Annotated in this window: 51 protein-coding genes (1 of these 51 running past the window's edge); 28 read left to right on the top strand and 23 right to left on the bottom strand. The window is 65.6% G+C overall.

What is annotated here, in order from left to right; translation table 11 throughout:
- The 6 genes from ACE3P0_RS11020 to ACE3P0_RS10995 all read right to left on the bottom strand — a co-directional run.
- Positions 1-785, bottom strand: the 5' portion of a protein-coding gene (locus tag ACE3P0_RS11020) for a tyrosine-type recombinase/integrase (RefSeq protein ID WP_374402663.1). It extends 583 nt beyond the left edge of the window; the window shows 785 of its 1,368 coding nt (coding positions 1-785); it begins with the start codon at positions 783-785; the stop codon falls past the left edge of the window.
- A gap of 277 nt (positions 786-1,062) precedes the next feature.
- Positions 1,063-1,866, bottom strand: coding sequence for a 16S rRNA (adenine(1518)-N(6)/adenine(1519)-N(6))-dimethyltransferase RsmA (rsmA, locus tag ACE3P0_RS11015; RefSeq protein ID WP_374402662.1), 804 nt, complete (start codon positions 1,864-1,866; stop codon positions 1,063-1,065).
- Positions 1,863-2,774 (bottom strand): patatin-like phospholipase family protein, encoded by a 912-nt coding sequence (locus ACE3P0_RS11010; RefSeq protein WP_374402661.1) that lies wholly within the window; start codon positions 2,772-2,774, stop codon positions 1,863-1,865. The genes rsmA and ACE3P0_RS11010 overlap by 4 nt, the downstream gene beginning before the upstream one ends.
- The gene (gene pdxA, locus ACE3P0_RS11005) at positions 2,771-3,766 is read right to left on the bottom strand and encodes a 4-hydroxythreonine-4-phosphate dehydrogenase PdxA (protein ID WP_374402660.1); all 996 of its coding nucleotides are present in this window, start codon (positions 3,764-3,766) and stop codon (positions 2,771-2,773) included. Before pdxA ends, ACE3P0_RS11010 begins: the two co-directional genes overlap by 4 nt.
- Positions 3,763-5,064 carry a peptidylprolyl isomerase gene (locus ACE3P0_RS11000; RefSeq protein ID WP_374402659.1) on the bottom strand — a complete coding sequence of 434 codons (1,302 nt, stop codon included), beginning with the start codon at positions 5,062-5,064 and terminating at the stop codon, positions 3,763-3,765. The genes pdxA and ACE3P0_RS11000 overlap by 4 nt, the downstream gene beginning before the upstream one ends.
- A 41-nt stretch (positions 5,065-5,105) precedes the next feature.
- Entirely contained in the window at positions 5,106-7,424 is a 2,319-nt protein-coding gene (locus ACE3P0_RS10995; protein WP_374402658.1) for an LPS-assembly protein LptD, read from the bottom strand.
- Between the two features lie 112 nt (positions 7,425-7,536).
- On the opposite strand from ACE3P0_RS10995, the gene ACE3P0_RS10990 reads away from it, so the two are divergent.
- The 13 genes from ACE3P0_RS10990 (at position 7,537) to hemF (ending at position 21,537) form a co-directional block, all read left to right on the top strand.
- Positions 7,537-8,538, top strand: coding sequence for an aminoglycoside phosphotransferase family protein (locus ACE3P0_RS10990; protein WP_374402657.1), 1,002 nt, complete (start codon positions 7,537-7,539; stop codon positions 8,536-8,538).
- A gap of 73 nt (positions 8,539-8,611) precedes the next feature.
- Positions 8,612-9,319 (top strand): N-acetylmuramate alpha-1-phosphate uridylyltransferase MurU, encoded by a 708-nt coding sequence (gene murU / locus ACE3P0_RS10985; protein ID WP_374402656.1) that lies wholly within the window; start codon positions 8,612-8,614, stop codon positions 9,317-9,319.
- Between the two features lie 19 nt (positions 9,320-9,338).
- The gene (locus tag ACE3P0_RS10980) at positions 9,339-10,658 is read left to right on the top strand and encodes an aminopeptidase P N-terminal domain-containing protein (RefSeq protein WP_374402655.1); all 1,320 of its coding nucleotides are present in this window, start codon (positions 9,339-9,341) and stop codon (positions 10,656-10,658) included.
- 18 nt (positions 10,659-10,676) lie between these two features.
- Positions 10,677-11,840 (top strand): FAD-dependent monooxygenase, encoded by a 1,164-nt coding sequence (locus ACE3P0_RS10975; RefSeq protein ID WP_374402654.1) that lies wholly within the window; start codon positions 10,677-10,679, stop codon positions 11,838-11,840.
- Between the two features lie 111 nt (positions 11,841-11,951).
- Positions 11,952-13,637, top strand: a complete 1,686-nt coding sequence (locus tag ACE3P0_RS10970) for a DUF1800 family protein (protein ID WP_374402653.1) — start codon at positions 11,952-11,954, stop codon at positions 13,635-13,637.
- A 12-nt stretch (positions 13,638-13,649) separates the two neighbouring features.
- Positions 13,650-15,035, top strand: a complete 1,386-nt coding sequence (locus ACE3P0_RS10965; protein WP_374402652.1) for a DUF1501 domain-containing protein — start codon at positions 13,650-13,652, stop codon at positions 15,033-15,035.
- A gap of 119 nt (positions 15,036-15,154) precedes the next feature.
- Entirely contained in the window at positions 15,155-16,198 is a 1,044-nt protein-coding gene (gene dusB / locus ACE3P0_RS10960; RefSeq protein ID WP_374402651.1) for a tRNA dihydrouridine synthase DusB, read from the top strand.
- Entirely contained in the window at positions 16,195-16,431 is a 237-nt protein-coding gene (locus tag ACE3P0_RS10955) for a Fis family transcriptional regulator (protein WP_267723863.1), read from the top strand. The genes dusB and ACE3P0_RS10955 overlap by 4 nt, the downstream gene beginning before the upstream one ends.
- Positions 16,432-16,445: 14 nt before the next feature.
- Complete coding sequence (gene purH, locus ACE3P0_RS10950) at positions 16,446-18,035, top strand: bifunctional phosphoribosylaminoimidazolecarboxamide formyltransferase/IMP cyclohydrolase (RefSeq protein WP_374402650.1); 1,590 nt, start codon at positions 16,446-16,448, stop codon at positions 18,033-18,035.
- Between the two features lie 11 nt (positions 18,036-18,046).
- A complete protein-coding gene (locus tag ACE3P0_RS10945; protein ID WP_374402649.1) occupies positions 18,047-18,652 on the top strand; it encodes a hypothetical protein in 606 nt (201 codons plus the stop codon).
- The gene (purD, locus tag ACE3P0_RS10940) at positions 18,649-19,923 is read left to right on the top strand and encodes a phosphoribosylamine--glycine ligase (RefSeq protein WP_374402648.1); all 1,275 of its coding nucleotides are present in this window, start codon (positions 18,649-18,651) and stop codon (positions 19,921-19,923) included. The genes ACE3P0_RS10945 and purD overlap by 4 nt, the downstream gene beginning before the upstream one ends.
- A 16-nt stretch (positions 19,924-19,939) precedes the next feature.
- Positions 19,940-20,614 (top strand): PIN domain-containing protein, encoded by a 675-nt coding sequence (locus ACE3P0_RS10935; RefSeq protein WP_374402647.1) that lies wholly within the window; start codon positions 19,940-19,942, stop codon positions 20,612-20,614.
- A complete protein-coding gene (hemF, locus tag ACE3P0_RS10930) occupies positions 20,611-21,537 on the top strand; it encodes an oxygen-dependent coproporphyrinogen oxidase (protein WP_374402646.1) in 927 nt (308 codons plus the stop codon). Before ACE3P0_RS10935 ends, hemF begins: the two co-directional genes overlap by 4 nt.
- Positions 21,538-21,579: 42 nt before the next feature.
- On the opposite strand, the gene ACE3P0_RS10925 is transcribed toward hemF, so the two are convergent.
- Positions 21,580-22,797, bottom strand: coding sequence for an ABC transporter substrate-binding protein (locus tag ACE3P0_RS10925; RefSeq protein ID WP_374402645.1), 1,218 nt, complete (start codon positions 22,795-22,797; stop codon positions 21,580-21,582).
- A 346-nt stretch (positions 22,798-23,143) separates the two neighbouring features.
- On the opposite strand from ACE3P0_RS10925, the gene ACE3P0_RS10920 reads away from it, so the two are divergent.
- Positions 23,144-24,316, top strand: a complete 1,173-nt coding sequence (locus ACE3P0_RS10920) for an acetylornithine transaminase (protein ID WP_374402644.1) — start codon at positions 23,144-23,146, stop codon at positions 24,314-24,316.
- A 55-nt stretch (positions 24,317-24,371) separates the two neighbouring features.
- Here ACE3P0_RS10920 and ACE3P0_RS10915 read toward each other — a convergent pair whose 3' ends face one another.
- Genes ACE3P0_RS10915 through hemC form a run of 4 tightly spaced genes read right to left on the bottom strand, consistent with a single transcriptional unit; the run spans position 24,372 to position 28,416 of the window.
- Positions 24,372-25,547 (bottom strand): heme biosynthesis HemY N-terminal domain-containing protein, encoded by a 1,176-nt coding sequence (locus ACE3P0_RS10915; RefSeq protein ID WP_374402643.1) that lies wholly within the window; start codon positions 25,545-25,547, stop codon positions 24,372-24,374.
- Positions 25,548-25,556: 9 nt separating this feature from the next.
- Positions 25,557-26,657, bottom strand: coding sequence for a uroporphyrinogen-III C-methyltransferase (locus tag ACE3P0_RS10910; RefSeq protein ID WP_374402642.1), 1,101 nt, complete (start codon positions 26,655-26,657; stop codon positions 25,557-25,559).
- Positions 26,658-26,686: 29 nt separating this feature from the next.
- Positions 26,687-27,460 carry a uroporphyrinogen-III synthase gene (locus ACE3P0_RS10905; protein ID WP_374402641.1) on the bottom strand — a complete coding sequence of 258 codons (774 nt, stop codon included), beginning with the start codon at positions 27,458-27,460 and terminating at the stop codon, positions 26,687-26,689.
- 14 nt (positions 27,461-27,474) lie between these two features.
- Complete coding sequence (hemC, locus tag ACE3P0_RS10900; protein ID WP_374402710.1) at positions 27,475-28,416, bottom strand: hydroxymethylbilane synthase; 942 nt, start codon at positions 28,414-28,416, stop codon at positions 27,475-27,477.
- A gap of 203 nt (positions 28,417-28,619) precedes the next feature.
- Between hemC and ppc the strand changes: the two genes are divergently transcribed.
- Positions 28,620-31,382, top strand: coding sequence for a phosphoenolpyruvate carboxylase (ppc, locus tag ACE3P0_RS10895; protein ID WP_374402640.1), 2,763 nt, complete (start codon positions 28,620-28,622; stop codon positions 31,380-31,382).
- Positions 31,383-31,418: 36 nt separating this feature from the next.
- Here the strand turns inward: ppc and ACE3P0_RS10890 are convergent, their stop codons facing one another.
- The 3 genes from ACE3P0_RS10890 to ACE3P0_RS10880 form a co-directional block, all read right to left on the bottom strand.
- Complete coding sequence (locus tag ACE3P0_RS10890; RefSeq protein WP_374402639.1) at positions 31,419-33,647, bottom strand: diguanylate cyclase; 2,229 nt, start codon at positions 33,645-33,647, stop codon at positions 31,419-31,421.
- 72 nt (positions 33,648-33,719) lie between these two features.
- Entirely contained in the window at positions 33,720-34,502 is a 783-nt protein-coding gene (locus ACE3P0_RS10885) for a LytR/AlgR family response regulator transcription factor (RefSeq protein WP_374402638.1), read from the bottom strand.
- Positions 34,499-35,536: a sensor histidine kinase gene (locus ACE3P0_RS10880; protein ID WP_374402637.1), complete on the bottom strand. Its 1,038-nt coding sequence runs from the start codon at positions 35,534-35,536 to the stop codon at positions 34,499-34,501. The genes ACE3P0_RS10885 and ACE3P0_RS10880 overlap by 4 nt, the downstream gene beginning before the upstream one ends.
- An 88-nt stretch (positions 35,537-35,624) precedes the next feature.
- On the opposite strand from ACE3P0_RS10880, the gene argH reads away from it, so the two are divergent.
- From argH to ACE3P0_RS10850, 6 genes are all read left to right on the top strand, one after another.
- Positions 35,625-37,037, top strand: a complete 1,413-nt coding sequence (gene argH / locus ACE3P0_RS10875; RefSeq protein ID WP_374402636.1) for an argininosuccinate lyase — start codon at positions 35,625-35,627, stop codon at positions 37,035-37,037.
- 5 nt (positions 37,038-37,042) lie between these two features.
- Complete coding sequence (locus tag ACE3P0_RS10870; RefSeq protein ID WP_374402635.1) at positions 37,043-37,936, top strand: fructosamine kinase family protein; 894 nt, start codon at positions 37,043-37,045, stop codon at positions 37,934-37,936.
- A 229-nt stretch (positions 37,937-38,165) separates the two neighbouring features.
- Complete coding sequence (locus ACE3P0_RS10865) at positions 38,166-38,792, top strand: hypothetical protein (RefSeq protein WP_374402634.1); 627 nt, start codon at positions 38,166-38,168, stop codon at positions 38,790-38,792.
- A 13-nt stretch (positions 38,793-38,805) separates the two neighbouring features.
- Entirely contained in the window at positions 38,806-39,060 is a 255-nt protein-coding gene (locus ACE3P0_RS10860; protein WP_374402633.1) for an HPr-rel-A system PqqD family peptide chaperone, read from the top strand.
- Positions 39,057-39,983 (top strand): HprK-related kinase A, encoded by a 927-nt coding sequence (locus ACE3P0_RS10855; protein ID WP_374402632.1) that lies wholly within the window; start codon positions 39,057-39,059, stop codon positions 39,981-39,983. Before ACE3P0_RS10860 ends, ACE3P0_RS10855 begins: the two co-directional genes overlap by 4 nt.
- Positions 39,980-41,104 carry a nucleotidyltransferase family protein gene (locus ACE3P0_RS10850; protein ID WP_374402631.1) on the top strand — a complete coding sequence of 375 codons (1,125 nt, stop codon included), beginning with the start codon at positions 39,980-39,982 and terminating at the stop codon, positions 41,102-41,104. The genes ACE3P0_RS10855 and ACE3P0_RS10850 overlap by 4 nt, the downstream gene beginning before the upstream one ends.
- 53 nt (positions 41,105-41,157) lie before the next feature.
- Here ACE3P0_RS10850 and grxD read toward each other — a convergent pair whose 3' ends face one another.
- From grxD to hemA, 4 genes are all read right to left on the bottom strand, one after another.
- Positions 41,158-41,484: a Grx4 family monothiol glutaredoxin gene (gene grxD / locus ACE3P0_RS10845; protein ID WP_374402630.1), complete on the bottom strand. Its 327-nt coding sequence runs from the start codon at positions 41,482-41,484 to the stop codon at positions 41,158-41,160.
- 90 nt (positions 41,485-41,574) lie between these two features.
- Entirely contained in the window at positions 41,575-42,402 is an 828-nt protein-coding gene (gene prmC / locus ACE3P0_RS10840; RefSeq protein ID WP_374402629.1) for a peptide chain release factor N(5)-glutamine methyltransferase, read from the bottom strand.
- 73 nt (positions 42,403-42,475) lie between these two features.
- Positions 42,476-43,558, bottom strand: a complete 1,083-nt coding sequence (gene prfA, locus ACE3P0_RS10835; RefSeq protein WP_374402628.1) for a peptide chain release factor 1 — start codon at positions 43,556-43,558, stop codon at positions 42,476-42,478.
- Positions 43,559-43,597: 39 nt separating this feature from the next.
- Positions 43,598-44,848 carry a glutamyl-tRNA reductase gene (gene hemA / locus ACE3P0_RS10830; protein ID WP_374402709.1) on the bottom strand — a complete coding sequence of 417 codons (1,251 nt, stop codon included), beginning with the start codon at positions 44,846-44,848 and terminating at the stop codon, positions 43,598-43,600.
- A gap of 223 nt (positions 44,849-45,071) precedes the next feature.
- Here hemA and ACE3P0_RS10825 point away from each other — a divergent pair, with 223 nt between their 5' ends.
- The 5 genes from ACE3P0_RS10825 to ACE3P0_RS10805 all read left to right on the top strand — a co-directional run bounded on the left by ACE3P0_RS10825 (position 45,072) and on the right by ACE3P0_RS10805 (position 49,575).
- The gene (locus ACE3P0_RS10825; RefSeq protein ID WP_374402627.1) at positions 45,072-45,749 is read left to right on the top strand and encodes a response regulator; all 678 of its coding nucleotides are present in this window, start codon (positions 45,072-45,074) and stop codon (positions 45,747-45,749) included.
- Positions 45,742-47,133 carry a sensor histidine kinase gene (locus tag ACE3P0_RS10820; RefSeq protein ID WP_374402626.1) on the top strand — a complete coding sequence of 464 codons (1,392 nt, stop codon included), beginning with the start codon at positions 45,742-45,744 and terminating at the stop codon, positions 47,131-47,133. The genes ACE3P0_RS10825 and ACE3P0_RS10820 overlap by 8 nt, the downstream gene beginning before the upstream one ends.
- Positions 47,134-47,198: 65 nt before the next feature.
- Positions 47,199-47,771 carry a cytochrome b gene (locus tag ACE3P0_RS10815; RefSeq protein WP_374402625.1) on the top strand — a complete coding sequence of 191 codons (573 nt, stop codon included), beginning with the start codon at positions 47,199-47,201 and terminating at the stop codon, positions 47,769-47,771.
- A gap of 47 nt (positions 47,772-47,818) precedes the next feature.
- Entirely contained in the window at positions 47,819-49,189 is a 1,371-nt protein-coding gene (locus ACE3P0_RS10810; RefSeq protein ID WP_374402624.1) for a cytochrome C, read from the top strand.
- A 14-nt stretch (positions 49,190-49,203) separates the two neighbouring features.
- Positions 49,204-49,575 (top strand): cytochrome c family protein, encoded by a 372-nt coding sequence (locus ACE3P0_RS10805; RefSeq protein ID WP_374402623.1) that lies wholly within the window; start codon positions 49,204-49,206, stop codon positions 49,573-49,575.
- Positions 49,576-49,657: 82 nt separating this feature from the next.
- On the opposite strand, the gene ACE3P0_RS10800 is transcribed toward ACE3P0_RS10805, so the two are convergent.
- From ACE3P0_RS10800 to ACE3P0_RS10785, 4 genes are all read right to left on the bottom strand, one after another.
- Entirely contained in the window at positions 49,658-50,086 is a 429-nt protein-coding gene (locus ACE3P0_RS10800) for a cupin domain-containing protein (protein WP_374402622.1), read from the bottom strand.
- Between the two features lie 108 nt (positions 50,087-50,194).
- Entirely contained in the window at positions 50,195-51,643 is a 1,449-nt protein-coding gene (locus ACE3P0_RS10795; RefSeq protein ID WP_374402621.1) for an MFS transporter, read from the bottom strand.
- Complete coding sequence (locus ACE3P0_RS10790; protein WP_374402619.1) at positions 51,640-52,146, bottom strand: NAD(P)H-binding protein; 507 nt, start codon at positions 52,144-52,146, stop codon at positions 51,640-51,642. Before ACE3P0_RS10790 ends, ACE3P0_RS10795 begins: the two co-directional genes overlap by 4 nt.
- Positions 52,147-52,234: 88 nt before the next feature.
- Positions 52,235-53,383, bottom strand: coding sequence for an iron-containing alcohol dehydrogenase (locus tag ACE3P0_RS10785; RefSeq protein WP_374402618.1), 1,149 nt, complete (start codon positions 53,381-53,383; stop codon positions 52,235-52,237).
- Positions 53,384-53,521: 138 nt separating this feature from the next.
- On the opposite strand from ACE3P0_RS10785, the gene ACE3P0_RS10780 reads away from it, so the two are divergent.
- Together ACE3P0_RS10780 and ACE3P0_RS10775 are read left to right on the top strand one after the other, a co-directional pair.
- Positions 53,522-54,490 carry a LysR family transcriptional regulator gene (locus ACE3P0_RS10780; protein ID WP_374402617.1) on the top strand — a complete coding sequence of 323 codons (969 nt, stop codon included), beginning with the start codon at positions 53,522-53,524 and terminating at the stop codon, positions 54,488-54,490.
- A gap of 248 nt (positions 54,491-54,738) precedes the next feature.
- On the top strand, positions 54,739-57,006 hold the full coding sequence (locus tag ACE3P0_RS10775) for a hypothetical protein (RefSeq protein WP_374402615.1): 2,268 nt from the start codon (positions 54,739-54,741) through the stop codon (positions 57,004-57,006).
- Positions 57,007-57,052: 46 nt separating this feature from the next.
- Here ACE3P0_RS10775 and ACE3P0_RS10770 read toward each other — a convergent pair.
- The coding region (locus ACE3P0_RS10770; RefSeq protein WP_374402614.1) for a hypothetical protein at positions 57,053-57,671 on the bottom strand (619 nt) is incomplete at its 5' end.

Here is a 57,671-nt window from a genome sequence, read left to right as displayed (position 1 = left end):
ACGGGGTTCGACAACTGGCGCACGGCGGCGAACCACGCGGGCAACTGCTCGCGCAGGAGCACGTCCTGCTTGGCTTTAACGGCAGGCACTCGCTCACGCACGCCGCGCGTTGCGCACGCATCATGCGGCACCACGTCGGCGTATTCCGACTGCTCAGAGCACCAGCGAACAAACGCGCGCAGCAAACGAAACGCCAGTGCGGCGCGGGTCGGGCGGCGATCAACCTCGCCGCGCAGCCACTCGCCCACCCGCGGAGGGGTTAGCTCGGAGAGTTTCAGCGCAAGCAATGGCGCGAGCGGCCCAGGTTCCGTTACGGTCGCGCCGCCCTTGCGCCCTCTCGTCCACGCCTCCCCGCCCTGCTTTGTCATCACGGCATGGTCGGCGATGTGTCGCTCTGACCATCTAGGGGATCGCGTCTCGACGTAACGGTCCCACGCGCAGGAAACCCTGACCTCTTGCCGCTCGGCGATGCGCCGCCGCTCGGCTCGCTGTTCATCCAACTGGCGGCGCTCGTCCCGTGGGTCGATGCCTCGGTCAATCAATGCTTGCAAGCGGCGCGCTTCCTTGCGGGCTTCGTCTATGCCCCATGTGCGAACATCGCCGATAGTCATGCGCAGGGATTTGCCGCCCAGCTTGCCCTGAAAGATAAAGGCGCGTTTGTCGCTGCCAACGGTTGCACGGACACCCAGCCCTGCCGTTTCGGTATCCCACAGAAAGCTTTGCGCGACGCCTGGCTCGCAGGCGAAATCGCGCACGCGTCCAGCCGTAAGCCGCTCTTTCGCCATGATCCGCTGTTCTCCATGTAACCCATCTGTAAGCGGATTCTAGGATGCGGAGCAACATCGCTCAACCTTCGGCATCTATCGCTTCACGCACAAATCTGCACTAATGCGTTGTTTTTACGTGACTTTTGAAGAATCCAAGAATCCAGATCAACGTCGAAAAATATCGTATTTGGCGGACTCATAATCCGTTGGTGCTCGGTTCGACTCCGAGGAGGCCCACCAAATACAAAGGGGCACGGTAGATACCGTGCCCCTTTTGTTTTGCGCGCCGGAATCGTTACTCGGTCGGGGCTGCGCAGAAGTTCGCAATGCGGACGAAGTCAGCGAGCGAAAGCGTCTCGCCGCGGGCGCCCGGGTTGATGCCCAGCGTCACGAAACCAGCGTCGTCGAGAGTGCCCTTGAGGGTATTCCGAAGCGTCTTGCGACGTTGACCGAAGGCTGCTGTAACGATCTTGGCAAGCAGGGCCTCGTCGCGACAATCGAGTTCCGACGCCGCTTTCGGGATCAGGCGAACGATCGCGGAGGTAACCTTGGGCGCCGGGTGAAAGGCGCCTGGCGGCACGTCGAACAGCTTCGCCATGTGGAAGCGGTACTGCAGCATCACGCCGAGACGGCCATAGGCCTCTTCGTCGGGGTCCGCGACCATGCGATCGACCACTTCACGCTGCAGCATGAAGGTCATTTCCTTCACGCCGGCGGCATAGTCGGCGAGATGGAACAGCAGCGGCGTCGAGATGTTGTAAGGCAGGTTGCCGACAACTTTCAGGGCTCCTTCAGATTTCTGCGTAAGCATGCCGAAGTCGAACTTAAGCGCGTCCCCCTCGTGAATCGTGATCTGTTCGGCACTGTATTTCTCTTTCAGCCGCGCGATCAGGTCGCGATCGATCTCCACCACATGCAGATGGCCCGCAGCAACGATCAGCGGCGCGGTCAGCGCACCGAGCCCGGGGCCGATCTCGACGATCGGCTCGCCCCGTTTCACCGCGATCGCGGCGATGATCTTGCGGATGATGTTCTGATCAACGAGGAAGTTCTGGCCGAAGCGCTTGCGCGCGAGGTGGCCGTCGAGCGGGCGGCTCATCGCTTCGCATCCCACGCAGCGAGGCGTTCGCGGATCCGCGGGATCGCGCCGAAACCGGCGCGCTCGCCCTCCAAGATCGCCTCGTGACGTTGCTGGAAATTGGCGGCCGGCAAACCCTTGATGTTCGGATTCACGATCACGTCGGCATCGCGAAGCTCATAGTCGGCAATGCGATTGCCCATGATTGCGATGGTGTCGAGCAGCACGTCGACACTCCCTGCGCCCTTCTTGCCGGACGGGCGCTGGGAGATATCGACCGCGATGACGATGTCCGCCCCCATCGTGCGTGCCGTGCGAGCGGGCACCGGGCTGACGAGACCGCCATCCACATACTCCCGGCCGCGAATCACCACCGGCGAGAAGACGCCGGGAACCGACGAGGACGCACGTACAGCCAAGCCGACGTTGCCGGCCGAAAACGCGGCGGGTTCGCCGTTCTGCAGGTCCGTGGCCACCGCGGCGAAGCGCCGCTTGAGGCCTTCGATCGGCTTGTTCGAGACCTGTTTGTTGATGAAGGCTTCGAGCGCCTCACCTTTCAGCAAGCCGCGATCGAACAAGGCCCAGTCCTTGAAGGCGCTCTCTTCCATCTGGAACGCGAGCTTCTGCAGATCGAAGGCGCCAAAACCTGCTGCGTAGAGCGCCCCGACGACACTGCCAGCGCTCGTGCCAACGACGATGTCCGGCGAAATGCCGTTCGTTTCCAGCGCCTTGATCACACCAATGTGGGCGAAGCCGCGCGCCGCCCCTCCGCCGAGCGCTAGACCGATCTTCGGCTTGGCGCGCGCAACAGGTGGCGTCGCCGGCACTTGAGGTTTGGGCGGCTCGGGCTGCGGCTTCGGCTGCGTCGTCTCGCACGCCGCCAGCAAGGCGCTGGCACCGGCAGCCAGAATGAATTCGCGCCGCTTCATGTGCGCCCCCTGCGTTGCGCCGCCACCATGTCGATCGCACAGGTAATCGCGGCATGCAGGCTGCCCGGATCGGCGCGCCCGGTCCCCGCGAGATCCAGCGCCGTGCCGTGATCGACCGAGGTTCGGATGATCGGCAGGCCCAGCGTGATGTTCACGCCGCCGCCGAAACTCGCGTACTTGAGCACCGGCAGACCCTGATCGTGATACATCGCCAGCACCGCGTCGCCGCGCTCCAGCTGATGCGGTGTAAAGAGCGTATCGGCGGGCAGCGGGCCAATCAGCGTCATGCCCTGCGCACGCAGCGCGTCGAGCACCGGGCTGATCACGTCGATTTCCTCGCGCCCCATGTGGCCCGATTCACCGGCGTGCGGATTCAGGCCCGCCACCAGAATGCGCGGCTGCGCCAACCCGAAGCGTTGGCGCAGATCCGCATGCAGGATCTGCAGGGTCTGCGTCAGCGACGCTGCTGTGAGCGCCGCCGGCACGTCCTTCAGCGCGAGGTGTGTGGTGGCCAGTGCGACGCGGAGACCACCACCTGCGAGCATCATCACGACACGGTCGGTGTGCGTCCGCTCGGCCAGATACTCGGTGTGACCGGTAAAGGGGACGCCCGCATCGTTGATAACACCCTTGTGCAGCGGCGCAGTGACCATCGCATCAAAGCGGCCGTCCATGCAACCATCGATCGCGGAATCGAGGATTGCAAGTACATGGGCGGCGTTCGCCGCGTTCAGCACGCAGGCTTGCGAAGGCACGCCAAGCGGCACATGCAGCACATCGAGCACACCGGCTTCACGCGCACTGCCCGGCACCCAGTCCCGCTGCGTAGCGGGGATGCCGAGTGCGGTTGCACGCGCGGCGATCAGGTCGCGATCGCCGATGGCAATCAGATGGGCGGCAACGCTGTGGTGCGCGAGCGTTGCGACAAGCTCGGGCCCGACACCTGCCGGCTCGCCGCAGGTGATCGCCAGTACCGGCAACGCGACGCTCATGGTTGTGCGGTCGCGTAGGGCGGGCGCAGTTCCACGAAGGCGCGGTCACGCAGCTGCCGCACGAAGTCGTCGAAGGCTTCGTCGGATTTGCGCTCGCGCAATGCGCCGCGCGCCTGGTTGCGACGGCGTTCGCCGGAGACGTCTTCGGTCTTGCGCTCCAGCACCTGGATCAAATGCCAGCCAAACGGCGACTGAATCGGCTGGCTGACTTCGTTGATCGGCAGCGCGTCCATCGCGCGTTCGAAATCCGGCACGGTGTCGCCGGGGTTGATCCAGCCCAGGTCGCCACCCTTCGGAGCGCTACCGTCGTTCGAATGGCGCTTGGCCATGTCGCCGAAATCGGCACCACGCTGGATACGGTCGCGCAACTGCTCCAGACGCTGGCGCGCCTCCGCATCGCTGACAGTTTCGGATGTCTTGATCAGGATGTGCCGCACATGCGTGCGTTGCACCGAAACCGGCGCGCTGTCAGCGCCGCCACGGCTGTCCAGCAACTTGACGATGTGCAGGCCGGCAGGGCTGCGCAGCACCTGCGTCAGGGCACCCGGCTGCAGCAGACGCACGGCGTCCGCATAGAGCGTCGGCAGGCGATCGACACGCCGCCAGCCAAGATTGCCGCCTTGCAGCGCATCCGGTGCATCGGAGTTGCCGGCGGCAAGCTTGGCGAAGTCCTCGCCGGCTTGCGCTCGAGCCAGCAGGCTCTCGGCGCGCTGCTGCAGCTTGCTCCACTGCTGGGGTGTTGCAGCATCAGGGGCGCGCAGCAGGATATGCGCGACCATGATTTCCTGGTTGCCGGTTGCCGACTGTGCCGCGAGGAAGGCATCAACTTCGGCGTCGGTCACGATCACGCGGCTCTCAACCTCGCGCTCGCGCAGCCGGCCCAGCGTCATCTCATTGCGGACGTCTTCGCGGAACAGGCTCCACGACATGCCATCCTTCTCCAGCGCAGCGCGGAACTGGGCCGTCGTCATCTTGTTGTTCTCGGCCACGCGCTGCAGCGCCCGCTCAAGCCCGGCGTCGTCGACGCGCACCGAGGTTTCGCGCGCGTACTGCAGCTGAACACGCTCATACACCATGCGCTCGAGCATCTGGCGCGCGAAAACTTCGCGCGGCGGGAGCTGCGTGCCCTGCTTCTTCAATTGTTGCGAAGCCTGATCCACGCGCAGATCGAGCTCGCGCGCGGTAATCACTTCGTCGTTGACCACCGCGACGATCGCATCGATGGGCTGCGGTGCAGCCCACGCGCAGCCCGCTAAGAGGGCAATCGATGCGAGCAGGGTGCGGATCTGACGTTTCATGCGTTGCTTCCTCTTGGCCGTATGAGCGGCCGGAACGTGTGTCATTGCGAGCCAAAGACCGGATCGGACACCGGCTGGCTGATTCGACCATAGCCGACCACACTGCGTTCGAGCAGCGAAACCGGGCTGTTACCGATACTGATGGCACCACCGAACTCGAACTGGAAGTAGTACGCGTTCGTGTAGGCGCCCGAAGTGTTGAGCAAGGATTCGGCTGCAAGACGGAACACCCAGCAGCCGCCGTTGTATTCCAGGCCGGCGATCGCCTGCGTAAGCTTGTCGGTGCGAATGTCGCCATTCACGCGACCGACGACGTAGAAGTTGTTCACCACCGGCCACTGCAACGCGAGGTCGACGTCGGTATAGGACTGCCGCTGGTAGCGATACGAAGCCGAGGCCACTTTTGCGAAGCCCGGCTGGTAACGCAGGCCGACGGTGCCGCGCTCCATCCGCGTATCGCGCGGGTTGTACTGCGCGAAAAGATCCAGCGTGGTGTTCGGCAGCACGCGGCCCGAGAAAGCGCCCAACAGGTCGGCCAGCTGTTCGGTGCGCGGCGTCTCGCCCGGCAGCGTGACCTTCTGATCCTCGAAGTACATGCGCACGCCAAACGCACCGCGCACCAGCTCCTCGCCGTTCTCGGCATTGAGCAGGCGGGATGTGACCGAGCCGGTGATCTGGCTCGCGTTGGCGTAGCGATCCTGGCCGGAATACAGGTTCTCGGAGAAGATCTGTGCGAAACCGAAGTCCATCGGCGCGGAGTCGAACACCGGCAGCGTGTTCTGGTTCCGGTACGGCACTTTCAGGTAGTACAGGCGCGGTTCGAGCGTCTGCACCACGTCACGGTGGCCGATGTGGCTGTCGCGCTCGAAGAAGAGGCCGGCGTCCACGCTGCCGATCGGCAATACCCGCGATTCATCGAGCGGGCCAGCAGAAACACGATCCTGCAGCGCATAGCGGGTTGCGTGCACGCCAATCTTCGGCGTGATGAAGCCGCCCGGACGCACGAAGTTGTAGGCGACCTGCGGGTACACATAGGTCCGCCAGCCCTGGTCAGAGTCCGAGCGGTGGAAGTTCGCCGCTTCCATCGGCATTTTCAGCGAGAAGCCGCCGACTTCGGGCAGGTAGGCCAGGCCGGTCATGACGGGCAAGCGGTTGTACTGTGGCGAACCGGTCAGGGACTGGATCCGCTGCGTCAGCACCGAACCGGAGAACCAGCTGCCCGCGTTGTAGCTCAGCGAGGCCTCGCGCATCAGGTTGTCGGTCGAGGTCTGCGTGACGCGGGAGCTCAGGTCGGTGAAGTAATCCTTGTCGCTGACCGCGTTGTAATTCACCCGCCCGGAGAACCCTCGCCCGAACTGCTGGTCGTGGATGAAGCTGACCGCGCTGCGCGACTCGCCGTAGACCTCGTCGCGGGCGAGGTATTCAGTTCGCAGACTGCCGACGTAGCCCGGCTTCAGGTAGCGGAACTCGTTGTTGAGTTGCACCCCGCGCCGCGCGATATAGCGCGGCACGAGGGTGTCGTCATAGTTCGGTGCAAGGTTCAGGTAGTACGGCAGCGTGACGTCGAGACCCGTCACGTTCGAAATGCCGATCGTCGGCGCGAGCAGGCCCGAGCGCCGCTCACCGCTGAGCGGGAACGGCGCCGCCGGGGCGTACATCACCGGCAGGCCGCCAAAGTGGAAGGTGCCGTGCGTCGCATCGCCCACGTTGCGGTCGAAATCGAGATCCAGCTCTTTCGCCTTCACATACCAGGCTGGGTCGTTCGCCTCACAGGTCGTGAAGGTCGCATTCTTCAGGTGGTAGCGGTTCTCGCCTTCCAGCTCGATCGATTCGGCCTGGCCGTGACCGTGCACCGTCACATCCGCCGGGCGCGTAATGCCGGCGCTGATCGCCTGTTTGCTGACACGTGCCGGGCGCTTGCGGACGATTTCGTAAGTGGGTGTTTCGAACTCGCCGACCTGCTCTTCGACGCGATAGCGCAGACGCGGCCCGCGGATCGTGTCGGTGCCACGTTTGAGCACCACGTCGCCGGTAGCCACGGCTTCATCGCTGAGCAGGTCGTACTGCACGCGATCGGCGTCGAGCCGTGTCGCATCGCGCTCGACCACCACACGGCCGCTGGCATCCACGCGCACATCCTGCTGGCCTTCGATCTTGTCGGCCGTGACGACGGTTGCCGTGTGCTCCTTCGGCGCGGCAGGCGGTTTGGGCTGGCGCACCGTCACCGCTACCGCGGCTTGCGCCATCGCAGCGCGGAAGGCGCTGATCGAATAGCCGGCCGGCTCCGCCGCGCGCAAAGGGGCGGCCACGAGGCCGCAGGCAAGCAGCGGCAGGGCAAGGCGCAGATTCGGTCGGCTCAATTGGGTCACGCGTGGCGGCCGGGCGCGAGGCCCGTTTGCTAAAATCCGCGATTTTACATCAAGCACTTGGCCGCGCCCCTGCGGGACGCACGGCCGTGACTGGAGCCCTGGCTTGGATCGACTCGAACTCCTGCGCAACTGGGTCGCGCAGCAACACCCCGGCCGCGCGTTCTCGCTGAGCCCCGCCTCGGCCGACGCCAGCTTTCGCCGCTATTTCCGCGCTAGCTTTGATGATGGCGGCCCTTCGCTGATCGTGATGGATGCGCCGCCCACGCACGAAGACTGCAAACCTTTCGTAAAGGTGGCGCGGCTCTTCGGTGCCAGCGGAGCCCATGTGCCAGCGGTGGTGGCCGAGAATCACGAAGACGGCTTCCTGCTGCTGTCAGACCTCGGCAACACCACCTACCTGCAGGCACTCACGGCCGACAACGCCGCACACCTTTACGCCGACGCGCTGGGCGCGCTCGCCAGCATCCAGCGCAGCAGCCAGCCCGGCGTACTGCCGGAATACTCGCGCGAACTGCTGATGCGCGAGCTGGAACTGTTCCCGGTCTGGTACATCGCGCGTCACAAGGGCGTCACGCTGAGCGACGCGGAAACGGCAGACCTCTACGAAGTCTTCGACCGCATCCTCGACGTGAACCTCGCCGAGCCCAAGGTCTTCGTGCATCGCGACTATCACTCGCGCAACCTGATGCACCTGTCGGATGGCAATCCCGGCGTGCTGGACTTCCAGGATGCGGTGTACGGCCCGATCACCTACGATCTGGTGTCCTTGTTCAAAGATGCCTACATCGAATGGGACGAGGAGCTAACGATCGACTGGCTGGTGCGTTACTGGGAAGTCGCGCGCACGCTGGGCCTGCCGGTGCGGGAGGACTTCGCCGAGTTTCATCGCGACTACGAATGGATGGGCGCGCAGCGCCACATCAAGGTGTTGGGCATCTTCGCGCGCCTTTGCTATCGCGACGGCAAGGACGCCTATCTGCAAAGCATGCCGTTGGTGATGCGCTATCTGCGCAAAACCGCCGAGCGCTACCGCGAACTCAAACCACTCGCAAAACTGCTCGACAAGCTCGATCCGGTCGAAAAAACCGAAGGCCTGACGTTTTGACACGCGCGCCACACACCTCCCGGCAGACACTGGCCGCCGGGCGCGGGGTCACCCCACTGCGGAGATTGCCGCGATGAAGGCGATGATCCTTGCCGCCGGGCGCGGCGAACGCATGCGCCCGCTCACCGACCACACACCCAAACCACTGTTGACGGTGGGCGGCAAGCCCCTGATCGTATGGCATGTCGAAAAGCTCGCCGCGGCCGGATTCACCGAACTGGTGATCAACCATGCCTGGCTCGGCGCGCAGATCGAAGCGGCGCTGGGTGATGGCAGCGCCTGGGGCGTGCGCATCGCGTGGTCGCGCGAGCAGCAGGCACTCGAAACCGCCGGCGGCATCGCCTACGCCCGCACGGTGATTGGCGAGGCGCCCTTCCTGTCGGTGTCGGCGGACATCTTCAGCGACTACGACTATGCGCAATTGGTACCACGCCTCAAGGCGATGGTGGCGGACCCGACACTGCCCGATGCGCATCTCGTGATGGTGCCCAATCCGCCCTTCCACCCAGGCGGCGACTTCGCGCTCACCGCTAACGGCCTGCTCGCGCTGGAGGGCTCGCCGAAGTACAACTACGCCGGGTTCAGCTTGCACCGCCCGCGACTCTTCGATCACATCGCCGCTGGCACCAAACTCGCGATGCGGCCGATCTGGAACACGCTGATCGCGCAAGGCCGCGCCAGCGGCGAACTGCACACCGGCGGCTGGGACAACATCGGCACACCGGCGCAGCTCGCCGAACTCGACCGCCGCCTTGCGGTCACACCCGGCAAAGCCGACTGAGTCGCCGACAGGACACCCGATGCACTTCGACCCCACGCCCTTCGCCGCACGCCGCGCCCGCCTCGCCCAACTGATGCGCGACGCCGGTGGTGGCGTGGCCTACATCCCGACCGCGCGCGAGGCGATGCGCAACGGCGACTCCGAGTACGCCTACCGCTTCGGCAGCAACTTCTACTACCTCACCGGTTTCAGCGAGCCCGAGGCCGCACTGCTGCTGATTGCCGACGACAAGGGCAGCGAGAGCATCCTGTTCTGCCGTGAGAAGAACCCCGAGCGCGAGATCTGGGACGGCTTCCGTCATGGCCCCGAGGCCGCCGCTGCGCACTTCGGCTTCGACGCGGCCGGGCCGATCGCCGAACTCGACACCCGTCTGCCCGACCACTTCGCCAACCGTGCCGCGGTGTTCCACACCATTGGCGCCGACAGCGCTGACGACAGCCGCATCGTGCGCGCGCTGGACGCCGTGCGCGGCCGCGCCCGCAGCGGCGTCACGCCGCCCACCTGCGTGCGCGATCTGCGCGTGTTGATCGACGAGATGCGATTGCACAAGGATGCCGACGAACTCGCCGCGATGCGCCGAGCCGCCGCGATCAGTGGCGCAGCCCATGCACGCGCCATGCGCTTCGCCCGCCCCGGCCACTTCGAGTATCAGGTGGAGGCCGAGCTGATGCATGAATTCATCAGCCAGGGCGCCCGCTCGGCCGCCTACACGCCTATCGTTGCCGGCGGCAGCAACGCCTGCACGCTGCACTATGTCGACAACCGCAAACAGCTCGCCGAAGGCGAACTGCTGCTGATCGACGCCGGCTGCGAAGTCGATGGCTACGCAGCGGACATCACGCGCACCTTCCCGGTTTCGGGCCGATTCAGCGGGCCGCAGCGAGCGCTCTACGAACTCGTGCTCGCCGCGCAAATGGCGGCCATCGACAAAGCGCGCGCGGGCCAACCGTACAACGCCTACCACGACGCTGCAGTCCGCGTGCTCACGCAGGGCCTGAGCGACCTCGGCCTGCTGAGCGGCGACGTGGACGGCCTGATCGAACGCAAGGCTTACGACCGTTTCTACATGCACAGCACCGGGCACTGGCTGGGGCTGGATGTGCACGACGTCGGCCGCTACAAGGTGGACGGCGGCTGGCGCCCGCTCGCGCCGAACCAGGTGCTGACGGTGGAGCCTGGCCTCTACATCCGCCCCGCCGACGATGTACCGGAGGCTTACTGGCACATCGGCATCCGCATCGAGGATGACGTCCTGGTCACCGATGGCGAACCGGAAGTCCTCAGCCACCACGCCCCCAAGGCCGTCGCCGACATCGAAGCATTGATGCGCGACCGCTGACATCACCGGACTCCTCAGATGCCCAACACCCAAGACGCAGCAGCATCCGAACGCGGCATCCTGATCGTCGGCGCCGGCCCGGTGGGCCTCGCACTCGCGCTCGCACTCCATCGCCGCGGCCAAGCCGTGCGGCTTGCCGACGCCCGACCGGCTGGCGCCGGCGAGCGTGACGCAAGGGTGCTGGCGTTGTCGCACGGCAGCCGGCAAACGCTGGAGCATCTGGGCGCGTGGCCGCAACAGGGGCCAACGCCGATCACGACGATCCATGTATCGCAGCGCGGCGCACTCGGCCGCACGCAGATGCAGGCGGCCGAATACGGCGTGCCGGCGCTGGGCTATGTCACTCCGGCAGCACTGCTGTATCGCACGCTGGCGTCAGCGGTCTCGCGTGCCGGCATCGAACTGATGCACGACACCGAAATCACCTCGACAGCTGTCTCGGCCGACCGGGTCGACGCCCACACACGAGACGGCCGGCTCATCGCGGCACAACTGCTGGCGTGCTGCGAGGGTGCCGTCGCCGGCGAGACGGACGGCGCAGTACGCAGCCGCGACTACGGCCAGCACGCCGTGATCTGCCGCGCCCGCCTTGCCGCGCCGCATCGCGGCATTGCCTACGAGCGTTTCACGCCGGACGGCCCGCTCGCGCTGTTACCGCTGGGCGACGACTACTCGGTCGTGTGGACGATGCCGGCGGCGCAGGCCGATGCCCGCATGGCGCAGGACGAAGCGGCCTTCCGGGTCGCGTTGCAGGCCGCTTTCGGCAGCCGCGTGCAGTTCGTCGAAACCCTGGAACGGGCGCGCTTCCCGCTCGGTCTGCGGGTACGCGGCGAAGCGGTGGGAAGCCGCACGGTATGGCTCGGCAACGCAGCACAGACGCTGCACCCGGTGGCCGGGCAAGGCTTCAACCTTGCGCTGCGCGATGTCTGGGCGCTCGCCGAAACCCTCACCGACGCAGGCGACCCCGGCGAGCCCGCCCTGCTCGCCCGCTATGCACAGCGCCGCCTGCTCGACCGCCGCAGCACAATCGGCTTCACCGATTCACTGGTGCGCGTGTTCTCCAACGACGATCCCCTGCTGACCCATGCCCGCGGCGCCGGCCTGCTGGCACTGGATCTTGTGTCGCCACTGCGGCACTTCGTCGCAAAGCGGATGCTCTTCGGTGCGCGCGCCTGGCCTTGATTTCACGTCGGAGGTCTTCCGACAAGAAATGCATAATTTATCACACTCCACCCATATCGCATATTCTCATAGAATATTTGCGGATTTGTTGATTTTCGGGGGTGGATTTTCATGGAATTTCGTAATCTCACGGCTGCGCTGGCTCTGGCCACCTTGGCCGCATGCGGAGGCGGTGGCGGCACAACGCCCACGCCCGTCGCCTCCCCCACGCCCGGTGAGGCCGCGCGCTTCCTTGAGCAGGCCAGCTTTGGCCCGACCCCATCTTCAATCGACGCACTGAGCACGAGCAATTTCAGCGCGTGGATCGACGCCGAGTTCGCAAAACCACAGACCCTGCACCAGGCAACGGTCGACCAGTTGCAGACGACGCTGGCGGCCGGCAAATCGCTGGATCAATCCCACTTCTTCGAAAGTTTCTGGAAGCAGGCGGTCACCGGCGACGACCAGCTCCGCCAGCGCGTCGCGCTCGCGCTGTCCGAGATCTTCGTCGTGTCCTTTGACGGCAACCTGTCACAGAACATCCGCGGCATGGCGTCCTACTACGACATGCTGGGCCGCAACGCCTTCGGCAGCTATCGCCAGCTGATCGAAGACGTGGCGATGCACCCGATGATGGGCATCTACCTCTCGCACCTGCGCAACCAGAAGGAAAACCCGGCTAAGGGCCGCGCGCCGGACGAGAACTTCGCGCGTGAAGTGATGCAACTGTTCTCGATCGGGCTTTACGAACTCAACCCCGACGGCACGCAAAAGATCGGCAGCGACGGCAAGCCGATCGAGACCTACACCAACGACGACGTGACCGGCCTCGCCAAGGTATTTACCGGCTGGAGCTGGGCCGGCCCGGATACCGGCGACGAACGCTTCTGGGGCTGGGGCGCAGACGCCGACCCGGATCGCGAAGTGAAATCGATGCAGGGCTACACGCAATTCCATTCGCTGTCGGAAAAGAAGTTCCTCGGCGTAACGGTGGCCGCTCAATCCAAGGCCGACCCGGCCGCCAGCCTCAAGCCGGCGCTCGACCGCCTTGCCAGCCACCCCAACGTTGGCCCCTTCATCGGCAAACAGCTGATCCAGCACCTGGTCACCAGCAACCCGAGCCCGGCCTACGTGTCACGCGTGTCGGCCGCCTTCGCGAACAATGGCCAGGGCGTGCGCGGCGACATGAAGGCGGTGATCCGCGCGGTGCTGCTGGACCCGGAAGCGCGCGGCGCCAGCTACGCGGTACGCGACGACTTCGGCAAGGTGCGCGAACCGATCGTGCGCCTCGGCCACTTCCTGCGCGCCTTCAAGGCAAGCTCCGCATCGGGCCGCTACCTCGTCGGCAACACCGATTCGAACAGCAGCAGCCTCGGCCAGAGCCCGCTGCGTTCGCCCTCGGTGTTCAATTTCTATCGCCCCGGTTATGTGCCGCCAGGCACTTCGCTCGCCGACCGCGCCCTGGTCGCGCCGGAATTCCAGATCACCAACGAAACCTCGATCGCCGGCTACCTGAACTTCATGCAGAGCGCCGTGGCGAGCGGCGTTGGCAGCGCCACCAACAACGTGCGCGATGTGCAGCCGGACTTCACCGCCGAACTCGCGCTGGCCGAAAAGCCTGACGACCTGATGGCCCGCCTCGATCTGCTGCTGACGCACAACACCATGAGCGCAGGTACCAAGCAGACGATTCGCGACGCGGTTGCCGCCATCGCGATCCCTACCGACGCCACCAAGGCGGACACTGCCCGCAAAAACCGGGTGCGCCTCGCGGTGTACCTGGTGCTGGCATCCAACGACTACCTGATCCAGAAGTAAGCGGAGACGAACATGAGCATCAACAACGCCTCCCGCCGGGAATTCCTCAAACGCGCCGCTGCCCTTTCCACACTCGGCGGTGCCGCGCCCTTCGCGCTGAACCTCGCCGGCATCGGCGCTGCCGCCGCGGCGACCGACCCGGACTACAAGGCCCTCGTCTGCCTGTTCTTCTACGGCGGCAACGACCAGACGAACACGGTGATTCCGTACGACGCCACCTCGTACAACGACTACGTCGCCGCGCGCGACACCATCGCCCGCGCGCAGGCTGATCTGCTGCCGCTGACCACACTGAGCGACCTCGGTGGGCGCCAGCTCGCGTTGCCGAAGGAATTTGCGCCGATCAAGACGCTGTTCGATGGCGGCAAGGCGGCGATCCTCGCCAACGTCGGCCCGCTCGTCGCGCCGATCAAGGATGCGGCCGAATACAAGAGCGGCAAGGTGCCAGTGCCGCCGAAGCTGTTTTCGCACAACGACCAGACCGCCACTTGGCAGGCCTTCACGCCGGAAGGCGCGAAGCTCGGCTGGGGCGGGCGCTTCGGCGACCTGCTCGGCTCGATGAACAGCAATGCAGTGTTCACTGCCGTGTCGGCGGCCGGCAACACAGTTTTCCTGTCGGGCAAGAACACCTTCCAGTACCAGATCAGCTCGGGCGGCGCAGTCGGCATCAACAACATCAACGCCACCAGCCTGTTCGGTTCGCCGCAGGGCGCCGCAGCGCTGCGTGCGGTCAGCACGGGCAATTCCTCGCAGCTGTTCGAGCGCGAGCATGGCCGCGTGGTGCAACGCTCGATCGATGCACAAGCGGCCGTCGCCGCGGCGCTCGCGACGCTGCCGACCACCGATGCCCGCGTTGCATTGCCGACGGCGCAGGCCAACAACAACCTCGCACGGCAACTGCAGGTCGTCGCGCGCCTGGCCGGCGTGTCGGCTGCGTTGGGTGTGAAGCGGCAGGTGTTCTTCGTCAGCATCGGCGGCTTTGACACGCACGACAACCAGCTCACGCAGCAGCCGACGCTGCACACCGCGATTGCCGGCGCGGTGGATTACTTCTACAACGCCACGGTGCAACTGGGCATCGCCAACAACGTGACGCTGTTCACCGGCTCGGACTTCGGCCGCACGCTGACCAGCAACGGCGACGGCTCGGACCACGGCTGGGGCTCGCACCACTTCATCGTCGGCGGCGCCGTGAAGGGGCAGGATGTCTACGGCAGCTTCCCGGTGGTGAAACTGGGCACCGCGGAAGACGTCGGATCCGGCCGACTGCTGCCGACGACCTCGGTCGACCAGTACGCAGCAACGCTAGGCCGCTGGTTCGGCGTATCGGACAGCGACCTCGGCACCATCCTGCCCAACATCGGCCGCTTCTCGACGCGTTACCTCAACTTCATCTGAGTATGCTGCCCGGAGACCCGCGCCAGTCGTGGGTCTCCGCAACGCGCTTCGTGGACCTCGTCGACTCGGGTAGAATCACGCGCTTTTTCCGCGCTTTCGCACCCCCCGATTCCTGAGCGATGCAGTTCGCCGGCTTCCAGCTTCGCAACAATCTGTTTGTCGCGCCCATGGCGGGCGTGACCGATCGTCCTTTCCGCCAGCTATGCAAGCGGATGGGCGCGGGTCTGGCCGTCTCGGAAATGGTGACGTCGAATGCGCTGCTGTACGCCACGAACAAGACGCGCCGCCGCACCGACCACGCAGGCGAGGTCGAGCCGATTTCGGTGCAGATCGCCGGTGCCGACCCGGCAATGATGGCGCAAGCCGCCCGCTTCAATGCCGACAATGGCGCGCAGATCATCGACATCAACATGGGTTGCCCGGCGAAGAAGGTGTGCAATCTCGCCGCCGGCTCGGCCCTGATGCGCGACGAAGCACTGGTGGGCCGCATCCTCGAAGCGGTGGTCAAGGCCGTCCCCGACGTCCCGGTAACGCTCAAGTTCCGCACCGGCTGGGATCGCGCCAACCGCAACGCGCCGCGCATTGCGCAGATCGCCGAAGCGTCGGGCATTCGCGCGATCGCGATCCACGGTCGCACACGCGCTGACCTGTACATGGGCGAGGCGGAATACGACACGATCGCGGCGGTGAAGCCGCTTGTCGGCATCCCGGTGATCGCAAACGGCGACATCGATTCGCCGCGCAAGGCCCGCCATGTGCTCGCCCACACTGGCGCCGACGGCGTCATGATCGGCCGCGCCGCACAGGGCCGGCCGTGGATCTTCCGCGAGATCGAACACTTCCTCGCGACCGGCACCGAATTGCCGTCGCCCGAAGTCAGCGAAATCCATCGCGTGTGCAGCGAGCACCTCGCCGACCTGTACGACTTCTACGGCGAAGACGCCGGCGTGCGCATCGCACGCAAGCACATCGGCTGGTACACCAAGGGCATCTTCGGTGCCCACGCATTCAGGCAGCTGATGAACCAGCAGCCGGACGTCGCGAGCCAGCTCGCGGTCGTCGACGACTTCTTCGGCCGACTTGGCGAGCACGGCGACCGGCTGTGCGACGTCGAAGTCGCCGACCACGCAGATTCACAACCTTTGCAGGAGCTCGCGGCATGAGCCGCTCCGAAGACATCGCCGAATGCGTCCGCCGCGCGCTGGAACGCTACTTCAAGGACCTGGACGGTGAGAAACCGACCGGGGTGTACGACATGGTGTTGCGCAACGTCGAGCGTCCGATGCTCGAAATCGTGCTGAAACACGCGGGCGGTAACCAGACGGTGGCCGCCGAGATGCTGGGCATCAACCGCAACACCTTGCGACGCAAACTGACCGACCACGACCTTCTCTGAGTCCCATACCCGCCATGAACGTCACCCAAGCCCTTCTCAGCGTTTCCGACAAGCGCGGCATCGTCGAATTTGCCCGCGAACTTCACGCCCTCGGCGTGAGCCTGCTCTCCACCGGCGGCACCTCCAAGGCGCTGCGCGATGCAGGGCTGCCGGTCACCGACGTGGGTGACTACACTGGATTCCCGGAAATGCTCGACGGCCGCGTAAAGACGCTGCATCCGAAAGTGCATGGCGGCATCCTCGCCCGCCGCGATCTGCCCGAGCACCTCGACACGCTCGCTGCGCACCAGATCCCGCGCATCGATCTGGTGGTGGTGAACCTGTATCCCTTCCAGGCCACGGTGGCGAGGGAAGGCTGCACGCTGGAAGACGCGATCGAGAACATCGACATCGGCGGCCCGACGATGGTCCGCGCCGCAGCGAAGAACCACGGCACCGAAGCGGGTGGTGTCGGCATCGTGACCGACCCGGAAGACTATGCGGCAATCGTCGCCGAGCTGAAGACCAACGCCGGCAGCCTGTCGTACAAGACGCGCTTCGAACTGGCGCGCAAGGCCTACACCCACACTGCCCGTTACGACAGCGCGATCGCCAACTGGCTGACCGCCGTTGATGCCGACAAGCTGGTACCGGCCGAAGCGCCGGTGCGCGCCGAGTACCCGAGCCGCATCCAGTTCGCCTTCGACAAGGTGCAGGAGATGCGCTACGGCGAGAACCCGCACCAGAGCGCGGCCTTCTATCGCGACCCGAACGGCGCCGTGGGCGGCATCGCCGGCTACACCCAGCTGCAGGGCAAGGAACTTTCGTACAACAACATCGCGGACTCCGATGCAGCCTGGGAGTGCGTCAAGGCGTTCGAAACCACCGCCTGCGTCATCATCAAGCACGCCAATCCGTGCGGCGTGGCGCTGGGTGTGTCGGCCGAAGAAGCCTACCGCAAGGCCTTCCAGACCGACCCGACCTCGGCCTTCGGCGGCATCATCGCCTTCAACGTCGAAGTGGACGAAGCTACGGCCAAGGCGGTCGCCGGCCAGTTCATGGAAGTGCTGATCGCGCCGTCCTACACCGCTGGCGCGCTGGCCGTGCTGGCGGCCAAGCAGAACGTGCGCGTGCTGACCTGCGCGCTGGGCCCGGTCTCGCAGCTCGACTTCAAGCGCGTCGGAGGCGGCCTGCTGGTGCAGACCTACGACGACGCACGCATCGCCGCGGCCGATCTGAAGGTGGTGACCAAGCGTGCGCCGACCGACAAGGAACTCGCCGACCTGCTGTTCGCATGGCGCGTCGCGAAGTATGTGAAGTCGAACGCCATCGTTTACTGCCGCGACGGCATGACCGTTGGCGTCGGCGCAGGCCAGATGAGCCGCGTCGACTCGGCGCGCATCGCCAAGATCAAGGCCGAGAACGCCGGCCTCGCGATCCCGGGTTGCGCGGTCGCATCGGATGCCTTCTTCCCGTTCCGTGATGGCCTCGATGTGCTGGCGCAAGCCGGCGCGACGGCGGTGATCCAGCCGGGCGGCTCGGTGCGCGATGCGGAAGTGATCGCCGCCGCCGACGAACAGAACATTGCGATGGTGCTGACGGGCATCCGCCACTTCCGTCACTGATCAGGTTAGTCATGCTGCAAGCCATTTCGCGGGCCCTCGCGGGCCTGCTCTGCGCGTTGGCCATCACCACGGCCGCGCAAGCCGAAGAACCCGTCGCCGAAACGCCGTTCTACCAGCGCTGGTGGAACACCGCCGTGGACGAGACCACCGATCTCGCGACCACCGGCGACTGGAACGTCTTCCTGCCGACGAAGATCTACCACCTGCCGATGGCCTACACGGCCGAGCAGCGCAATCGCTACAACGAAAGTCCGATGCCGGCCTTCGGCTTCGGCCGTGGCAAGTACACCGAGAACGGCAATTGGCACGGGCTGTACGCGATGGGTTTCCGCGACTCCAACGACAAGCCGTCGTGGATGGCCGGCTACCAGTACTCCTGGCTGTGGGACATGCCGCGCCTCGAAGGCGCCTACTACGGGCTGGGCGTCACCGCCTTCATCATGGGGCGTGAGGACTACGGCAACTACACGCCCTTCCCCGCTGCGCTGCCGACCTTCACGCTCGGCTTCAAGAAGGTCGCGCTTGAAACCGCCTTCGTGCCGGGCGGCAAAGGCAACGGCAACGTGTTCTTCATCTGGTTCAAGCTCAATCAAGCGGAAAGGCCCACTCAGCCATGAAATTGCTCGTCATCGGTTCCGGCGGTCGCGAGCACGCGCTCGCGTGGAAGCTTGCGCAATCGACGCGGCTGCAGAAGGTTTACGTCGCACCGGGCAACGCCGGCACCGCACGCGAACCCGGCCTTGAGAACGTGCCAATCACCGCCATCGACGAGCTGATCGACTTCGTCAAGAAAGAGCAGATCGGCCTGACTGTGGTCGGCCCGGAAGCGCCGCTCGCCGCAGGCGTTGTCGATGCCTTCCGCGCCGCCGGCCTGCCAATCTTCGGCCCAACCAAGGCCGCCGCGCAGCTCGAGGCCTCGAAGGACTTCGCCAAGCAGTTCCTCGTCCGCCACAAGATTCCGACCGCGAAATACCGCACCTTCTCCGACGCCGCGCAGGCTCACGCCTACATCGACGCCGAAGGCGCGCCGATCGTCATCAAGGCCGACGGCCTCGCGGCCGGCAAGGGCGTTGTCGTCGCGATGAGCCTCGATGAAGCGCACGCTGCGATCGACATGATGCTGGTCGGCAACAAGATGGGCGACGCCGGTGCGCGCGTCGTCATCGAAGAATTCATGCAAGGCGAAGAAGCGAGCTTCATCGTCATGGCCGACGGCAGGCATGCGCTGGCACTCGCCACTTCGCAGGATCACAAGCGTCTGAAGGATGGCGACGAAGGCCCCAACACCGGCGGCATGGGCGCCTACTCGCCCGCCCCGGTCGTCACGCCCGAAGTGCATGCCCGCGTGATGCGCGAAGTGATCAACCCGACGCTGGCCGGCATGGCCGCCGACGGCCTGCCCTACACCGGCTTCCTGTATGCAGGCCTGATGATCGATGGCGAAGGCAAACCGCGCGTGGTCGAGTTCAACTGCCGCATGGGCGACCCGGAGACGCAGCCAATCATGGCGCGCCTGAAGACCGATCTGGTCGACCTGGTCGAAGCTGCACTGGCCGGCAAGCTCAACGAAGCCGAAACCGAGTGGGACCGCCGCGTCGCGCTGGGCGTGGTACTGGCCGCTGGCGGCTACCCGGACGACCCGAAGAAGGGGGACGTCATCAGCGGGCTCGACTACAAGACCGAGGATGTGCACGTCTTCCATGCTGGCACCACCGACCGTGATGGCCAGGTCGTCACCGCAGGAGGCCGCGTGCTGTGTGTCACCGCGCTGGGCGACTCGGTGCGTGAAGCCCAGAACCGCGCCTACGAGGCGATCAGCCAGATCAGCTTTGATGGCATGCAGTTCCGCCGCGACATCGGGCATCGCGCTGTCGGCCGCAAGGCTTAGGCCCGGAGATCCTGAGATGGCAGAGAAATCGAACCCCGTTCTACTGGTCGATTACGAGAACATTCAGGATCTTTCACTGCTCAAACGTTTGCTGGCCACAGCATTCGAGGTGAGGGTCTTTGTTGGAGCAAATCAGACAAAGATCCCGGTGGACGTCGTCAAGACAGCCCAACGATTTGGGGAGCGGCTCGGTTGGGTCCAAATTGACGGGCATGGGAAGAACGCACTCGATTTCCACATCGCCTACACCCTGGGGCTGCTTGTTGCTGAATCGAAATCGCGGGGGCTTTACGTACTTTCTCGCGACACAGGGTTTGACCCACTGCTTCAGTACTTGGTCAAGCGTGGAATACCCTGCCGCAGGGTCTCTTCCGTTGATGACTGGAGCAGCATTGCACGGCCAGCATCGCCTTCCCCGCAGCCAACCATTCCGCGAGCGACGGACGAGTTGAGCGAGTCACCTCCTCCGCCTACAAGCAGGCAGGGAGTTTCAATGACAGACGTTCAACTCTTCATCAACGGCATACCGCCGCGAAATCGCCCGAAGACCCCCAAAACACTCGCGGCGCATCTCGCGTCTCATTTCAAGAAACAAGCTAGTGGCGCGGACTTCTCGGCGATCGTCACCGAGTTGGCCCACCGTAGCGTTATCGTGATCAACGGAAACTCGCTGAGCTACCGATCCAAGTGACCCACAGTACAAACGCGCTCGCCGCAAAGCAGTACTTCACTAACCTGCAAACCCGCATCGTTGCTGCACTCGAAGCACTCGATGGCACCGCCTTCCGCACCGACAGTTGGGAGCGCCCCGCTGGCGGAGGCGGCCTGACGCGTCTGGTCGAGGAAGGCAATCTCTTCGAACGCGGTGGCTGCAATTTCTCGCATGTGATGGGTGGTGGCATGCCGGCATCGGCCACCGCGCACAGGCCAGAGCTGGCCGGCGCGCCTTTCGAGGCGATGGGCGTGTCGCTGGTGCTGCATCCGCGCAACCCGTATGTACCGACGGTGCACATGAACGTGCGCTGCTTCATCGCCACGCCGGAAGGCCGCGAGCCGATCTGGTGGTTCGGCGGCGGCATGGATCTGACGCCCTACTACGGCTTCGAGGACGATGCGACGCACTTCCACCGCGCCTGCCGTGATGCGCTCGCTCCGTTTGGCGCCGACTTCCATCCGCGCTTCAAGGACTGGTGCGACCGCTATTTCTTCCTGAAGCACCGCAATGAACCGCGCGGCGTGGGCGGCATCTTCTTCGACGATCTCGGCGCAAATGGTGAGATCGACTTCGACAGCGCGTTCGCGTTGACGCGCTCGGTGGGCGACGCCTTCCTCGGCGCCTACACGCCGATCGTCGAGCGCCGTCGCGATTTGCCGTTTGGCGAGCGCGAACGGGATTTCCAAGCCTATCGCCGCGGCCGCTACGTCGAATTCAATCTGGTATTCGACCGCGGCACGCTGTTCGGCCTGCAATCCGGCGGCCGCACCGAGTCGATCCTGATGTCGATGCCGCCGATCGTGAAGTGGCGCTACGACTGGCATCCGGAGCCGGGCTCGCCCGAAGCGCGGCTGTACGACAGCTTCCTGACCGGCCGTGACTGGCTCGCGCCGGCCTGAGCCGCAATGGGGGCTTCATGCCCCCGTTTTGATCGACTCGGCTTAGCGATCAGTCGTCTTGCGTCCGACGATGACCGCGGTCATCTCGTCCTTGTGTGCATAGGTGATGTGACCGTCGCGGATTTCGCCGGTCACGACCATGTCGGCGGTGATCGCCTCATGGTCGGTATGCGAGTACGGCTTCTGGTAAGTCGTCACGACACCGAACACCTGCGCCTGCAAATTCTCCAGCGCATTGCGCACTGCCGTACCCTGCGTCGAGTTAGCCTGCTTGATCGCCGCCGCCAGCAGCAGCATCGAGTCATAGCCCTGCGCGGCTGACACCGCGGACGGGATGCGATCCAGCCCCGACTGCTTGCGATACGCGATGAGGAATTCCTGCCGGCGCGAGGTGATCGGTTCGGCGATGAAGGTCTGCGTCATCCGCGCACCATCACCCGCCTTGCCAGCGTTCTGGATGAAGTTATCGAGTGACAGCGTCCAGCTGCCCAGCAGCGGCACCTTCCAGCCTTCCTTCGCGCGCGCTTTCGCAATCGCCGCCAGCTCCGGGCCGATCCCCCACACCAGCAGCGCCTGCGCGCCGGCAGCGCGCGACTGCGCGATCAGCTTTTGCATGTCGGTCTGGCCAACATCGAAGCCGCCTTCGAAGACCGGCTTCAGGCCGCGTGCATCCATCGCACGCTTGAGGTTCTCCACACCCTGGCGCCCGTATGGCGTGTTGTCACCGAGCAGCGCGAACTTGGAATACTTGTAGCGCTCGACCACCTCGTTGATGAGCCGGGTGGTCTGGATCGAGTCGCTCGCCGCGAGGCGGAACACATAGCTGTCCGGCACTTGCGGCGGCGCAAACTGCTGCGTGATCGGCGCGCCCGCTGCCATGTTCACGATCACCGGAATCTTCGCCTGCTGGAAGTGCTTCAAGGCCACCAGCCCGACGCCGGTATTGGCGATGCCGACCATCGCCTCGACTTTCTCGCGCTCGACCAGCTCGCGGGCAGCGGCCTCGCCCCTCTCCGGGTTGGCCTCATCGTCGCGCTCGACAAGCTGGATCTGGCGCCCGAGCAGACCGCCCTTCCAGTTGATCTCTGCAACCGCCATCCGCACCGCATGCAGCATCGAAGTGCCCATCGGCGCCGAGCCGCCGGAATACGGGCCAATCACGCCGATCTTGATCGGCTTGGCCGAGTCATCGGCGCCATGCGCGGCGCCGAGCGCCAGCGCCATCAATAAGCCAACGGACCAATATCGGAGTCTGCGCACGCTCATCCCCTTCATGCAAAAGGCATGATTTTCGTGATTTCCTTCGCATAAGAACAGCATTTAAGGCACAGGCATTCCCCTACGCAAAACTACGGATGCGAAGGTGTAATGCGTGCAAAACAAGTGGCTTGACGCAACTTGTTTTGCAGCGCACTATCCCGCCATGACTTACAGCCCGATCGCAATCCGACACCGAAACCGCGCCCGCCGTGCTTCATGCGGCATGTCGTCGTTCGCGTGCCGGGTACCCGGCAGGTCATAGCCCAGCCCCAACATGCTGGCAGCCCGACAAGGCCGCGGACATTCCGCGGCCTTTTTCATTTCCGCTCACTGAAAGGAATCCTCAATGAACTCGCCCACGCCCTCACATGCGCTGATGGATATCGCCGCTCGCCCCGCTGCCGTGATGGTGCGCGGCAGCGGCTCCTGGCTGGAGGACGCGGATGGGCGACGCTATCTGGACTTCGTGCAGGGCTGGGCGGTGAACTGCCTGGGGCACGCCCATCCGGCGATCACGCAGGCGCTCTCCGAGCAGGCTGCGCGTCTGGTCAACCCGAGCCCGGCCTTCTTCAACGAGGTATCGTTGCGCTTCGCAAGCCGGCTCGCCGCCGCCTCCGGGCTGGACGAAGTGTTCCTGTGCAATACCGGCGCCGAGGCCAACGAGGGCGCGATCAAGCTGGCGCGCAAGTGGGGGCGCCTACATCGAAACGGTGCGCACGAGATCATTACCTTCAAGGATGGTTTCCACGGCCGTACGATCGCGGCCATGTCCGCCTCCGGCAAACCGGGCTGGGATATGCTCTTCGCGCCGCAGGTGCCCGGTTTTCCGAAGGCGACGCTGAACGATCTAGCGTCGGTCGAAGCTTTGATCGGGCCGCAGACGGTGGCGGTGATGCTCGAACCTATCCAGGGTGAAGCCGGCGTTCAACCCGCAACGATTGAATTCCTGCGCGCACTGCGTGCGCTGTGCGATGCGCGCGACCTGCTGTTGATTCTCGACGAGGTACAGACCGGGATCGGCCGTACCGGCACGCTGTTCCGCTATCAGGCGGCCGGTATCACGCCGGATATTCTGACGCTCGCCAAGGGCATCGGCGGCGGCGTGCCGCTTGCGGCGTTACTGGCGCGCCAATCGGCCAGTTGCTTCAGCCACGGCGACCAGGGCGGCACCTATTGTGGCAACCCGCTGATGGCTGCCGTCGGCGATGCGGTGCTCGGCATTATCAATACGCCCGAGTTTCTGGCTGGCGTACGCGAACGGTCGGCCCAACTGATCCTAGGACTCAACGCGCTGGTCGCGCGTTTCGGGCTGGTCGGTGTGCGTGGTGCGGGCCTGCTGCTCGCACTTGAACTCGGTGAGCGCTACGACGCGGCCGACCTGGTGTTGCGCGCGCGTGACGCGGGGCTCCTGCTGAACGCACCGAGGGCTCATTGTCTGCGGCTGATGCCGGCGCTCAACGTCAGCGCAGAAGAAGTCGAGCAAATGCTGGGCATCCTCGCGACGCTGTTGCAGGCTTGATCTTGGGTGGATGGCGTTGCGGCGGCCGGCTGACGGCGCCGCAACGCATTGCGTGTTAGCCGCTGAGCTCGGCCGCGCTGCGGAAATGCTTAAGTGCGAGCTCGTTGCGATCGAGCTGCTCTGCCAGTCGCGCAAGTTCGAGATGCGCTGCGCGCGACGGCGCCACCGACAGCGAAGCCTCGAGGTAACTCTGCGCCTTGCCCCACAGCTGCTGTTGCAGGCACAGGCGGCCCAGCGTCAGCAACAGGCGCTCATCGCGCGGCTGCGCACGCAGCCAGCGTTCCGCCTGCCCGATCCGCTCGATCAGCGTGCCGCCCTCGATGCGACCGTAGAGCTCCGCCAGCGCCGAATCCCAGTTGTCGTCGAGTGCATCACCGATCGCATCTGCCGCCAACGCGCCCTGGCCGGCCGCATTCAGCAGCAGCGCTGCATCACGCACCAGCCCGCGATCGCTGCGCTCAGGTTTCGGGATCTGTCGCCAGTAGCGCACCATTCCCTCGGGGTTGCCCTCGAGCTCGCGCAGGCTTTCGAGATGCGCACGCCGAATCAGCGGCGCCGCCTGTTCGGCGGTAAACGCACGATGGCTGGCGAGCTGGCGCGCCAGGCGCAATACATCGCCCCACATGCCGCGCGCTGCGGCCGTCTGCACCGACAGACGCAATGCGGCGATATGGCGATGCCCGCCTTCGCGCAAGGCCTCCAGACGCTCGGCTGCAACGTCGAAGCGGCGATCTGCCACCGCGAACTCTGCCTCGGTCATCAAGCGCGCGACGCGCACTTCGCGATCGTGCTCCGCTGCACGGCGCAGCCATTCTTCGCAGCGCACCTGTTCGCGCATCGCGTGGCTGGCGCGCGCGGCGATCAACGCGGAGAGGCCCGGCGATTCGTTTGCGCGATAGGCCGCATCGGCCTGTGCGTGGGCGCGGCCGTAACGGCCCTCGACCAGAAAGCGTTGTGCGTCGCGCAGCGCCTGAATCGAGCGCTGCTTGCGCTGCTGTGCGCGGAACGCGGCCACCGCACCCGGTAGGGCCAGCGCCCGTGCGACCAGCCGCGTGGCGGCATACAGCAGCGCGAACAGACCGATCGAAAGTATCGCCAGCAGATTCAGCGAAATGTGAAGTCGCCAGGGCGGCCACACGAACAGCGCGTAGGCGTCGTTGTAGCGGGCGACGATCGCAAGGCCGGCGGCCAGGGCGAAGATGCTCAGAAGCCAGAACAGGGCGCGCATCATCTCCGGCCCTCAGCGCGCACCGGCGACGCGTGCGCTGTGCAGCGAGCCAAGCGTTTCATTCAGATTGGGCAATTCGACCGACAGGCGTGCGCCCTGCGCCTTGCGCAGATCGGCCAGCCGCATTGCGACCTCGCGATCCTCGACGTCGAAGTAACGCTCCATCCAGGCCGCGGCCTGCTTGGTGTCCTCACGGAACACGCGCCCATCGCGTTGCAGCAGCGCAAGGCGCGCAGACAATAGCCGCAGGCGCAAATTCTCTCGCAGGAACACGGTCTGCGACGGCGACAGCAGCGCTGGGTCGGGGCGATCAAGTCGTTCGATGCGGATCAGACCGCGCAGCTCGCTCCAGAAATCGCCGACGAGGCGCGCATACCAGGCCGGCGGCTCGACGATCTCAGGCGCAGACTGCTCGACCGGCTTCGCCCCCTTCACCGGGCGCTTGACGACCTTCTCCTGCTTCGGCGGCGAGTGCTCGAACGCGAGCGGCAGCGTGTCGACGCGGTCGATCAGGTTTTCCAGCGCCAAGCCCATCGCGGAAATGTCCGCCAACGGCAGTGCCTTCAACCGCTCGATGTCGCGAGCGATCGATTTGCGCAGCGGCAGCAGTTGCGGCCGCTCAAAACCGGCCAAGCGCGCCTCGGCGCTTTGCAGCGCGATCAATGCGGCCTGCACATTGCCTGCCAGTTGCAGCTGCTGCTGCGCGATGTTGAGTGCCTGTTCCACTTCGGCCAGCACCCACTCGTCGCGGGAGCGCGACAAATCCTGGTAGAGCGCTTCGAGCGCGGCCTGCTGTCCCTGAGATTCGGCCATGCGGGCTTCCTGCACCGCGAGGCGGTTGCCCATCGCCTGGATCGAGTCCTGGATCTCCTTCGCGCGCCCCTTCACTTCGCGGGTCGCGGCATCCGATTCGCCGAGGCGTTGAGCGACCTGCTGCTTGAGCACTTCGAGCTGCGCGCGGGTTTCAATCCATTGCCAGGCAAGCAAGGCAAGCACCACGGCCCCCGCGATCACCAGCGGATGACCAAGGCTGCGCCAGCCACGGCGCCCTGAAGGCGCTGCGGGCGCGACAGGCGGCGGAACGGGAGTGGGGTTTTCGCTAGGGGTATCCATGGGGTTCATGATAACCCGACGTCGCGCGCTCAGCCTGCGGCGAAATGGGCGCAAAGCCCCGCCAGCAGGCCCTTGTCGGCCGCGTCAGTGAGTACGACATGAGTAAATCCGGCTGCGCGCGCGGCCTCAGCAACCCGTGCATGCGGCGCAAACACCGGCACAGCCAGCACCCGCGCGGCGTCCGTTGTCAGCGCTGCAGCAAGGTGACGCACCGCTTCGCTGCTGGTCAACGTGATTGCATCCAGCGCCCCCGCGGATGCAGCGGAAGCCAGCGTTTGAACATCGACATCGGGCGCCAGACGCCGGTAGCAGGTGAAACAGCTGACCTGCGCGCCACGCGCCATCAGCACATCGCCGAACAGCTCGCGGCCGCCGTCGCCGCGCAGGATCAACACTCGCTTGCCTGTAATCGCGTCCGGCGCGAACTCAGGCAACGACAGCACGCCTTCGCTGTCGAAGCGCTCGCCCGGCACGAGCACCTGGGTGAAACCTGCATCGCGCAAAGCCGCGGCGCTACCCGGCCCGACCGTTACCGCCTGTGGCCCTGGTGGCCAGGCGCGGTGTGCGCGAATGCCGGCCAAGCCGTGGCTCACCGCATTGGCACTGACGAAGAAGGCAAAGTCGTAGTCGTCTAGCGAGGACGCCAGCGCGGCGAAGGCCTCGCTGTCGTAGATCGGCGCGATATCCAGCAGTGGCAGGCGCCAGGCGCGGCCCCCCTGGGCCTCGATCGCGGCGCACAGCGCATCGGCTTGCGCCGCAGGCCGCGTCACTAGGATCGTGCGGCCAGCAAGCGCGGCAGCCATTCGTGTAAGAGCGATCAGTGGCTCGACAACTGCGCGAGAATCTCGGCCGCACCCTGCGCGCGCAGCGCATCGGCCACCTGCAGGCCGATCGCCTCGGCGTCGGCAGGGGCGCCGCGCAACTCCGCTCGCACGAAGCGGCTACCGTCCGGCAGCGCGACGAAACCGCGCAGGAACAACTCGCCGTCGGTGATCTGCGCGTACGCACCGATCGGTACTTCACAGCCACCGCCAAGCGCCTTCGTCACTGCCCGTTCAGCCAGCACGCACGCAGTGGCCGAGCCATCGACCAGCGGCGCCAGCCAAGCACGCACATCGGCACGCGCTGCAATCGCCTCGATCGCCAGCGCGCCCTGGCCCGCGGCAGGCAGCGACACTTCCGCCGGCAGCGTACCGCGGATGCGCTCGCCCAGCCCGAGGCGCTTGAGCCCGGCGGCCGCCAGCACGATGGCGTCGTACTGACCTTCATCGAGCTTGCGCAGACGGGTGTCGAGATTTCCGCGCAAGGGCGTCACGCCCAAGTACGGGTATTGCGCATGGACCTGCGCTTCACGCCGCAGGCTCGATGTGCCAACCACCGCGCCGGGCGGCAGATCGTCGAGCGAGGCGTACTTGTTCGACACGAAAGCGTCGAGCGGAATCTCGCGCTCCAGAATGGCGGCAATACAGAACGGATCGGTCAGCTCGGCCGGCACGTCCTTCATCGAGTGCACCGCGATGTCGGCGCGCCCATCCAGCAAGGCCGTTTCGAGTTCCTTCACGAAGAGCCCCTTGCCGCCGACCTTGGACAGCGCACGATCGAGGATCTGGTCGCCGCGCGTGGTCATGCCCAGCAATTCCACCCGCGTCTGCGGGTACAGGCTTTCGAGCAGGGCTTTGACATGCTCGGCCTGCCACAGGGCGAGGCGGCTTTCACGGGTGGCGATGACGATGCGTTCAGGTGCGGGGCTGGTCACGATGACAAGGGCCTTGCGGCGGGATTCGATAAGGATTGCGATGGTACCACCGCACAATTTTTGATCGGCAAACGCGTACAAAGGCCTGATAAGCTTCAAAATATTGCGGTGCAATGTCAAAATTGCGACGTTTACGCACGGCCCTTGCCCCCGAACCGTACAAAGGCCGCCCGGGGATCCCCCCCAATCCCACAGCAAAACCGACAATGAGCGATCAGGCTAAGCAGGAAGCAGCGAAGGACCTCCCCCTCAAAGAAGATATCCGTCTTCTTGGCAGGATTCTCGGTGACACCGTTCGTGCCCAGGAGGGCGACGCGGCATTCGATTTGATCGAGCGGGTCCGCCAGACCTCGATCCGCTTCCGCCGCGACGACGACATCGCCGCCCGCCGCGAACTCGAAGCGATGCTCGATTCGCTGTCGCGCGACCAGACGATCCACGTCGTGCGCGCCTTCAGCTATTTCTCGCACCTGTCGAACATCGCGGAAGACCAGCACCACATCCGCCGCTCGCGCATGCACGCGATCGCCGGCTCGGCGCCGCGCGAAGGCACCATGGCGCGCGCCATCGAAGCCGCCTTCGACGCCGGCGTGAGCAACGAACAGATTGCCACTTTCTTCGAAGAGGCCTTTGTTGGCCCGGTGCTGACCGCGCACCCGACCGAGGTATCGCGCAAGTCGATCCTCAACTGCCAACTCAAGATCGCCCAGTTCCTCGATGCGCGCGACCGCATCCAGATGACGCCCGAGGAAATCGAAGAGAACGATGCTGCGCTGCGCCGCGCGGTGTTGACGATGTGGCAGACGCGCATGCTGCGGCCGACCAAACTGTCGGTGCTGGATGAAGTCGACAACGGCCTCTCGTACTACAGCTACACCTTCCTGCGCGAGCTGCCGAAGCTCTACGTCGCGCTCGAAAACCTGCTGGCCAAGCATGGCGACACCTGGAAGACGATGGAGCTGCCCGCGTTCCTGCGCATGGGCAGCTGGATCGGCGGCGACCGCGATGGCAACCCCTTCGTCACTGCCGACGTGCTGCGCGAAGCGATGCGCATGCAATCGACCGTGGCACTGGAGTTCTACCTGCACGAACTGCACATCCTCGGCAGCGAACTCTCGCTCGCACAACTGCTGGTCAGCGCATCCGATCAGCTGATCGAACTGGCCGACCACTCGCCGGACAAGTCGCCCCACCGCAGCGACGAACCCTATCGCCGCGCGCTGGCCGGCATCTATGCACGCATGTCGGCCACTGCAGAGAATCTGCTGGGTCACCGCGTCGGCCGCCCGCCGGTCGGCCTGGCCGAGCCCTACGCGAGTGCCGAAGACCTCGCCGCCGATCTCGAAACCGTGCATCGCTCGCTGCTCGCGAACGGCTCAGGCACGCTTGCGCAAGGTCGCCTGCGCCGCATCCGCCGCGCCGTGAAGGTATTCGGATTCCATCTGGCCGCGATCGACCTGCGCCAGAACTCCGATGTGCATGAGCGCACCGTCGCTGAACTGCTCGCCGCCGTGCGCCCGGGTTTCGACTACCGCGCGCTCGACGAAGAAGGCCGCATCGCCGCGCTGCTTGAAGAGCTCGCGACGCCGCGCCCGCTCGCTTCGCCCTTCGTGCAGTACTCCGACGAGACGGTCGGCGAACTCGAAATCTTCCGCGCCGCCGCGGAGGCGCACCGCCTGTATGGCCGCGACTGCATCCACAACGTCATCATCTCGAAGACCGATGGCGTGTCGGACATGCTCGAACTCGCACTGCTGCTGAAGGAAGTCGGTCTGCTGCGGCCGCATGAGCGCGCGATCGACGTGAACATCGTGCCGCTGTTCGAGACCATCGGCGACCTGCAGGCCGCCAGCGCGACGATGGATCGCCTGTTCTCGATTCCGGCCTACCGCGAACTGCTCGCCACCCGCGGCGACATGCACGAGGTGATGCTCGGCTACTCCGACTCCAACAAGGACGGCGGTTTCATGACCTCCGGCTGGGAGCTCTACAAGGCCGAGATCCAGCTGATCGAAGTGTTCAAGCGCCACGGCGTGAAGATGCGCCTGTTCCATGGCCGTGGTGGCTCGGTCGGCCGCGGCGGCGGCCCCAGCTACCAGGCGATCCTGGCGCAGCCGGGCGGTGCGGTGCAGGGCAAGATCCGCCTCACCGAACAAGGCGAAGTGATCTCGTCCAAGTACGCCAACCCGGAAGTCGGTCAGCGCAACCTCGAAGTGCTCGCAGCAGCGACCTTCGAAGCCACGCTGCTGGCGCACCCGGAAGCCGCGCCGCGTGCCGAGTACCTCGAAGTGATGGATCGCCTCTCGGAACACGCCTTCAAGGCTTACCGCGGCCTGGTCTACGAGACCGAAGGCTTCGAAAAGTACTTCTGGGAATCGACCGTGATCTCCGAGATCGCGAACCTGAACATTGGCTCGCGTCCGGCCTCGCGCAAGAAGACCACGTCGATCGAAGACCTGCGCGCGATTCCGTGGGTCTTCTCGTGGGCGCAATGCCGACTGATGCTGCCGGGCTGGTTCGGTTTCGGCTCCGCGGTGCGCGCCTTCCTCGCCGAACGCCCGGACGGCATGCAGGTGCTGCAGTCAATGCACAAGGAATGGTCGTTCTTCGCGACGATGCTGTCGAACATGGACATGGTGCTGGCCAAGAGCGACATCGCGATCGCCTCGCGCTACGCCGGACTGGTGCGCGACGAAGCCCTGCGCAACGCGATCTTCCCGCGCATCCGCGCCGAGCATCAGGCCACGATCGATTCGCTGCTCGCGATCACCGGCCAGCAGGAGCTGCTGGACGGCAACCCGCTGCTCAAGCGCTCGATCCGCAACCGCTTCCCCTACCTCGACCCGCTCAACCATGTGCAGGTCGAACTGCTGCATCGCTATCGCGACGGCAACGAGGAGGAGCGCATCAAACGCGGCATCCACCTGTCGATCAACGGCATCGCGGCTGGCCTGCGCAACTCGGGCTAAGTTGAGAGAAGGGGCAAGCGCCCCCTCGCTCTGCTCTCAGACGGCGCCCTTGCGGCGCCGTTTCTCTTCGTACAACACGGTGTCGGCGCGCGCGAGCAGCTCTTCCAGCGACACCGGCACGCCCGGCGGCGATACCACGTAGCCGAGGCTGCAGGCGAGCGGAAACGGCAGATCCTGGCTCGCCCGCTCGAACAAGCGGTAGATCCGTTCACGCATGGCGCTGAGCGCCTCCGGGTCGGCATTTGCCGTCAGCACGACGAATTCGTCACCGCCGATGCGGCCGATCAGATCTGCCGCGCGGAAACCGCGACGCAGCACCTCGCCTGCCTGACGGATGGCGACATCACCCGCCGCGTGGCCGTGGCGATCGTTGATCGGCTTGAGCCCGTCGAGGTCGGCAAAAATCACCGCCGTCGCGAGCCCATCGGCACTCAGCATGTCGGCACGCAGGCGCGCCTCCGCGAGAAAGCCACGGCGGTTCAGCAGCCCGGTCAGCTCGTCGCGATGCGCGATGTCGGCCAGCTCGCGCTGCCCCTGCCGTGCCTGTGCCAGATCGCTGCGCAAGGCATCGCGCGCGGCCGCCAGTTCCGACACCAGCAGCGACGCTTTCAAAGCAGACGACACCTCGTCGCGAATCGTCTCCCACGGCCCGCCGGCCACCGGGTCGACACTGAACACGATGAAGCCGAAATGCTCGGCGCCGTGGAACACCGGGTAGACGATCAGCGAGGTGCTGTCTGCCGCTAGCGCCCAGGCATCGGCCGGCAACACATCATGCGTGCGGAAACGCTCGCCGTTGAGCGAGGAGCGCTCGCGCCCGCCAATGAAGGCGTACAACAGAGGTGCCTCACCCGGCAGATCGAAATCGTCCAGGCTGGCAATGCGCGCCTCGCCGCTATAGAGCGCGATACAGCAGGTATCAAGACTGAGATCCGCGAGCGCTTCCGACAGGTGCTCGAGCAGCTTCTGCAGGTCGAAAGTCGCGATGCGGGTCTTCAGCAGATCGCGGAAGGCAAGGGCGCGTTCGCTGTGCAAGCGGTGTCGTGCCTGCTGCGCAACGTCCTGCAGCCCCGCCAGCGCGATCTGCGCTTGCTGCAGCCAGCGCGCAACCAGCGCCCAGGTATCAGGCGGCAGCCGTCGCGGCTCGATCAGCCAGCGCTGCGCGGCCACCAGCAGGGCCTGCAAGCCATAGACATGACCTTCGGCCGCCAGCACATCCCGTGCGCCCGCCTGCACGGCTGCGAGCAAGGGCTGGAAGTCCTGTTCGGCCAGCGCACGCGCGAGGCCCTGCTCCACCAGCAGGCTCGCCGCGCGGTAGTTCGCCTCGTGCTCAGGCGCCACCGCCAGCTCTTCCAGCATGCCAGCGAGCCGGACGTCCAGTTCCGCTTCAAAAGTCTCCGGCCGCACGTGAAAGCCGCCACAACCGCAGGACTGGCGCCGCACCAAGCGCGTTGGCACCCGGGTCAGCGGCGGCACAGCGGTGCCGTTGATCCGCTCGACCAGCCTCGCAACCGATACGCGAGCAAGCGCGTAATGCGACTGATTGATCGTGGTCAGCCCGACACCGAGCCGCCCGGCGGCCAGAATGTCGTCGAAGCCGCCAAAGCGCAGTTGTTGCGGCACATGCAAGCCGCTGTCGACCGCGCAAGCCATCGCGCCCAGCGACATATCGTCATTCGCCGCAACCACCGCATCCACCGCGACACCGCGTTCCAGCAGCGAGCGCATCGCGGCCCGCCCGCTGGCTTGCGTGAAGCTGCCCTGCAACAGCAGATCCGGATCTGCGGTGAGCCCCGCATCCGCACAAGCGTCGCGCCAGGCGGCAAGTCGCTCCTCGGCTTCAGCCTGACCGTCCGGGCCTGCAATCATGGCGATACGCCGGCAACCGTGCTCGTCGATCAAGTGCGACATCAGCGCCCGGAAGCCGCCGTAGTTGTCGTTCACGACGCTGGGCACCACCTGCGACGCAAAGCCCAGGCACAGCGTTGGCACCTTGGGCAGCGTGGCGAGGAAGCTGTCGAGCTGCGTCGCGTTCAGGTGGTACTGCAAGGTCGTGCCGATCACCAGCAGACCGTCGAACGCTGTTGCGTCCGGCAAACGGAACACCAGGTTGAACTGCCGGTCGAATTCGGCCGACGCCGCGGGGGGATGGCCGGGCAGAAACACGGTACGGGCACCATGCAGGCGCGCCTCATCGATGATGCCGGCAACCAAGCGCAGCGCGACGGCGGTGTCGATATCGGCAGCAAGAATGCCCAGCGTCATCGGACGCTGTCGGGGGGTGGGGGCGTATGCGTTCACGAGGCTATCAACGGCTGCGATGGGATGGGCTTGAAATCACGCACGCTCCTCGCCTGCCGCGCCCAACAAGGCCGCACGCACAGTTGGCCACTGGCGCCGGCTGACTGCGAGCTTCTCGTCTAGCCCGTTGATCTTCACCAGCCAGTGCTCGGCCACCTCGTCGCGCTCAAAGCCCGCCACGGCTGCGCGCGCGATCAGACAATTGCGGTGGATGCGCACGAAGCGCTCCGGAAACTCCTGCTCCAGCTGCACCAGCGATTCATCCAGCAGGTATTCGCGCTCGACGGTCCGCGCCGTGACGTACTTGAGTTCCGCCTTCAAGAACAACACATCGGTCACCGGAATCAACGCGATACGCCCGCGCTCGCTCACCGAGAAGTGGCGACGCGGCTCCGCAATCCGGTCGAGCGCTTCACGCGCCACAGGTAGGCTGGCACGCACTTTCGCAAGTGCGGCTTCAAGCCGCTGTGCTCGCACCGGTTTGAGCAGATAGTCGATCGCGTTCAGTTCGAAGGCGCTCACCGCATACTGGTCATACGCGGTAACGAACACGATGCGGGGTGGCGAGGCGAGCCGCGCCACATGCTGCGCTAGTTCGATGCCGTCCATGCCCGGCATGCGGATATCCACGAGCAGCAGATCAACCTGCTGCGCGGCGAGAAATCGCAGGGCTTCGTGCCCGTTGGCGGCCATGCCGACAATGCGGGTCGGCTGCGTTGCGGCAACGTCGCCAAGCAGATCGCGCAAACGCTCGCGTGCCGGCGCCTCGTCGTCAACGATCAACACGTTGAGCACCGCCACCACACCGGCCCCGTTCATGCCCGCCCCGCGCGACGCAAAGGCAGGCGGATGCGTACCTGGTAGCGTCCGTCCTTCAAGCCACTGTCCATCTGCGCCTCGATATCGAAAAACAGCATCAATCGCTCCCGGATGTTGGCCTGCGCCATACGGTTACCTTGTTGTTGCCGAATCTCGGTCTGCACCGGATTGTCGACCTCGACGAACAGCTCACGCCCACGCTGGGCGATACGCACGCGAATCTCGCCCGGTTCGGCAGAGGGTTCGATGCCGTGATACACCGCGTTCTCAATCAAGGGCTGCAGCATCAGCGGCGGCACCTTGGCGTCGAGTGGGCAATGCCGCAAGTCCCAACTCACCTGCAACCGATCGCCCAGACGCAGGCGCTCCAGATCAAGGTAGCGGTTCGCCAGCTCGATCTCGTCGCTCACCGTCACGAGATCCCGGTTCTCACGCATCAGGCTGCGGAACAGATCGGCCAGCGACTCCAGCGCCTGCTCCGCCCGGCGCGGATCGGAACGCATCACGCCCAGCACGCCGTTGAGGCTGTTGAAGAAGAAGTGCGGCCGGATGCGCGCATTGAGCGCCAGCACGCGCGCCTCGGACAAGGCCGGGGTTGCGAGCGCCGCCCGCCAGTGAAAGTAAGCCATCAGCAGCGCACAACTCCCCGCCGCCCAGAAGCACCAGCGCCACAGGTCTGCGCGTTCAGCCAGCGCGGACAGCAAGGGGAAGGTTGCAAGCACCGATGCCACGCCGATCGAAACCAGCAGCAGCGTCGCCTTGCGATAGGTCTGCAGCGCAATCACCGGCGCAAGCATGTAGGCCAGCAGCAGGCCCAGCATCAGCGGCAATTCCAGCAAGCCTGCCATCGTCAGCGACTCGCGCATCAGCACATCGCCCGGCGTGCCGCGCAGCGCCAGGGTAGCGAAGGCCATCAGGTTGATTCCCAGCAGCCCTCGCAGCATCACGCCGAGGTTGCGGAAATCGGGCGGCGCCACCGCGTTACCGCGTGTCGCCGGGCCGGACTGCAGGGGCTTTTGCCGTATACTTGCCATCGTGTCCCGCGGCGCGCCGCCGCACTTTTCCCCACCCTTGTCGCGTCGCTTCCCTGCGCCGCGCGGGTGTTCATGGATTCCCGCGATTATGACAGAGCGTTCACAACCGTCGCACGCCGAAACCGGCGACGCCAAAGCCTGGTCGGGCCGTTTCAACGAGCCGGTATCGGATCTCGTCAAGCGATTCACGGCATCGGTGTTCTTCGACTGCCGCATGGCCGAGCAGGACATCCGTGGTTCGTTGGCACACGCGAAGATGCTCGCAAAGCAGCAGATCATCGGCGCGCAAGACCTTGCCGACATCGAGCGCGGCATGGCGCAGATCCTCGACGAAATCGCAGCCGGCAAGTTCGAGTGGAGCCTCGACCTCGAAGACGTGCACCTGAACATCGAGCGTCGCCTGACCACGCTGGTCGGCGATGCAGGCAAGCGCCTGCACACCGGCCGCTCGCGCAACGACCAGGTCGCCACCGACATTCGCCTGTGGCTGCGCGATGCCGTCGACCAGGCGATCGCCCTGCTGGGCGATTTCCAGCGCGCACTGTGCAATCTGGCAGAACAACACGCCGCCACGCCGATGCCCGGCTTCACCCACCTGCAGGTGGCGCAGCCGGTGACCTTCGGCCACCACCTGATGGCCTACGTCGAAATGGCGCGCCGCGACGCCGAGCGCCTGGTCGACGCCCGCCGCCGCATCAACCGCCTGCCGCTGGGTGCGTCCGCCTTGGCCGGCACCAGCTACCCGATCGACCGTGAATTCGTCGCGCGCGAACTGGGTTTCGAGGCGGTGTGCGAGAACTCGCTCGACGCGGTGTCGGATCGCGACTTCGCAATCGAATTCACCGCCGCTGCGGCGCTGGTGATGACGCACCTATCGCGCCTGTCAGAAGAATTGATCCTCTGGATGAGCCCGCGCGTCGGCTTCATCGATCTGGCCGACCGCTTCTGCACCGGCAGCTCGATCATGCCTCAGAAGAAGAACCCGGACGTGCCGGAACTGGTGCGCGGCAAGACCGGCCGCGTGAATGGCCATCTCGTCGGCCTGCTAACCCTGATGAAAGGCCAGCCGCTGGCCTACAACAAGGACAACCAGGAAGACAAGGAGCCCCTGTTCGACACCGCGGATACGTTGATCGACAGCCTGCGCATCTTCACCGACATGGTTTCCGGCATCCGCGTGAAAGCCGATGCGATGCGCGACGCACTGAAGCAAGGCTTCGCCACCGCGACCGAATTGGCCGATTACCTCGTCAAACGCGGCCTGCCCTTCCGTGACGCGCACGAAGCGGTCGCCCGCGCGGTGCGCGAGGCCGAAACCCGCGGCTGCGACCTGCCCGACCTGCCGCTCGACGTCCTGCGCAGCTTCTCGGCACTCGTTGCCGACGATGTCTATCAAGTGCTCACCGTCGAAGGTGCGCTGGCGGGCCGCAATCACATCGGCGGCACTGCGCCGGAACAGGTGCGTGCCGCGATCGCCCGCGCACGCGCTCGCCTGGGCTGATTGCCGTGGAAGCCTCGCTCGCCGCGGCCGTCGAAGAGGTGGCTCGTGGCGCGCTCGGCGCGCGCTTCCGCATCGCACAGGCAGAACCCGCGGCCGGCGGCTGCATCCATCAGAACTGGATCGCCGGCCACGAGGCTCAACGCGTCTTCGTGAAGACGAGCGCCGCAGTGAATCTGCCGGTGTTCGAAGCTGAAGCCGACGCACTTGCCTCACTCGCCGCAAGCAATACGATTCGCACACCCGCGGTGGTCGCGAGCGGTGCAAATGGCAACCACGCCTTCCTGATCCTCGAATACCTGCCGCTGCGCCCGATGCAAGCGGCCGAAGCCGAGCGCTGCGCCGAGGCGCTCGCGCGCCTGCACGGCACCGTCGGCGAACATTACGGCTGGCACCGCGACAACTTCATCGGCCTGACACCGCAGCAGAATTCGCCCAAGCCCGACTGGCCCGCCTTCTTTGCTCGCCAGCGCCTTGCCCCACAGTTCGCCGAAGCGGCGCGGCGTGGCTACCGCGGCGATCTGCAGGCCCACGGCGAACGCATCATCGACAAGATCGGCGCCTTCTTTCTGGAGCGGCGCCCTGAGCCGGCGCTGCTACATGGCGACCTCTGGAGCGGCAACATCGCGGTCATGCCCGACGGCGAGCCGGTCGTGTTCGACCCGGCGAGCTACTACGGCGACCGCGAGGCAGATTTCGCAATGAGCGAACTGTTCGGCGGTCTGCCGGATCGCTTCTACCTCGCCTACACCCGCGCTGCACCGCTCTCCGAGGGCTACCCGCAGCGGCGAACGCTGTACAACCTCTATCACATGCTCAACCACCTCAATCTGTTCGGGGCAAGCTACTTGCGGCAAGTCGAACGCATGGCGCGCGAGCTGTCGGAATATCTGCGGCGCTGACGGCCGAATCGTCGGCGCATTTGACATGCCGGCTTTCAACACCGCAAAGCCAGTGCAGAGACGCCACCAAGTCACTGTTTTTAAGTGATTTTTTTGAAACCCCAACTCGAGCACGTTTCTTGCATCAGCGTCTGCAAACCATTGCATCCTGCTGTCAGGCCGTGACCAATTTGCACGAATTGGTGGTGAGTGCCTGACAGAATGCAACATGACCTCCAGGATCGAGACCATGTCGAACCACGAAAACATGCCCAGCGCTGACCATCCCGCCCAGTCACCCGACCGTGCAGAATCGGGCGTTTCTGAAGCACGGCGCCGGCTGCTTGTTCGCGGTGGCATGGCCACCGGGCCAATCATCCTGACGCTGACCAGCCGGCCCGTCCTTGGCGGCCTGAACCCGGGTGAATGCATCTCGCCGTCACAGACCCTGTCGGGTGCGCTGAGCCATCGCGGCACCAAGGTCGGCACCTGTAACGGTCGTTCGCCCGGCTACTGGAAGACCTGCAGCGCCAGCAACTGGCCGATCCCGCCGACGACGCCGTTCCACTCGATCTTCGTCGTTGGCCCAACGCCGGGCTGCAGCCAGTTCAACGCTGACGGTTCGATGAAGACTATGCTGCAGGTGCTGAACCTGCTCGGATCGGACGATCCTTACAAGGTGGCGTTCCACTGCATCGGCGCCTATCTGAACATCCTCAAGGGTCTGATCGATCCGAAAGCGCTGACGGCCGAAGGGGTGATCGCGCTGTGGCGCGAATGGGCGCTCAACGGCAAGTATGTGCCGTACGCGGGCGCCACGCCGTGGACCGGCACCGACATCGTCAACTACCTCAAGAACAACTACATCTCGCCGTAAGCGCAGGCGCGACATGCTGGACGCCAGTCCGCGTTGGGTCAGCCACCACTGGCCCGACGGTTCCGTTTTCTATGATCGCCAGACCGGCGCGACGCATGCGCTGTCGCCGCTCGCCGCGGAAGTACTCGCCTTGCCTGCGAGCGCGCGCTACGATGCGGCCCAGGCCGCCGACGCGATCGCTTCCCTGCTGTCGCAGCCCTGTTCGCCGGAACTCACCGACAACGTGAGCCAGGCACTCGACCAACTCCGCCGCATCGAACTGATTTGACCGCTACGCTCCGCGTTACAGACCTGAACGAAGCAGATCTGTCGGCGCGCTTGTCCGGCGAAGGTCTCTGGCTAACCAGTGGGCCTCTGACGCTGCATATCCGCAGCCGCGAACCGGTCGTACGCAAAGCAGTGCAGAGGCTGTACGCCGATCACACGCTGGCGCCGAGCGATTTTGCAGACTTCCATGTTCAGGTCGGCCGCGTGTCCGGGCTCCGCGCCTGGGTCCGGCCGCAGGTTCAGTTTCACCTCGACGGTCGCACACCGTTCAAGCCCCTGCCGCATGCGCAGAGTTTTGCGATGCTCGAATGGGGCATCAACTGGTGCATTGCGACCTACTGCCACCAGTTTCTTGTCATCCACGCGGCGGTCGTCGAGCGCAACGGCCTCGCGGCCATCCTTCCAGCGCCGCCGGGTTCCGGCAAGAGCACACTCACCGCTGCACTGATCCAGCGTGGCTGGCGTCTGTGTTCTGATGAACTGACCTTGCTCGATCCGGTCGACGGGCGCGTCGTAGCGTTGGCGCGACCGGTGAACCTGAAGAACAACTCGATCGACATCATCCAGCAGTTCGAAGCCTCAGCGAGCTTCGGGCCTGAGTGCCCCGACACGCACAAGGGTCGCGTCGCACACCTGCGCCCGCCGCGCGACAGCGTCGCCCGCATGCATGAACGCGCCACGCCGCGCTGGATCATCTTCCCGCAATGGGAGGCTGGCGCCGCGCTGAACATGCAGCCCCTGCCGCGCGCGGAGGGCTTCATCCAGCTGGCAGAGAACGCCTTCAACTACAGCATGCTGGGCGAGACCGGATTCCGCACCCTGGTCGACACCGTGGACCGAAGCGATTGCCTCGCGCTGCGCTACAGCCGGCTCGACGACGCGATCGCCGCCTTCGATCGCCTTGCCGACGAGGCGTGCCGATGATCCGCGACGCGCTGCTTCCGCTACTGCGCGCGCCGGAGTGCGCCGCGCGACTCACGCTGCGTGAATGGGATGACGTGATCCGCCAGGCGCGCAACGCGAACCTGAGCGCCCGCATCGCTGCCGACCTTGAAGCTCGCGGACTGCTCGATGCCGTGCCGCCGGGCCCGCGCCAGCACCTTGTTGCGGCGCGCGCGGTCGGCGCCCGGCAGCGCATTGCTTCTCTGGCCGAAATCGAGCGCGTTCGGCGTGCGCTGGATGAATGCGGCATCCGCCTCGTACTGCTGAAGGGCGCCGCCTACCTGGCCGCGAATCTGCCGGCGTCACGCGGCCGGGTTTTCGGCGACATCGACCTGCTGGTACCGAAAGACGCGCTGCCCGATACCGAATCGACGCTGCTGCGCCACGGCTGGATCAGCTCGCACCTGAACGCCTACGACCAGCGCTACTACCGGCAATGGATGCACGAGCTGCCGCCGCTGCGTCATGTCAATCGTGGCAGCTCACTCGATGTGCACCACAACATCCTGCCGCTGACTGCGCGCCACCCGCCCGATCCGGCGTTGTTGCTCGACCAGGCGATTCCGGCTGCGGCGACTGCAGGCGTCTGCGTGCTGGCGCCGGCGGACATGGTGCTGCACAGCGCCTGCCACCTGTTCCATGAAGGCGAGCTGGATAACGGCCTGCGTGATCTGGTTGACCTCGATGGCCTGCTGCGTCATTTCGCGAGTCAGGACGACTTCTGGCAGGCACTCGAAAGCCGGGCGGTCGCGCTCAAGCTGCAGCGCCCGCTGCGCTACGCGCTGCGCATGTGTTCGGTGATGCTCGCGACACCGATCCCGGCCGAAACACTGGCCTTTGGCGGCGCGTGGCCGAGCGATGCACGCGAACGCCTGCTCGAACAACTCTACCTGCGCGGCCTGCGGCCCAATGACCCGACGGCGGGAGACGCCTGGACACCGTTCGCGCGCGAGCTGCTGTACCTGCGCGGGCACTGGCTGCGGATGCCGCCGCATCTGCTGACGGCGCATCTGGCTCGCAAGGCGTGGCGGAACTGGAGCGGCCATACCGACGACGACGAGACCCCGGCGCCCGACGCGATCAAGCCCGAGCGGCAACTCTAGGCACCAAACAAAACGGCGACCATAAGGTCGCCGTTCTTTATTCATCGCTGCGATCAGGCGCTGACGATGCCGGCTTCCTGCAGCATCTGCTGCAGCTCGCCCGACTGGTACATCTCTTTCATGATGTCGCAACCGCCGACGAATTCGCCCTTGATGTAGAGCTGCGGAATCGTCGGCCAGTTGGCGTATTCCTTGATGCCCTGGCGGATATCGTCGTCGGTCAGCACATTGACCGACGCGTACTGCGTAACGCCGAGCAGCTTGAGGATCTGCGCCGCGGTCGCGGAAAAACCGCACTGCGGGAACTGCGGCGTGCCCTTCATGAAGAGCACCACCGGGTTCTCGGTGACCGTCTGGTGAATGATGTCTTGCGCGCTCATGTAAATTCCTTCGGCTGAGTCAGAATACCTGACTGATTCAATCAGGTATGTAGTCTAGAAAAAACCGCGCTGCGGGTCAAATCGAGCCGCTTACACCGGCCAACGACCGAAGCTCACGCGGTCGTTGCCGCCCAGATCCTTCAGCGTCACGCAGTCGATGAAGCCGGCCGCGGCCAGCAGCGTGCGCACCGCATCGCCCTGGTCATAGCCGTGCTCGAACAGCAGCCAGCCGCCGGGCTTGAGGCAGGCCCGCGCCTCGGCCGTGATGATGCGGATGTCGTTCAGCCCGTCTGGCCCGGAAGCCAAGGCGCCGGGCGGCTCGAAACGCACGTCGCCCTGCGCAAGATGCGGATCTTTCTCTGCAACGTAGGGCGGATTCGATGCGATCAGATCGAAGACTTCGCCTTGCACCGGCCCACACCACGCGCCTTCCAGCCAACGCACGGTGGCGCCCATTCGTTCCGCATTGCTGCGCGCGACAGCCAGTGCTGTGGCCGAAATATCCACCGCGCTGACCTGCGTGTGCGGCGCTTCCAGAGCGAGCGTGATCGCGATGGCGCCGCTGCCGGTGCCAAGATCCAGCACGCGCGGCGAGCCTTCCGGCAAATGCAGCAGCGCCTGTTCGACGAGCAGTTCGGTATCCGGGCGTGGAATCAGCACAGCAGGCGAAACGCGGAAAACGCGGCCGTAGAACTCGCGCTCGCCGAGCAGGTAGGCAACCGGCTCGCCGGCTTCACGCCGCGTGAGCCAATCGACAAATCGCGCCGCAGCGGCCTCGCTCAGCGGGCGTTCCGGGAAGCCGACGATCGTCGCGGCACGCTCGCCGCTCGCCTCGCGCAGCAGCAAACGCGCTTCGGATACCGGCACCCGCCCGCGGGCCAGCGCCAGCGCTTCGCCGAGGGTGGCGGGCAGACTCATCGACTGTGACGCCGTTGCGAGCACAGTTCGGCCGGGAGACTTTTGCGCGCTCGCGGCAGACAGGCCAGCATGCTTACACGACCTCGGTCAGTGCCGCGAGCTGTTCGGCCTGATGTTCGCGCGTCAAGGCGTCGACCAGTTCGTCCAACTCGCCTTCCACCACCATGTCCAGCTTGTGCAGCGTCAGGTTGATGCGGTGATCGGTGACGCGGCCCTGCGGGTAGTTGTAGGTGCGGATGCGCTCGGAGCGGTCGCCGCTACCGATCAGGCTCTTGCGGTGTGCAGCCTGCTTGCTCGCCTGCTCGCGCACCTGGGCGTCCTTGATCCGCGCAGCCAGCACCGACATCGCCTGCGCTTTGTTGCGGTGCTGCGAGCGGTCGTCCTGACATTCGACGACGATGCCGGTCGGCAAGTGCGTGATCCGTACCGCAGAGTCGGTCTTGTTGATGTGCTGACCGCCCGCACCCGACGCGCGGAAGGTGTCGATGCGCAGATCGGCCGGATTGATCTCGACATCCGCCACTTCATCCACTTCCGGCAGGATCGCCACGGTGCAGGCGGAGGTGTGGATGCGGCCCTGGGTTTCGGTCACCGGCACGCGTTGCACGCGGTGGCCACCTGACTCGAACTTCAGCTTCGAGTAGGCCCCGTCACCGACGATGCGCGCGATCGCTTCCTTGTAGCCACCAAGATCCGATTCATTCACCGACACCAGTTCGACGCGCCAGCCCTGGCGCTCGGCGTAGCGGGTGTACATCCGCAGCAGCACGCCGGCGAACAGCGCCGCCTCCTCGCCACCGGTGCCGGCCCGCACTTCGAGGAACAGGTTGCGTGCGTCATTCGGGTCCTTCGGCAGCAGCGCGAGCTGCAGATCGGCATCGAGGCGGGCGATGGCGCCGCGCGCCGCATCGATCTCCTCCTGCGCGAAGGCCTTCATGTCGGGGTCACTCAGCAGATCCTGCGCCGCGCGCAGATCGCCTTCGGCGCACAGGTAGTCGCGCCACAGCGCCACCACCGGTGAAAGTTCAGCGTGTTCGCGGTTCAGGCGACGATAGCGATCAAGGTCGCTGGTGACATCCTCGCTGCCCAGCATCTGGTCGAGTTCTTCCAGACGGCGCACGAGCTGTTCGAGTTTTTCCCGGATACTGGGTTTCATGGTGTCTCGGCAAGGCGGCGGCATGCGCCGCGCACAGCGCTAGGAACGATCGAGATTGAACAGGCGGCGCACGAGCTCGGTGGCCTCGCCGACCTGTTCGCCGTCCGCGCGATTGAGGAATTGCGTCGGGCCGTGCATCAGCTTGTTGGTGATGCCCTGCGACAGCGCTTCGAGCACCGCGTGCGGATCTTCGCCGCGCGCGAGCCGCGCCACGGCGCGCTCAAGCTCGGCTTGCCGCACCGCGTCGGCACGGCTGCGCAATGCGCGGATCGCCGGCACGGCGTCGCGCGCCTCGACCCAATGCAGAAAGTGGGAGACCTGATCGGTGATGATCGCTTCGGCCTGCACCACCGCCTGCTGACGCGATTCGACGCCCGCCTCGACGACCTGGGCGAGATCGTCGACGGTGTAGAGAAACACGTCATCGAGCTTCGCGATCTCGGCTTCGATATCGCGCGGCACCGCCAGGTCGACCATCACCATCGGGCGGTGGCGACGCTGCTTGAGCGCGCGTTCGACCATGCCCAGGCCGATGATCGGCAAGGGGCTGGCGGTGCAGCTCACGACCACGTCGTAGCGGCCGAGCACATCCGGCAAGGCATCGAGCGTCAGCGCATCACCGCCGAAGCGCGCGGCCAGCGCCTCGGCGCGGGCCGGCGTGCGGTTGGCGATCGTCAGCTGACGCGGCCGGCAACCGGCGAAGTGCGCCGCACACAGCTCGACCATTTCACCGGCGCCGACGAACAGCACGCGCTGCTCTTCGATGGTCGAGAAGATGCGCTCGGACAAGCGCACCGCAGCTGCGGCCATCGACACGATGTTGGCGCCAATCGCGGTGGTCGAACGGACCTCCTTGGCGACCGAGAACGTGCGCTGAAACAGCTTGTGCAGCAGCGTGCCGAGGGTGCCGGCCTCTTCCGCAAAACGTGCGGCCTGCTTCATCTGGCCGAGGATCTGTGGCTCGCCCAGCACCATCGAATCGAGGCCGGACGCAACGCGGAACATGTGCCGCACCGCGGCGTCGTGCTGCAGCGTGAAGAGGTGCGGCGAGATCTGCGACAGCGCAACGCGGTGGAAGTCCGCCAGCCAGTCGGCGACCACCTCGGGCGTCTCGGTCGCGCAGTAAAGCTCAGTGCGGTTGCAGGTCGACAAGATCGCGGCCTCGCGCACCGGGCGCTCGCGCACCAGACGTGACAGCGCCTCCGACAGCCCGTCGGGCTGGAAGGCGACCTGTTCACGCAGGGTGACCGGCGCGGAATGGTGATTGAGGCCTAGCGCAAACAGTTGCATCGAATCGGGCTGGGTCTGAAACCGTGTCAATTACATCACTGGGGCCCGGCGGGGGAAAAGCTCGCCCAGCCGATTTGCTTGAGCTATTTCAAGCAAACGCCCGGGGCCTTGGACCAGGATCACGTAACGTTACAGTTTACCATCCGCCACCGCATCGCCGGCATCCGGCGTGCACCGCACTATCTGCCCCCGCAGCCATCATCGCCGGGGCACGGGGGAAGTCATGCGCATTCTGTTGATCGAGGACGACGAGATCGTCGCAGCCGGCATCGTCGAAGGCCTGCAGCGCAATGGGTTTGAGCTCGACCACCTCACGTCGGCCGAACACGCGATCCCTGCGCTGGCGGCGGTTGCCTACGACCTGGCGATCGTGGACCTGGGCCTGCCCGGCGTCGACGGCATGACGCTGATCCGCGAGATGCGGCGGCGGGGCCATGCGCTGCCGGTGCTGATCCTGACCGCGCGGGACCGGCTCGAAGACCGCGTGGAAGGGCTGGAAGGCGGCGGCGACGACGACCTGAGCAAGCCCTTCATGCTGCCGGAACTGGTGGCGCGCGCGCGGGCGCTGATCCGCCGCAGCCGCGCATCGTCCAGTTCCGAACTGGCATTCGGCGCCCTGCAACTGGACCTCGGCCTGCGCACCGCCGCCTGCGCCGGCCGCCCGCTGGACCTGACCGGGCGCGAGTGGAATGTGCTGGAGCAGATGATGCTCGCCGCACCGCGCGTGGTCGCCAAGCAGAAACTCGCCGACAGCCTCAGCCGTTGGGATCGCGAAATCACCGACAACGCGGTGGAGCTCTATGTCTCGCGCCTGCGCGGCAAGCTGGCCGACAGCGGCGTTCTGATCCGCACGGTGCGCGGCATCGGCTACCGGCTCGAAGCAGAGGCCAGCGATGCATGAACGCCGCGCGCCGCTAGCGCTGCGCGGGCGCCTGCTGGCCGTACTGGCGCTGCCGCTGCTGGCCCTGATGGTAGTCGGCACCGTTGCCGACTACCGGCAGGCCTCACGCGTCGCCAACGAGGCCTACGACCACTCGCTCGCCAGCACCGCCGTCGCGCTTGCATCGCGGTTGGACGACGAAGACGGCGATGTCGACGTCGATCTGCCGAAGCAGGCTGAAGCAGTATTGCGCGCCGACAGCGTGGACAAGGTCTACCTGCTGGTAACTGACCCGCAGGGCCGCATCCGCGCCGGCGACAAGGAACTGCTGCCGTTTGTCGCGGGCGTGGAATCCCCGGTGCCGGCTTTCCGCACGCTGCACATCGGGGCTGACAAAGTCCGCGTCGCCGCGCTGTGGCACCGCACCGGCCGCACGGCGGCGACCGTGGTGGTCGCCGAGACACTGATCAAACGCCAACGCGCCGCGCGCCAGATCGTGGTCACGACGATTCTGGCAAACCTCGTGCAGACACTCGCCGCACTGGCGATCCTGTTCTTCGGCGTGCGTTACGCGCTGCGCCCGCTCGACGCGGTCAGCGAACAGGTCGCCAAGCGCTCGCCCGACAAGCTCGATCCGATTCCGGATGACGATGCACCGCGCGAGATCCGCCCGCTGCTGGCCGCGATCAATCGCCTTATGCATTCGCTGAGCGAAGCCGGCATCGCGCAGCACGCCTTCATCGCCAACGCAGCACACCAGCTACGCACGCCGATCACCGGCCTGCAGACACAGCTTGAGCTGGCCGCGGATTCACTGCCCGCCGAGTCACGGCCCCGTGTCGCACGCCTGCTCACCGCAACATCGAAGCTGGCCCACCTGACGCACCAGTTGCTGGCGCTTGCGCGCTCGGCGCCGGAGGCCACTGACCCAGCACGGCACCAGATCGTGCCGCTCGACCAATTGCTGGAAGAAGCTGCGACCGATTTCGTCGACGCCGCGCTCGCCCGCCAGATCGACCTCGGCTTCGCGCCAGAGCCCGCCGCGGTGCGCGGCTCACCTTGGCTGCTGAAAGAGCTGCTCGCGAACTTGATCGATAACGCGTTGCAGTACTGCCCTGCCGGCGCACATGTCACGGCGCGCTGCGGCACCAGCGCAGACGGTAGCGCCTGGCTGGAAGTGGAGGACGACGGCCCGGGCATTCCGGATTCGCTGCGCGAACGGGTATTCGAACGCTTCTTCCGCCTCGCCACCGACCAGGAGCGCGGCTCCGGCCTCGGGCTCGCAATCGTCAAGGAAGTGACGCTGCGGCACGGCGCCAGCCTGCAGGTGCTGACACCGGCAAGTGGCCGCGGCGTGTGCTTCCGCATCGGCTTTCCGCAACAGGTGCTTGCAATCGGCGGCTGAGGCCGACAGGTTTCCGACAGCTTCCCACCGCTAGGGTCCGGGGTGTCTCACTCTGGAGCCCCGGCATGCAAGCCAGCACCATCGCACTCGACGACAGTCGCACCGCCAACGCAGGCCACGCCGCGTCGATCAAGTTCTTCCACTGGGCAACCGCCGTCGCAATCCTCGTTGCCGCCGCCGCTGTGCTGCTGCGCGAACTGGTCGACGACAAGACGCTGCGCCTCTTCCTGATCGAAACCCACCGCAGCTTCGGTGTCGCAGTGCTGATGCTGATGGCGGGCCGACTCGTCGCGCGCCGCGTTGCCGGGCACAGCAGCGCGGCCGCCGAGCTGGGGCTGATACCCCGCCTCGCCGCCGCACTGACGCATCTGGCGCTGTACGGGCTGATGGCCGCGCTGCCGCTGCTGGGCTGGGCGCTGACCAATGCAAACGGCAAGGCGGTGCGCCTGCTCGGGCTGATCGAACTGCCGCGGATCGTTGCAGCGGACCTCGACCTTGCCGACAGCCTCGCCGAATGGCACCTGCGCGCCGCCTGGGCGCTGCTGATCATGGTGCTCGCACACGCGGGCGCAGCCCTTTGGCACCACTTCTTCCGCCGCGACGCCGTACTCATCGCGATGCTGCCGCGCCGCCGCTGAACGCAGCCCGATCACCCGTTTTTCTGCAAACCCACAAGGGGACCTTGATGCAAGTATTCACTTCGCTCGCCCGTGCGCTCGGCCGCCACGGGCGCCTGCTGCGATGCCTGGCCGCCGCCAGCGTCGCGGTAGCCGTCGCCCAGCCTGCGCTGGCCTTGCCCAGCTTCGCGCGCCAGACCGGTATGGAATGCGCCGCCTGCCACGTTGGCGCCTACGGCCCGCAACTCACGCCCGCCGGCATCCGTTTCAAGCTGAGCGGCTACACGGACAGCGACGGACAGGGCAGCAAGATTCCGCTTTCCGCGATGCTGGTCGGCGGCTTCGATCGCACCGCAAAGGATCTGACTGACCCGCCCACCGACCATACCAAGACCAACAACAACGCCGTGGCACAGGAAGTCTCCGTCTTTCTGGCCGGACGACTCGCCGACAAGCTCGGCGCCTTCGTCCAGACGACCTATGCCGGCGCCGAGCGCAAGACATCGATCGACAACGCCGAACTGCGCGCGGCCGATACGTTCACGGTGGGCGGCAAGGACCTGATCGCCGGCCTCTCGCTGAACAACAACCCGACGGTATCGGACCCGTTCAACACTGCCCCCGCGTGGCGCTTCCCGTACATGGCCACCGAGCTCGCGCCGGCGCCGGCGTCGCCGCTCATTGCCGGCGGCCTGGGCCAACATGTGCTGGGGGTGTCGGCCTATGGCATGTACGACAACCACTACTATGCCGAGCTGGGCACCTACAAGGCGCTGTCGGCTTCGACGCTCGACAAACTCGGGCTGCAAGATGAAATCGGCCGCCTCACCTCCAACGCTTACTGGCGTCTGGCCTACTTCGGCGATCTGAAGAAGCAGGCCTACCACGTCGGCCTGTTCGGCCTCAACGCAGGCGTGCAGCCCGATCGCACGCAAGGCCCGGCCAACCGCTACAACGACATCGGAATCGATGCGTCCTACCAGTTCCTCGGTACGCGTGAACACATCGGCACCGTGTACGCCAGCTACATCCACGAGAAGCAGAAGCGCGACGTGGCCTACGCCAACGGCGAGGCCGAGAACCAGAGCGGCACCCTCAAGGAGATGCAGCTCAACGCGTCCTACTACTACAACCAGACCTGGGGGCTGACCGCGAGCACCTTCCGCACCAAGGGCAGCAGCGATGCGCTGCTCTACGCCGCGGCGCCGGACATGGGTAGCGCGACCGGTTCGCCCAACACCACCGGCTACATGCTGCAGGCGGACTGGACGCCGTGGGGCAAGGAATCGTCGTGGGGATCGCCGTGGGCGAACCTGCGGTTGGGCGCCCAGTACACCTGGTACACCCGCTTCAATGGCGAGAGCAACAACTACGACGGATCAGGCCGCAACGCGCGTGACAACAACACGCTCTACCTGTTCGCCTGGACCTCGTTCTAAGCACGGAGCCCTAGATGAAAACCACCCGTTCAATCCTGGCCGTGGTGCTGCTTGCAGTGACTGGCGGCCATGCATTCGCGGCCGACGCCAAGCACGGCGCCGACGTATTCGCCGAAAACTGCGCCGAGTGCCACAGCGTTAAGGAAGGCAAGAACAAGAAGGGGCCCTCGCTCTTCGCGGTGCTCGGGCGCAAGGCCGGCAGCGTTGGCGACGTGGCCTACTCCGACGCCATGAAGCAATCCGGCATCAGTTGGGCGCCCGACAAGCTCGACGCCTACATCACCGACCCGCGCAAGGCGGTGCCCGGCGGCAAGATGAAGTTCGACGGCCTGTCCAACGCTACCGAAAGAGCGGATCTGATCGCGTATCTCTCCACCCTCCACTGAGCGACATCGTTCTCAGCCATGCTGCGTGACGCCGGGCCCTGCCCGGCGTTTTTCATCGCACGGGCCCTGTGGCCGAGTGCGCTCAGCCGACGTACTCGGCATCGCTGACCTTCTCCATCCAGGTCACGACGCTGCCGCCCTGTTGCTCCTGGATTGCGATGTGGCTCATGCCCGTCGTGGGCGCAGCGCCATGCCAGTGCTTCACGCCGGCGGGAATGCTGACCACGTCGCCGGGGCGGAGCTCCATCACCGGGCCTCCGGCCTGCTGCACACGGCCGCAGCCGGCGGTAACGATCAGCGTCTGGCCGAGCGGATGGGTGTGCCAGTCGGTGCGCGCCCCCCGCTCGAAGGTCACCAGCCCGCCCGACGCCGCTGCTGGCGCGGGTGCGGTGAACAGCGGATCAACGCGCACGCTGCCGGTGAACCAGTCGGCTGGGCCGGCGTACGAAGCCTGTGAGCCCGCGCGGGCCACCGAGAGCACGGGGAGAGTCGTTTGCGATGCGTGCGTCATGACGTCTGCTTTCTTTGGATTCGGAGGGTGACTTGCGTCGGCACCGCGACACGGGGCTTCTGGAGCGGGCATTGCAAGCGGTCTATCGGGCATTCGGCATCTGACGCGTCAGCCCGCAGATCGGCTTGTTGCCGGTCGCCCCGTGATCGGCGCCGGCGGCCGGGCGACGTCGAAACAGATGTAGCGGGCCGACACCAACCAGGCCGTCAGCAGGAAGCCGGCTGCCGCCTGCAGCGCCAGCCCGGTGTGCTGCGCCATGCCGACGGCGTCGTGCACCGGCGCCCCCCCGCCGACATTCGCACCGGCATACACGACAACCAGTAAGGCCAGGCCCAGCGAAGCACCGAGCTGGTGGGCCACGTTCAGCAGGCCCGACGCGGCCCCGGCGTGGTGGTTCTCGACACCGGCGACGCCGGCCATCGTCAGCGGAGCGAGCACCCCGCCCTGGCCCAGCCCGATCAGCAGCATCGGGCCGACGACACCGCCCAGATAGGACATGTGCGGCGCCGCCAGCCCCAGCCAGAGCAGGCCAAGCGTGCACAGCGAGAGGCCGGCGAGCAGCAGGCGCCGCGCGCCGAAGCGACGCGATAGCACCGGCACGGAGACCGAGGACAGAAACTGCGGCAACGTCACCGGCATGAAGGCCAGCCCCGCCTGCATCGGGCTGAAGTGCAGCGCGCCCTGCAGATACTGCGCGGTAAAGAACCAGAAGCCCGACATGCCGGCGAGGAACAGCAGCCGTGCGGCATAGGCGCCGTTGCGCCGGCGGTTGGTCAGCAGGCTCCGCGGCAACAGCGGTTGCTGCGCACGTGTCTCGATCCGCAGGAAAGCCGCCAGCAGCGCGAGACCCGTTGCGACGCTCGCCTGCGTCAGCGTCGAGGCCCAACCGGCCTCGGCCGCCTCAACGATGCCGAACACCAGCGCGCACATGCCCAGCGTGGAGCTCAGCGCACCGGCAAGATCGAAGCGCCCCGAGTGGCGCGGCGTCTCGCGGATGTAGCGCTGGCTGCCCGCGATGAGGGCGGCGCCGATCGGCAGATTGATGAAGAAGCCGGCTCGCCAGGAAATCAGGCCGGCAAGCAGGCCGCCGAGCACCAACCTCAACGTGGCGCCGATACCCGCCGCGGCGGCGTACCACGCCAGCGCGCGGGAGCGCTCGTGGCCTTCCTCGAAATGCGTGGCGATCAGCGCCAGCGTGGAGGGCGCCAGCACGGCGGCACCGAAGCCCTGCACGGCGCGGAAGGCGATCATCCAGGCCGGCGATTGCGCGGCACTGATCGCCAGCGAGGCGAGCGTGAAGATCGCGAGCCCCGCGATGAACATGCGCCGCCGGCCGAGGATGTCGCCAGCGCGCGCGCCAAGCAGCAGGAAGCCACCGAAGGCGAGCGTGTAGGCGTTCTGGATCCACGACAGGCCGGCCGGCGTGAAGCCCTGCGCTGCCTGGATCTTCGGCAGACCGGTCAGCACGATCGAGATGTCGATCACGATCATCAGGTAGCTCGCCATGATGATGGCGAGCACCGCGCCGCGATGGATGAGGCGTTCGGGATGCGTCATGCCTTGCTCACTCCGAGACTGCTGCTGACGTGCAGGCCCGGCGTCAGCGCGAGCTTCGCGATCAGGTCCGAAAGGCTTGCGAGCGACACCTCGTGACCGCGGAAGGGCTCGCCCTTCTGCGTCAGCTGGTAGCTCACTGTCGTGTCGCGGGCGAACCAACCCGGGCGCAGGATCGTGTAGTCCAGATCCGAGGCTTCGATCAGCGCCGCCGAATCGCGGTAGGGGTCCAGCACGCTGCGGTAGCGCTCGCCCGGCACTTCGCCGTAGATGCCCATCGAGCTCACGAAGATCAGCCGTTTCAGGCCCACGGCCTGCATCGCGGCGATGATGTTGCGCGCCTGAGCGGCCATGTCGCCAGCAAGGTTGGCATACACCACGTCCTGCCCCTGCATCGCGGCTTCGAGCGCGGCGCGGTCCAGCACATCGCCTTCGACGATGCGGACGCGCGCCGGGTCCGGGTTGGCAAGCCGCGCGGCACGGCGCAGGTAGAGCGTGAGCGCCACCTGCGCCGTGCCGGAGCAGCACCGGGACCGTGTTGCGCGCGAGCTGGCCGTTCGCGCCGAGAACCAGAATCCGCGTCACGGCCATTCCTTACAGCGCAGCCTTGAGAATCTCGGCCAGCACGTCCTGCGTGTAGATCTCGGCCAGGCCGAACCACTGCGCATTGCCCTGCAGGTTGTCGAGAATCGCGGGCAGGTCGGCTGCGGTGATACCCAGCTGCGACAGGCGCGTCGGCGTGCCGATCTTGTCGAACCACTGCTCCAGCGCAGCGATGCCCTGCTCGGCGGTATCGAGGCCAAACACCTGCTTGGCGAAACGCTCGAACTGCGCCGGGTTGCGGCCCTGATACCACCGCATCCAGGCCGGCATCACGACCGACAAGCCCGCACCATGCGGCACGTTGAACAGCGCCGACAGCGAGTGCTCGATCATGTGGTTCGGGTAGCCGAAGCCCGCGGTGCCGGCATAGGTCACACCATTGAGCGCGAGCGTGGCGGCCCAGGCGAATTCGGCGCGGGCGTTGTAGTCGAGCGGATCGGCGAGCAGCGCATCGGTCGTCTCGATCACGGTGTTGATCACCGATTCGACCAGGCGCGACTGGATCTTCGGCTGCACGGTGGCGGTGAAGTAGCCCTCGATCGAGTGGGCGATGATGTCGGCGGCGGAATACACGAGGTAGTCGCGCGATACCGTCTGCATCAGCGCCGGATTGACGATCGACACCTTCGGGAAGGTGTGCGGCGATTGGATCGCGAACTTCTCCTTGGTCGCTTCGTTGGTGACGACGGCACCGGCGTTCATCTCGCTGCCGGTCGCAGCCAGCGTGAGCACTGCGAACACCGGCAGCGCCGCTTCGACCGGCGCCTTGCGCAGGAACAGATCCCACACGTCACCCTGGTACAGCGCGCCGGCCGCGATGGCCTTGGAGCTATCGAGCACCGAGCCACCGCCCACCGCGAGAACCGCCTCGACCTTGTGCTCGCGCGCAACGGTGATCGCTTCACGTACCTTCGACAGCAGCGGGTTGCTGACGATGCCGCCGCACTCGACGAAGCTCACACCGTGCTTGTCCAGGCTTTTGCTGATCGTGGCGAACAGGCCGTCGCGCTTGATGCGCTCGCTGCCGTAGGTCAGCAGCACCTTCTTGATGCCGTGCTCGGCCAGGATCTGCCCGGCGAGCTGTTCCTTGCCCTTGCCGAATTCGATACGCGTCGGGTTGTAGAAGCTGAAGTTGTCCATCGTGGTGTCCTTGAAGGGGCGCACGCACGCTGCATGCCGATGGAACGCACTTTAGTCAGTCGATAAACATCCAACTAGACGCAAGATCGTTGAATGATTTACAACCAAATGATGCAAATAATCTGACTGGGGCTCGGCATGTCGATCAACGAACTGCGCTCGATCACGACTTTCGTGCGCACGGCCGAATTAGGCAGCCTGAGCCGTGCAGCCGAGGCGCAGCAAATCTCGCCGCAAGCAGCGAGCAAGGCGCTGGGGCAACTGGAGGCTTACCTGGGCGTGCGGCTGTTTCACCGCACCACGCGCAGCATGTCGCTGACCGAGGAAGGCCAGCGTTTCCTCGAGGCCGCTCGCCCTTCGCTAATCGGCCTGCAGCAGGCGCTGCACGGCGCGCGGCAGACCCGCGAGGAAATCGCCGGGCCGCTGCGCATCGTCGGGCCGCGTTCGGTGCTGCAGCCGGTGATCAGCCCGGTGCTCGAAGAGTACTGCCGGCTGTACCCGGAAGTGCAGCCCGATGTGCAACTGGACGACCGCATCGGCAACTGGGTGGAAGACAGGGTCGATGTCGGCTTCCGCATCGGCGCCTCGCCGCAGGAAGGGCTGATCGCGCGCCGTCTGTTCCCGCTGCAGCTGATCATCTGTGCCGCACCGACCTACCTGCGCAAGCACGGCCTGCCGGAAAACCCGTCCGCACTCAACGGGCACCGCTGCAGCGTGTTCCGGCACCCGGGCAACGGCCGCCTCGTGCCCTGGCACGTCAAACTCGACGACACGATTCAGGACTGGCCAGTGCCGCCCGCCTTCTGCACCAACGACGAGATCCTCGAATTGCGCACCGTGCTCGCCGGCGAAGTCATCGGCCAGCTCGCCACGCCAACGGCCGCACCGCATATCCGCGCCGGACGCCTGTTGCCCCTGCTGGTGGAGAACGTGGCGGACGCCTACAGCCTGTTCCTCTACTACGGCAGCCGCACCGCCCAGCCCGCCCGCGTGCGCCGCTTCATCGACCTGGTCGTCGATCGCCTGACCGACAGCACGGAGTTCGTGCTCAGCCGCGAGGAACTGGCTAGCGCGCAAACGCGCTGGGTTGCCGGGAGTGTGAGATGAGGGGTTTCAGACCCAGAAATGAAAACGCCCAACCGGTGAGGGTTGGGCGTTTGAATCTGGTGGTGGAGTCCTAAGTGGAATCCAACCGGCATCTACATCGAGGTAGGAATGTAGCGGAAATGGGCGGGATCGCAACCGTCCCCGCCAAGCCGCACCGTTGTTCCTCCGTTGTTCAGATTGTGCTTGACCGTCAGTGTCAGCATGCCTATGATCCGCTCCGGAACAACAACTGAACAACGAGGTGCGACATGGAAAAGCGTTTTGTGGCGACCCTGAGCAGGTCGCAGGGTCGCAGTGCATGGGCGGTGATCTTCCGCCATCCGGTTCGGGTCGACCCGAACACTGGCAAGCCGGGCTTGAGAGTCCGCCAGGGGCTCGGAACGTCCGACGAGGCCGAGGCCAATGATCTGAAGGATCAACTCAACCAGCTACTGGCAGAGGAGAGCTTCTGGAGCTTGCCGGCCAGGGCGGAGGCTGAAAAGCGGTTCCATCGCCGGGTCGTCGAGATCTTCTATCACGGCATGGAACCTGAGCAGAGCGACTTCGGCGCGATCCGCGAGTCGAGCATTCCGCTGCCGACATCAAAGGATTCCGACTATCGGCGGGCGCTGCTCCTCGGGACGACCGGCGCCGGCAAGACGACGCTGCTTCGGCAGTTGATCGGCACGGACCCGGAGACCGAGCGCTTTCCGTCGACATCGACGGCGAAGACCACGGTGCATGAGACCGAGGTCGTGCTTGCGCCAGGCCCGTACAAGGCGGTGGTCACCTTCTTCCCCATCGACGAGGTTCGCGAGCACCTGAACGAGTGCATCTCGGAGGCCGTGCTGTCCGCCTACCGGGGCGACGGCGACGGTGAAGTGCTGCGCAAGCTGCTGATGCATGTGAACCAACGGTTCCGCTTCAACTACGTGCTTGGTAACGGGCCTCAGGTGGCCGGCACCGACGACGATGAGGATGACGAGGACGACGCCGTGGAGCCGACCGAGGAGACGGCTGCTGAAGGTGTGATCGATCTCGACGCCACGAATGCGCTGCTGACGAAGACGCTGACGGCGTTGGGCGCCATCGCCGCCCGCCACGGCGACCAACTCAAGACCGAGCTGGGCGCCACCGACGAAAAGGATCAGCGGGTCGTCGACGAGTTGTTCGAGGAGGAGCTTGATCGCCGGCTGCGTGAAGACGACGAGTTCCACCGCATCAGTGACGAGCTGATGGACGAGATCGAGCTTCGTTTCTCGCTGCTCACCGATGGCACGGTGCGTCGCAACAAGCAAGGCTGGCCGCAATCGTGGTCGTGGGAGACCGACGACCGTGCGACTTTCATCAAGACGGTCACGCGCTTCTCCAGTAACCACTCCCCACGCTTCGGGCGCCTGTTGACACCGCTGGTGAACGGAGTCCGGGTGGCCGGTGCGTTCCTGCCGGCGTGGAACGGCGGCCAGCAGCCCAAGCTCGTGCTTCTCGACGGTGAAGGCCTGGGCCACACGCCTAAGTCGGTGGCAGCCATCTCGACCTCACTGACGCGGCGCATCGAGTCGACGGATGCCATCGTGCTCGTCGACAACGCTGTTCAGCCGATGCAGGCCGCGCCGGTTGCGGCCATGAAGGAGATGATCACGTCGGGCAGCGCCAGCAAGCTGCTGCTCGTGTTCACGCACTTCGACGAGGTCAAGGGCGACAACCTGCCCAACGCAGCGGCCAAGGAGCAGCACGTCCTGGCTTCCGCCGAAAACGTCCTCGCGTCCATTGGCGAGGAGCTGGGCCCATTCGCGGAACGAGCGCTTCGCGGCCGCCTGAAGGACGCCTGCTTCTTCGTCGGCGGGATCGACGAAGACCTGGACACCACAAAGAAGACCCACAAGCGCACCATCGGTCAGTTGCAGGCGCTGTTGGCTGCCATCGATGTCATCGTGGAAAAGCCGGCGCCCGTCCTCGCGAAGCCGGTGTACGACCGGATGAATCTCGTCCTGGCCGTGAAGAACGCTGCCGAGAGCTTTCACGATGCGTGGTGGCCGCGCCTGGGCCTCGACTACAAGCCCGGCGTCAGCAAGGAGCACTGGAAGCGCATCTGGGCATTGAGCCGACGACTCAGCACGCCCGGCCTCGGCGACGAGTACGACAACCTCAAGCCGGTCGCGGATCTCCGCAAGCAGCTTCAGGATCGGCTGTATGTGCTGCTGCAGAACCCGCTCCGGTGGGACCCCGCCGAGCCGACCGACGATGCGCACAAGCAACAGGTTTTTGACGGCCTGGCCAACGCGCTGTCCGCCAAGACGCTGGACCTGGCTACCCGCCGCGTTCGGGCCGAGCGGATGCCGGAATGGCAGTCCGCGTTCAACCAGTCGGGGCGCGGCTCCAGCTACGCGCGCGCTTCGATCATCGGCGAGCGCATCTACGAGCGCGCGGCGCCGATCCCTGACGTGACCCCGTCGCCGGATCGCAATTCCTTCCTGCACGAAGTGGCGGCTGTGGTGGAGCGCGTCTGTGAAGAGGTCGGCGCCAAGCTCGCGTAGTGGACGGTCACAGGCATTCTGGAAGGGGCTCGCCCCGCGCCCGAGGCTAGGCCTGGGCTTGCCAGGCGAACCGCTCCGGTGCCATCGGAGTAATCAGCGCGCGGAGCTTGGCGACCGCATCCGATGCGACATGCGGCAGGGAGGTGAAGACGACCTTCCTGCCGCCATCCAAGCTCCAGGGGCTGAACTGCTCTGCCTGCGGGATCGACGGCCGCGCAGGGTCCAGCGGGTACGCCAGTACGCCCCAAGAACCCCTGCCGACTGCAGGAATGAACCGGCCGAGGTACGCGGCCATCTGGTACAGATCCTCGCGCTGCGGACCATTCGGTGCGCTTGCAGATGGGTGCAGCGACTTGTACTTTGCGTCGACCACGCCTTGAACCTGCCCTCCTGCATGGAGGATCGCGTCCGGGATCAGCGTGCCCAAACCCTGGCCCGTGACGTCGCTGTGAAGCATCTTCTTGGTGGCGGTCTTCTCCCGGGTGCCGTGAGTCACAGTCAGCGGCGCTGCCGCCTTCCGCAGCACGCTGAGCACGTACTGTTGAGGATCACCAAAAACTGACCCACTTATAGGGTCCGCGATCGCCGAAAACTGACCCACGTAGAGACACTGTCCCGCTCTGAGCTGAGCGGGGGAAACAGGAGTGATCAGCGTGGGCATGTTG

This window comes from Niveibacterium sp., assembly GCF_041909475.1.
Lineage (GTDB): Bacteria > Pseudomonadota > Gammaproteobacteria > Burkholderiales > Rhodocyclaceae > Niveibacterium.
Note: the sequence above shows the minus strand (reverse complement) of the source record. Positions and strands in the feature narration are given on the sequence as shown.

Excerpts from the sequence above, each read along its gene's own strand:
- ACE3P0_RS10780 (WP_374402617.1), top strand. The coding sequence starts at position 53,522 with ATGTCGATCAACGAACTGCGCTCGATCACGACTTTCGTGCGCACGGCC.
- ACE3P0_RS10975 (WP_374402654.1), top strand. The coding sequence starts at position 10,677 with ATGCCCAACACCCAAGACGCAGCAGCATCCGAACGCGGCATCCTGATC.
- ACE3P0_RS10955 (WP_267723863.1), top strand. The coding sequence starts at position 16,195 with ATGAGCCGCTCCGAAGACATCGCCGAATGCGTCCGCCGCGCGCTGGAA.
- purH (WP_374402650.1), top strand. The coding sequence starts at position 16,446 with ATGAACGTCACCCAAGCCCTTCTCAGCGTTTCCGACAAGCGCGGCATC.
- rsmA (WP_374402662.1), bottom strand. The coding sequence starts at position 1,866 with ATGAGCCGCCCGCTCGACGGCCACCTCGCGCGCAAGCGCTTCGGCCAG.
- ACE3P0_RS10890 (WP_374402639.1), bottom strand. The coding sequence starts at position 33,647 with ATGACGCTGGGCATTCTTGCTGCCGATATCGACACCGCCGTCGCGCTG.
- ACE3P0_RS10980 (WP_374402655.1), top strand. The coding sequence starts at position 9,339 with ATGCACTTCGACCCCACGCCCTTCGCCGCACGCCGCGCCCGCCTCGCC.
- ACE3P0_RS10800 (WP_374402622.1), bottom strand. The coding sequence starts at position 50,086 with ATGACGCACGCATCGCAAACGACTCTCCCCGTGCTCTCGGTGGCCCGC.
- ppc (WP_374402640.1), top strand. The coding sequence starts at position 28,620 with ATGAGCGATCAGGCTAAGCAGGAAGCAGCGAAGGACCTCCCCCTCAAA.
- ACE3P0_RS10965 (WP_374402652.1), top strand. The coding sequence starts at position 13,650 with ATGAGCATCAACAACGCCTCCCGCCGGGAATTCCTCAAACGCGCCGCT.
- hemA (WP_374402709.1), bottom strand. The coding sequence starts at position 44,848 with ATGCAACTGTTTGCGCTAGGCCTCAATCACCATTCCGCGCCGGTCACC.
- ACE3P0_RS10945 (WP_374402649.1), top strand. The coding sequence starts at position 18,047 with ATGCTGCAAGCCATTTCGCGGGCCCTCGCGGGCCTGCTCTGCGCGTTG.
- ACE3P0_RS10825 (WP_374402627.1), top strand. The coding sequence starts at position 45,072 with ATGCGCATTCTGTTGATCGAGGACGACGAGATCGTCGCAGCCGGCATC.
- ACE3P0_RS10810 (WP_374402624.1), top strand. The coding sequence starts at position 47,819 with ATGCAAGTATTCACTTCGCTCGCCCGTGCGCTCGGCCGCCACGGGCGC.
- ACE3P0_RS11000 (WP_374402659.1), bottom strand. The coding sequence starts at position 5,064 with ATGAAACGTCAGATCCGCACCCTGCTCGCATCGATTGCCCTCTTAGCG.
- ACE3P0_RS10920 (WP_374402644.1), top strand. The coding sequence starts at position 23,144 with ATGAACTCGCCCACGCCCTCACATGCGCTGATGGATATCGCCGCTCGC.
- ACE3P0_RS10970 (WP_374402653.1), top strand. The coding sequence starts at position 11,952 with ATGGAATTTCGTAATCTCACGGCTGCGCTGGCTCTGGCCACCTTGGCC.
- grxD (WP_374402630.1), bottom strand. The coding sequence starts at position 41,484 with ATGAGCGCGCAAGACATCATTCACCAGACGGTCACCGAGAACCCGGTG.
- ACE3P0_RS11010 (WP_374402661.1), bottom strand. The coding sequence starts at position 2,774 with ATGAAGCGGCGCGAATTCATTCTGGCTGCCGGTGCCAGCGCCTTGCTG.
- murU (WP_374402656.1), top strand. The coding sequence starts at position 8,612 with ATGAAGGCGATGATCCTTGCCGCCGGGCGCGGCGAACGCATGCGCCCG.
- ACE3P0_RS10880 (WP_374402637.1), bottom strand. The coding sequence starts at position 35,536 with ATGGCAAGTATACGGCAAAAGCCCCTGCAGTCCGGCCCGGCGACACGC.
- ACE3P0_RS10915 (WP_374402643.1), bottom strand. The coding sequence starts at position 25,547 with ATGATGCGCGCCCTGTTCTGGCTTCTGAGCATCTTCGCCCTGGCCGCC.
- ACE3P0_RS10795 (WP_374402621.1), bottom strand. The coding sequence starts at position 51,643 with ATGACGCATCCCGAACGCCTCATCCATCGCGGCGCGGTGCTCGCCATC.
- ACE3P0_RS10775 (WP_374402615.1), top strand. The coding sequence starts at position 54,739 with ATGGAAAAGCGTTTTGTGGCGACCCTGAGCAGGTCGCAGGGTCGCAGT.
- pdxA (WP_374402660.1), bottom strand. The coding sequence starts at position 3,766 with ATGAGCGTCGCGTTGCCGGTACTGGCGATCACCTGCGGCGAGCCGGCA.
- ACE3P0_RS10850 (WP_374402631.1), top strand. The coding sequence starts at position 39,980 with ATGATCCGCGACGCGCTGCTTCCGCTACTGCGCGCGCCGGAGTGCGCC.
- purD (WP_374402648.1), top strand. The coding sequence starts at position 18,649 with ATGAAATTGCTCGTCATCGGTTCCGGCGGTCGCGAGCACGCGCTCGCG.
- ACE3P0_RS10815 (WP_374402625.1), top strand. The coding sequence starts at position 47,199 with ATGCAAGCCAGCACCATCGCACTCGACGACAGTCGCACCGCCAACGCA.
- ACE3P0_RS10905 (WP_374402641.1), bottom strand. The coding sequence starts at position 27,460 with ATGGCTGCCGCGCTTGCTGGCCGCACGATCCTAGTGACGCGGCCTGCG.
- ACE3P0_RS10820 (WP_374402626.1), top strand. The coding sequence starts at position 45,742 with ATGCATGAACGCCGCGCGCCGCTAGCGCTGCGCGGGCGCCTGCTGGCC.
- ACE3P0_RS10860 (WP_374402633.1), top strand. The coding sequence starts at position 38,806 with ATGCTGGACGCCAGTCCGCGTTGGGTCAGCCACCACTGGCCCGACGGT.
- ACE3P0_RS10785 (WP_374402618.1), bottom strand. The coding sequence starts at position 53,383 with ATGGACAACTTCAGCTTCTACAACCCGACGCGTATCGAATTCGGCAAG.
- ACE3P0_RS10910 (WP_374402642.1), bottom strand. The coding sequence starts at position 26,657 with ATGGATACCCCTAGCGAAAACCCCACTCCCGTTCCGCCGCCTGTCGCG.
- ACE3P0_RS10935 (WP_374402647.1), top strand. The coding sequence starts at position 19,940 with ATGGCAGAGAAATCGAACCCCGTTCTACTGGTCGATTACGAGAACATT.
- dusB (WP_374402651.1), top strand. The coding sequence starts at position 15,155 with ATGCAGTTCGCCGGCTTCCAGCTTCGCAACAATCTGTTTGTCGCGCCC.
- prfA (WP_374402628.1), bottom strand. The coding sequence starts at position 43,558 with ATGAAACCCAGTATCCGGGAAAAACTCGAACAGCTCGTGCGCCGTCTG.
- argH (WP_374402636.1), top strand. The coding sequence starts at position 35,625 with ATGACAGAGCGTTCACAACCGTCGCACGCCGAAACCGGCGACGCCAAA.
- ACE3P0_RS10805 (WP_374402623.1), top strand. The coding sequence starts at position 49,204 with ATGAAAACCACCCGTTCAATCCTGGCCGTGGTGCTGCTTGCAGTGACT.
- ACE3P0_RS10865 (WP_374402634.1), top strand. The coding sequence starts at position 38,166 with ATGTCGAACCACGAAAACATGCCCAGCGCTGACCATCCCGCCCAGTCA.
- prmC (WP_374402629.1), bottom strand. The coding sequence starts at position 42,402 with ATGAGTCTGCCCGCCACCCTCGGCGAAGCGCTGGCGCTGGCCCGCGGG.
- ACE3P0_RS10885 (WP_374402638.1), bottom strand. The coding sequence starts at position 34,502 with ATGAACGGGGCCGGTGTGGTGGCGGTGCTCAACGTGTTGATCGTTGAC.